Source organism: Sorangium sp. So ce693, from assembly GCF_051521375.1.
Lineage (GTDB): Bacteria > Myxococcota_A > Polyangia > Polyangiales > Polyangiaceae > Sorangium > Sorangium atrum.
This window is the reverse complement of record NZ_CP150347.1, coordinates 9996090-10052526: the sequence shown is the minus strand read 5'-3', so window position 1 is coordinate 10052526 and position 56437 is coordinate 9996090. Positions and strand designations below refer to the sequence as shown.

At 71.2% G+C, this 56437-nt stretch carries 50 protein-coding genes (2 of these 50 only partly in view); 15 read left to right on the top strand and 35 right to left on the bottom strand.

Annotation, left to right across the window (positions count from 1 at the left end):
• Positions 1-427, top strand: the 3' portion of a protein-coding gene (locus WMF14_RS37600) for a hypothetical protein (protein WP_437794218.1). 2228 nt of this gene lie to the left of the window's left edge; 427 of the gene's 2655 nt are visible here — the last part of the coding sequence; the start codon falls outside the window, past its left edge; the stop codon is at positions 425-427.
• Between the two features lie 441 nt (positions 428-868).
• Here the strand turns inward: WMF14_RS37600 and WMF14_RS37595 are convergent, their stop codons facing one another.
• Positions 869-1198 carry a PilZ domain-containing protein gene (locus WMF14_RS37595; RefSeq protein ID WP_437794216.1) on the bottom strand — a complete coding sequence of 110 codons (330 nt, stop codon included), beginning with the start codon at positions 1196-1198 and terminating at the stop codon, positions 869-871.
• 160 nt (positions 1199-1358) lie between these two features.
• On the opposite strand from WMF14_RS37595, the gene WMF14_RS37590 reads away from it, so the two are divergent.
• The 3 genes from WMF14_RS37590 to WMF14_RS37580 all read left to right on the top strand — a co-directional run bounded on the left by WMF14_RS37590 (position 1359) and on the right by WMF14_RS37580 (position 4696).
• On the top strand, positions 1359-1535 hold the full coding sequence (locus WMF14_RS37590; RefSeq protein WP_272104317.1) for a hypothetical protein: 177 nt from the start codon (positions 1359-1361) through the stop codon (positions 1533-1535).
• 816 nt (positions 1536-2351) lie between these two features.
• On the top strand, positions 2352-4262 hold the full coding sequence (locus WMF14_RS37585) for a hypothetical protein (RefSeq protein WP_437794213.1): 1911 nt from the start codon (positions 2352-2354) through the stop codon (positions 4260-4262).
• 284 nt (positions 4263-4546) lie between these two features.
• Complete coding sequence (locus WMF14_RS37580; RefSeq protein ID WP_437794211.1) at positions 4547-4696, top strand: hypothetical protein; 150 nt, start codon at positions 4547-4549, stop codon at positions 4694-4696.
• A 199-nt stretch (positions 4697-4895) separates the two neighbouring features.
• Here WMF14_RS37580 and WMF14_RS37575 read toward each other — a convergent pair whose 3' ends face one another.
• From WMF14_RS37575 to WMF14_RS37565, 3 genes are all read right to left on the bottom strand, one after another.
• A complete protein-coding gene (locus WMF14_RS37575; RefSeq protein ID WP_437794208.1) occupies positions 4896-6950 on the bottom strand; it encodes a M3 family metallopeptidase in 2055 nt (684 codons plus the stop codon).
• 226 nt (positions 6951-7176) lie between these two features.
• Entirely contained in the window at positions 7177-8316 is a 1140-nt protein-coding gene (locus WMF14_RS37570) for an acyl-CoA dehydrogenase family protein (protein ID WP_437794205.1), read from the bottom strand.
• 59 nt (positions 8317-8375) lie between these two features.
• Positions 8376-8936: a CAP domain-containing protein gene (locus tag WMF14_RS37565; RefSeq protein ID WP_272104323.1), complete on the bottom strand. Its 561-nt coding sequence runs from the start codon at positions 8934-8936 to the stop codon at positions 8376-8378.
• 401 nt (positions 8937-9337) lie between these two features.
• On the opposite strand from WMF14_RS37565, the gene WMF14_RS37560 reads away from it, so the two are divergent.
• Positions 9338-10528, top strand: a complete 1191-nt coding sequence (locus WMF14_RS37560) for a hypothetical protein (RefSeq protein WP_437794202.1) — start codon at positions 9338-9340, stop codon at positions 10526-10528.
• Between the two features lie 94 nt (positions 10529-10622).
• On the opposite strand, the gene WMF14_RS37555 is transcribed toward WMF14_RS37560, so the two are convergent.
• From WMF14_RS37555 to WMF14_RS37525, 7 genes are all read right to left on the bottom strand, one after another.
• Positions 10623-10829 carry a hypothetical protein gene (locus WMF14_RS37555; RefSeq protein WP_437794199.1) on the bottom strand — a complete coding sequence of 69 codons (207 nt, stop codon included), beginning with the start codon at positions 10827-10829 and terminating at the stop codon, positions 10623-10625.
• A 262-nt stretch (positions 10830-11091) separates the two neighbouring features.
• Complete coding sequence (locus WMF14_RS37550) at positions 11092-11562, bottom strand: response regulator (RefSeq protein ID WP_437794196.1); 471 nt, start codon at positions 11560-11562, stop codon at positions 11092-11094.
• Positions 11563-11886: 324 nt separating this feature from the next.
• The gene (locus tag WMF14_RS37545) at positions 11887-13269 is read right to left on the bottom strand and encodes a sigma-54-dependent transcriptional regulator (protein WP_272104329.1); all 1383 of its coding nucleotides are present in this window, start codon (positions 13267-13269) and stop codon (positions 11887-11889) included.
• 2 nt (positions 13270-13271) lie between these two features.
• Positions 13272-13409, bottom strand: coding sequence for a hypothetical protein (locus WMF14_RS37540; protein ID WP_437794193.1), 138 nt, complete (start codon positions 13407-13409; stop codon positions 13272-13274).
• Positions 13406-14890 carry a sensor histidine kinase gene (locus WMF14_RS37535; protein WP_437794190.1) on the bottom strand — a complete coding sequence of 495 codons (1485 nt, stop codon included), beginning with the start codon at positions 14888-14890 and terminating at the stop codon, positions 13406-13408. The genes WMF14_RS37540 and WMF14_RS37535 overlap by 4 nt, the downstream gene beginning before the upstream one ends.
• A gap of 133 nt (positions 14891-15023) precedes the next feature.
• Positions 15024-16025, bottom strand: coding sequence for a flavin-nucleotide-binding protein (locus WMF14_RS37530; protein ID WP_437794188.1), 1002 nt, complete (start codon positions 16023-16025; stop codon positions 15024-15026).
• Positions 16022-16645, bottom strand: a complete 624-nt coding sequence (locus WMF14_RS37525; protein WP_437794186.1) for a glutathione S-transferase family protein — start codon at positions 16643-16645, stop codon at positions 16022-16024. The genes WMF14_RS37530 and WMF14_RS37525 overlap by 4 nt, the downstream gene beginning before the upstream one ends.
• A gap of 148 nt (positions 16646-16793) precedes the next feature.
• On the opposite strand from WMF14_RS37525, the gene WMF14_RS37520 reads away from it, so the two are divergent.
• Positions 16794-17696 carry a LysR family transcriptional regulator gene (locus WMF14_RS37520; RefSeq protein WP_437324800.1) on the top strand — a complete coding sequence of 301 codons (903 nt, stop codon included), beginning with the start codon at positions 16794-16796 and terminating at the stop codon, positions 17694-17696.
• 43 nt (positions 17697-17739) lie between these two features.
• Here WMF14_RS37520 and ahpF read toward each other — a convergent pair whose 3' ends face one another.
• Positions 17740-19302 (bottom strand): alkyl hydroperoxide reductase subunit F, encoded by a 1563-nt coding sequence (gene ahpF, locus WMF14_RS37515; protein ID WP_437794182.1) that lies wholly within the window; start codon positions 19300-19302, stop codon positions 17740-17742.
• 83 nt (positions 19303-19385) lie between these two features.
• Positions 19386-19949 carry an alkyl hydroperoxide reductase subunit C gene (gene ahpC, locus WMF14_RS37510; RefSeq protein ID WP_272104338.1) on the bottom strand — a complete coding sequence of 188 codons (564 nt, stop codon included), beginning with the start codon at positions 19947-19949 and terminating at the stop codon, positions 19386-19388.
• 135 nt (positions 19950-20084) lie between these two features.
• Between ahpC and WMF14_RS37505 the strand changes: the two genes are divergently transcribed.
• Both WMF14_RS37505 and WMF14_RS37500 read left to right on the top strand, forming a co-directional pair.
• Positions 20085-21050, top strand: coding sequence for a hydrogen peroxide-inducible genes activator (locus WMF14_RS37505; RefSeq protein ID WP_437794179.1), 966 nt, complete (start codon positions 20085-20087; stop codon positions 21048-21050).
• A 140-nt stretch (positions 21051-21190) separates the two neighbouring features.
• Positions 21191-22009, top strand: a complete 819-nt coding sequence (locus tag WMF14_RS37500; protein WP_437794176.1) for an EI24 domain-containing protein — start codon at positions 21191-21193, stop codon at positions 22007-22009.
• 78 nt (positions 22010-22087) lie between these two features.
• On the opposite strand, the gene WMF14_RS37495 is transcribed toward WMF14_RS37500, so the two are convergent.
• The 6 genes from WMF14_RS37495 to WMF14_RS37470 all read right to left on the bottom strand — a co-directional run bounded on the left by WMF14_RS37495 (position 22088) and on the right by WMF14_RS37470 (position 29794).
• Positions 22088-23743 carry a delta-60 repeat domain-containing protein gene (locus tag WMF14_RS37495; RefSeq protein WP_437794174.1) on the bottom strand — a complete coding sequence of 552 codons (1656 nt, stop codon included), beginning with the start codon at positions 23741-23743 and terminating at the stop codon, positions 22088-22090.
• 154 nt (positions 23744-23897) lie between these two features.
• Positions 23898-25046, bottom strand: a complete 1149-nt coding sequence (locus WMF14_RS37490) for a prohibitin family protein (protein ID WP_437794171.1) — start codon at positions 25044-25046, stop codon at positions 23898-23900.
• Between the two features lie 67 nt (positions 25047-25113).
• Positions 25114-27021, bottom strand: a complete 1908-nt coding sequence (locus tag WMF14_RS37485) for a PAS domain-containing protein (RefSeq protein ID WP_437794169.1) — start codon at positions 27019-27021, stop codon at positions 25114-25116.
• Between the two features lie 123 nt (positions 27022-27144).
• Positions 27145-27930, bottom strand: coding sequence for an ABC transporter permease (locus tag WMF14_RS37480; protein WP_437804379.1), 786 nt, complete (start codon positions 27928-27930; stop codon positions 27145-27147).
• A 5-nt stretch (positions 27931-27935) separates the two neighbouring features.
• On the bottom strand, positions 27936-28742 hold the full coding sequence (locus WMF14_RS37475; RefSeq protein WP_437794166.1) for an ABC transporter permease: 807 nt from the start codon (positions 28740-28742) through the stop codon (positions 27936-27938).
• Positions 28739-29794: an ABC transporter ATP-binding protein gene (locus WMF14_RS37470; protein ID WP_437794164.1), complete on the bottom strand. Its 1056-nt coding sequence runs from the start codon at positions 29792-29794 to the stop codon at positions 28739-28741. The genes WMF14_RS37475 and WMF14_RS37470 overlap by 4 nt, the downstream gene beginning before the upstream one ends.
• A 115-nt stretch (positions 29795-29909) precedes the next feature.
• Here WMF14_RS37470 and WMF14_RS37465 point away from each other — a divergent pair, with 115 nt between their 5' ends.
• The gene (locus WMF14_RS37465; RefSeq protein ID WP_272104354.1) at positions 29910-32309 is read left to right on the top strand and encodes a serine/threonine-protein kinase; all 2400 of its coding nucleotides are present in this window, start codon (positions 29910-29912) and stop codon (positions 32307-32309) included.
• 103 nt (positions 32310-32412) lie between these two features.
• Here WMF14_RS37465 and WMF14_RS37460 read toward each other — a convergent pair whose 3' ends face one another.
• Positions 32413-33588: an FIST signal transduction protein gene (locus tag WMF14_RS37460; RefSeq protein ID WP_437794162.1), complete on the bottom strand. Its 1176-nt coding sequence runs from the start codon at positions 33586-33588 to the stop codon at positions 32413-32415.
• Positions 33589-33721: 133 nt separating this feature from the next.
• On the opposite strand from WMF14_RS37460, the gene WMF14_RS37455 reads away from it, so the two are divergent.
• Together WMF14_RS37455 and WMF14_RS37450 are read left to right on the top strand one after the other, a co-directional pair.
• Positions 33722-34477 (top strand): PP2C family protein-serine/threonine phosphatase, encoded by a 756-nt coding sequence (locus tag WMF14_RS37455; protein WP_272104357.1) that lies wholly within the window; start codon positions 33722-33724, stop codon positions 34475-34477.
• Positions 34478-34510: 33 nt separating this feature from the next.
• Positions 34511-34774, top strand: coding sequence for a hypothetical protein (locus WMF14_RS37450; RefSeq protein WP_272104359.1), 264 nt, complete (start codon positions 34511-34513; stop codon positions 34772-34774).
• Between the two features lie 244 nt (positions 34775-35018).
• Here the strand turns inward: WMF14_RS37450 and WMF14_RS37445 are convergent, their stop codons facing one another.
• On the bottom strand, positions 35019-37076 hold the full coding sequence (locus tag WMF14_RS37445; RefSeq protein WP_272104360.1) for a PrkA family serine protein kinase: 2058 nt from the start codon (positions 37074-37076) through the stop codon (positions 35019-35021).
• Positions 37077-37335: 259 nt separating this feature from the next.
• Positions 37336-38538 carry a YcbK family protein gene (locus WMF14_RS37440; RefSeq protein WP_437794159.1) on the bottom strand — a complete coding sequence of 401 codons (1203 nt, stop codon included), beginning with the start codon at positions 38536-38538 and terminating at the stop codon, positions 37336-37338.
• 311 nt (positions 38539-38849) lie between these two features.
• Here WMF14_RS37440 and WMF14_RS37435 point away from each other — a divergent pair, with 311 nt between their 5' ends.
• The gene (locus tag WMF14_RS37435; protein ID WP_437792250.1) at positions 38850-40334 is read left to right on the top strand and encodes an IS4 family transposase; all 1485 of its coding nucleotides are present in this window, start codon (positions 38850-38852) and stop codon (positions 40332-40334) included.
• A gap of 123 nt (positions 40335-40457) precedes the next feature.
• On the opposite strand, the gene WMF14_RS37430 is transcribed toward WMF14_RS37435, so the two are convergent.
• The 4 genes from WMF14_RS37430 to WMF14_RS37415 all read right to left on the bottom strand — a co-directional run bounded on the left by WMF14_RS37430 (position 40458) and on the right by WMF14_RS37415 (position 43677).
• Positions 40458-41447, bottom strand: coding sequence for an L-threonylcarbamoyladenylate synthase (locus WMF14_RS37430; protein WP_437794156.1), 990 nt, complete (start codon positions 41445-41447; stop codon positions 40458-40460).
• A gap of 492 nt (positions 41448-41939) precedes the next feature.
• The gene (locus WMF14_RS37425; RefSeq protein ID WP_437794154.1) at positions 41940-42590 is read right to left on the bottom strand and encodes a hypothetical protein; all 651 of its coding nucleotides are present in this window, start codon (positions 42588-42590) and stop codon (positions 41940-41942) included.
• A 9-nt stretch (positions 42591-42599) separates the two neighbouring features.
• A complete protein-coding gene (locus tag WMF14_RS37420; protein WP_437794151.1) occupies positions 42600-43268 on the bottom strand; it encodes a hypothetical protein in 669 nt (222 codons plus the stop codon).
• A gap of 7 nt (positions 43269-43275) precedes the next feature.
• Positions 43276-43677, bottom strand: a complete 402-nt coding sequence (locus WMF14_RS37415) for a hypothetical protein (protein WP_437794149.1) — start codon at positions 43675-43677, stop codon at positions 43276-43278.
• A 646-nt stretch (positions 43678-44323) separates the two neighbouring features.
• Here WMF14_RS37415 and WMF14_RS37410 point away from each other — a divergent pair.
• Positions 44324-44920: a hypothetical protein gene (locus tag WMF14_RS37410; protein ID WP_437794146.1), complete on the top strand. Its 597-nt coding sequence runs from the start codon at positions 44324-44326 to the stop codon at positions 44918-44920.
• A gap of 122 nt (positions 44921-45042) precedes the next feature.
• On the opposite strand, the gene WMF14_RS37405 is transcribed toward WMF14_RS37410, so the two are convergent.
• From WMF14_RS37405 to dnaB, 3 genes are read right to left on the bottom strand one after another with little or no spacing between them, the layout of a single operon-like run.
• The gene (locus WMF14_RS37405; protein WP_437794143.1) at positions 45043-47856 is read right to left on the bottom strand and encodes a CehA/McbA family metallohydrolase; all 2814 of its coding nucleotides are present in this window, start codon (positions 47854-47856) and stop codon (positions 45043-45045) included.
• A gap of 38 nt (positions 47857-47894) precedes the next feature.
• The gene (locus WMF14_RS37400; protein WP_272104365.1) at positions 47895-48323 is read right to left on the bottom strand and encodes a hypothetical protein; all 429 of its coding nucleotides are present in this window, start codon (positions 48321-48323) and stop codon (positions 47895-47897) included.
• 15 nt (positions 48324-48338) lie between these two features.
• Complete coding sequence (gene dnaB / locus WMF14_RS37395; RefSeq protein WP_272104367.1) at positions 48339-49841, bottom strand: replicative DNA helicase; 1503 nt, start codon at positions 49839-49841, stop codon at positions 48339-48341.
• A gap of 496 nt (positions 49842-50337) precedes the next feature.
• Between dnaB and WMF14_RS37390 the strand changes: the two genes are divergently transcribed.
• Positions 50338-51264, top strand: coding sequence for a PfkB family carbohydrate kinase (locus WMF14_RS37390; RefSeq protein WP_437794139.1), 927 nt, complete (start codon positions 50338-50340; stop codon positions 51262-51264).
• Between the two features lie 127 nt (positions 51265-51391).
• On the opposite strand, the gene rplI is transcribed toward WMF14_RS37390, so the two are convergent.
• The 6 genes from rplI to WMF14_RS37360 form a co-directional block, all read right to left on the bottom strand.
• The gene (rplI, locus tag WMF14_RS37385; RefSeq protein WP_437794137.1) at positions 51392-51844 is read right to left on the bottom strand and encodes a 50S ribosomal protein L9; all 453 of its coding nucleotides are present in this window, start codon (positions 51842-51844) and stop codon (positions 51392-51394) included.
• 10 nt (positions 51845-51854) lie between these two features.
• Positions 51855-52175 (bottom strand): 30S ribosomal protein S18, encoded by a 321-nt coding sequence (rpsR, locus tag WMF14_RS37380; protein WP_272104372.1) that lies wholly within the window; start codon positions 52173-52175, stop codon positions 51855-51857.
• Between the two features lie 3 nt (positions 52176-52178).
• Entirely contained in the window at positions 52179-52718 is a 540-nt protein-coding gene (gene rpsF / locus WMF14_RS37375; protein ID WP_437794134.1) for a 30S ribosomal protein S6, read from the bottom strand.
• Between the two features lie 108 nt (positions 52719-52826).
• The gene (gene pth, locus WMF14_RS37370; RefSeq protein ID WP_437794132.1) at positions 52827-53498 is read right to left on the bottom strand and encodes an aminoacyl-tRNA hydrolase; all 672 of its coding nucleotides are present in this window, start codon (positions 53496-53498) and stop codon (positions 52827-52829) included.
• A 125-nt stretch (positions 53499-53623) separates the two neighbouring features.
• Positions 53624-54316 (bottom strand): 50S ribosomal protein L25/general stress protein Ctc, encoded by a 693-nt coding sequence (locus WMF14_RS37365; RefSeq protein ID WP_272104377.1) that lies wholly within the window; start codon positions 54314-54316, stop codon positions 53624-53626.
• Positions 54317-54518: 202 nt separating this feature from the next.
• Positions 54519-55463 (bottom strand): ribose-phosphate pyrophosphokinase, encoded by a 945-nt coding sequence (locus WMF14_RS37360; RefSeq protein WP_272104378.1) that lies wholly within the window; start codon positions 55461-55463, stop codon positions 54519-54521.
• A gap of 173 nt (positions 55464-55636) precedes the next feature.
• Here WMF14_RS37360 and ribF point away from each other — a divergent pair, with 173 nt between their 5' ends.
• Positions 55637-56437, top strand: partial view of a riboflavin biosynthesis protein RibF gene (ribF, locus tag WMF14_RS37355; RefSeq protein ID WP_272104380.1) — the 5' portion only. It continues 201 nt past the right edge of the window; only the first 801 of its 1002 coding nucleotides appear in the window; its start codon is at positions 55637-55639; its stop codon lies beyond the right edge, outside the window.

Sequence of the window (56437 nt, the reverse complement as noted above, 5' to 3'; positions counted from 1 at the left end):
CGCGCCCCCGGTCGAGGCGCCGCTGGCCGAGCGCCTGCTCGTCGAGCGGACGAGCCGCAGCCTGGAGCACGTGTTCCGCGTCCTCTCCCTCTGCCTCGAGCGTGAGCCGCTCGAGATCGCCTACAGGGCGCTCCACGCCGACGACGCCCACCTCCGCGGGACCGCGCTCGAGTACCTGGAGAACGTCCTGCCGGCGCCCATCCGCGAGAGCCTCTGGCCGTACCTGGGCGCCCGCGCGCCCGCCGCCCCTCCCGACCCAGGCGCTGCCCCCCCCGACCCAGGCGCCGCCCCTCCCGACCCAGGCGCCGCCGAGCCGCGCGCCCCGCGCCTGCCCGAGCACGCGCTCGACGAGCTTCGCCGCTCCGCCGCCAGCATTCCGCGGGCGTCGATCTCCGCTGCGCGGCGGCGAAGAGAGCCACGCACGTAGCGCGTGGCCCACCGCTCGTCGCTCCATCGAGCGACAAAAAGAAAAAAGCGTCGCCGGGGCCCGGGGGGGAGAGGCCGCACCAGCAACGCTCGTCCGTGAATTAGCAGCTCACATGCCACTGCGAGAAGATGGAAATAGATTTAAATTTCGCATAGATGTCCCGGGCGCATCCTCCCAGTGTTGCAATCCTGCGATTTCATCCTTGCAGGCGAGCATCGTGTCGGGGACGTGCCCTCCCGATCCAGCTCAAGGCGTTCACGCCCCGGGCGTCTACCCCATCTCCAGCGGTTTCCGCCCCCTCTGCCCCATCCAGAGCAGAGCGGCGGTCTCCCGCACAGGAGACGGGCCCAGATCGGCGTTTTCGGCGCGCAAGCGCACTCCGGTGCGCTGAGCACCGAAAACGTCGAGGTGGGCCCGTATCCGAAGCGGGAGACCGCCGCTCTAATGGAGGGGTTCGCGGCGGTGGACGCGCTGATCGAGGTGCTCGGCGATGGTGAGCCGGTCGGCGTCGCTCATGACGACGAAGCGGACGGCGAGCAGGTTGTCGCGGTCCCAGACCGGGCGGGCGCGCAGCCGGATGGGGCGCCCGACCCCGAGGTCGAGCTCGAACGGGGTCACGGCAGGCAGCGCCCGGCCTGCCAGCGCGGGCGCGCGCTCGACGACCATGCCCGTGGGGGAGAGATCGATCGCGCGGCACCGGTGCCGGTGGCCATCGACGAGCGCCGAGACGGGGAAGTCAACCTGAGCGCGCGCGCCCTGCCTCCGATCCATGGGAGCCTCCTTGGGTGTCCTCGTGACGCGGCGAGCGTAGGTCGCGGGGCTCGTCCGGGCCAAACATCGGGCGGGCGAGCCCCGCGGTCCGCTCGCGGCGCGATCTCGGCGCGCGCGGGATCGGTGCGATATGCTGGCGCGGCGAAAGGAAGGTGTGGCGATGCCCACGTGCCGCGAATGCAATAGCGAGGTCGACGAGCTCAAGACGATCAAGGTCGGAAGCAAGAAGAAGAAGGTCTGTGAGGACTGCGCCGACCGCGCGGCGCAGGAGGGCGCGATCGCCGAGGAGAGCGAGGCGGTGGTGCAGCAGATGATGGGCTTCAAGGGGAGGCGCTGAGCGCTCTCCTGCCCGCCGATTCCCGCCGATACCCACCGATTCTCGCCCATCTCCCGCGCTCGGCGAGCCGCGCGCGCGCCGCGCGGACGCCCCGATCTCCCCGTCGAACGCCGGCCCGTCGTCCCTCTCCACGATCTCCCGCGAGCCCGCGTCGCGCGCATGGACCCCGGCGGCGCGGCTCACGACCGCGCGCACGAAGGGCACGGCGAACGGCGCTCGACCTTCGCAGGCCAGCCGCGACCCGGATAGCTGACCGTCCGCCAAGCAATCGAGCAGGACTGCGAGCTGTTTCTTGCTTGCAGCGCAGCGGTGCGCCGAGGAAGCGCGCGACCTAACTCGGGTCACAGGCGCCGCGGCCGAGATAGCGAATGCGGGGGAAGGTAGGCAAAGGTCGTTGGATGACATGGAGAACCCAGTCGCATTGGAGGTTTACCCACATTTCCCGGGGATTTCGTCTGAATTCAAGCGAGCGGACGACCACTTCTCTATACCTTCCTTACATCAGCGGACGGACTGCGCATTGCAGTTCTGCATCGAAAATTTGCAACCGCGATGTGAAAAGCGGCCGAGGTGTGCGACCTAATTGGGTGTTCGTTTCGTTTTCGAAAGCATTTCGTCTTGACCCGTCGTGTTAATCCGGGAATAAGTTGTTTCACGAGAGCGCCGGTATCCGCCCCTCTGGTGCTGAATGGTCTGCACCGATGGTTCGCGGCGCGAAGGCACGCAGCGGGAGGCTCCTCTTCTGCCCCCTGATGCTTTCGCCCGTTACGGTCCTGTTCACCACAGGGGTTCGACGACGCCGGGGGAGAAAAAGCCATGCATTCGATTTCTCAAGGCTTTGGGTCGCGGTCGTTTGCCGCCGGTAAGTTCATCGCTTCGCTCGTGGCGGTGTCGATCGTCGGTTTCGGCTGCGCGCCGCTCGACGAGGACGTGACCGCAGAGGAGCTGGACGCGGAGGAGCAGGCGGCCGGCACGACGTATCAAGTCGGTCCCACGCGCACCTACAAGACCATCGGTGAGGTAGCCAGCAGACTGCAGGCGGGCGACGTGGTGGAGGTCGACGGCAACGCGACGTACTCGGGTGACATCAGGCTCACGAAATGGGGCACGCCCACCTCGAAGATCACGATCCGCGGCGTGCGGGTCGGTGGGAAGCGCCCCGTCCTGAAGGGCGGGACCAACACGATCGAGCTCAACGCCAACCACATCGTCTTCGAGGGGTTCGATGTGACGGGCGGCACCTCGCGGTGCATCTTCCAGCACGGGCACGATGTCACGATCCGTGACTCCGTGATCCACGATTGCCCATCGCACGGGATCCTGGGCGCCGACAGCGATTCAGGTTCGCTGACGGTGGAATACGTGGAGGTCTATAACTGCGGTAACGGTACGCAGAAGCACCCGATCTACATCGCAACGGACGAGTCCGCCTACCCGGGTTCCGTGTTCCGGCTGCAGCACAGCTATGTCCACGATGCAATCGGTGGCAACGCGGTGAAGACCCGCGCGGAGCGGAACGAGATCTATTACAACTGGATCGAGGGCGGGCTCTACAAGGACCTCGAGCTCATCGGCCCCGACGGGCAGGATCCGGGGCTCGCGCGGGAGGACTCCGATGTGGTCGGCAACGTCTTCCGCAAGACGCACACGCAGTACGTGATCCGCGTCGGCGGCGACGGCACCGGCGACACCAACGGGCGTTATCGGTTCGTGAACAACACGTTCCTGCTGATGGCGGGGTCGAACGCGGCGATCCACCTGTTCGATGGCATCGAGAGCATCGAGCTGCACAACAACATCTTCTATCGCGTCGGGGGCGGGAGCGTTCAGGTCTTCCGTGACGACGCGAGCTGGACGACCGGCAGCCCGCTCATCAAGGGCGTCAACAACGCGGTGCCCACGGGCACGACGGTGCCTTCCGGCTTCACGGGGACGCTGATCGTGAGCGATCCCGGCTTCACGAGCATCGGCAACCGCGACGTGACGCTGCTCTCGACGAGCCCGCTGCGGAACACGGGTGTCAGCTCGACGACGGGGATCTCGGGGCGCACGTTCCCGTCGCCGCTGGCGATGCCGCTCTACCACCCGCCGAGGGCGGCGCTCCAGGCCGTCGGCACCGCGCAGCGGCGGACGGCCGTGGGCGCGGTCGACATCGGCGCGTTCGAGTTCGGGACGACGACCACGACGCCGACGCCCACGACCCCCACGCCGACGCCCACGACGCCGACGCCCACGCCGACCACGCCCACGCCGACGACGCCGGCTCCGGTGTGCTCGGTCGTCAACGCTGGCCAGTGGTTCAATACGTCGCTGCCGTCGACCCAGCGGGGCACCTTCACGGCGACCTGGGACGTGACGCCGAGCGCGTCGAAGATCGACGCCGTGGTCGGCCTCTCGACCAGCTCCGCGAGCCAGTGGACCCAGCTCGCCGCGATCGTCATCTTCGACGAGGATGGCAATGTCCGCGTCCGGAACGGCGCGAGGTACCAGGCGCTCCAGGTGTTCCCGTACACCGGCGGGACGACCTATACTGTCCGGATGGTGGTCGACGTGGCGGCGAAGCGGTACTCGGTGTACATCCGGCCGAAGAACGGCGCCGAGGTGCAGCTCGCGAACAACTACGCGTTCAGGTCCGAGCAGGCCAGCGTCGCTTCGCTCGCGAACTGGGCGATGACGCAGACGATCGGAACGGCCACGCTGTCGGCCTGCAACTTCAAGATACAGTGATCCCGCGGGGGGCCGGCGCGATGAGCGCCGGCGGCTCCTTGGGGCGGTCGTCCTAGGTGGCCCGGCGCGAAGAGACCGTGTTCTTCGCGCGGCGCGGGGGCCCCGCCGGACTCGCCTGAGACAAAGCTCCTCCGGCTTCGCCGGAGGAGCTTTGTCATTTGGGCTCAGACATTGGCCCTCCCCTCGCCGCGCGAAGAACACGGTCTCTTCGCGCCTACGGGGGTCGATGAGGCGTAGGCGTTAACCAAGCTTCGCGCCGCATCCTCCTACATCCGAACGTTTACGTGGACGTTTACGTGGTCGTGGACGTTTACGTGGACGTTTACGTGGACGTGGCCGTGGACGTGGACGTGGACGTGGACGTGGACGTGGACGTGGACGTGGACGTTTACGTGGTCGTGGTCGTGGTCGTGGTCGTCAACGATAGGCCGTGAACGACCACGACCACGTAAACGTCCACGACCACGTAAACTTGCACGTTGGTGCTCGATGGTGGGGTGGAGAGCGGCGCCTTCATGCCCTGAGCGTGACCGAACGAGCTTGGCTAACGCCTCACGAGAGCTCGCTCGGTCACATGGCCAGAGAGGGAGTTTGTCGCCGTGATGGCTGCGGCCCCCCGCCCGCCCCGGAGGCTCAGGCGAGTCCGCTGCGCTGGAGCAGGGCGTCGAGCGTGGGCTCGCGGCCGCGGAAGCTCTTGTAGAGATCCATCGGGTCCTGCGTGTCGCCGAGCGCGAGGATCTGGCCCCGGAACGCGTCGCCCACCTTCCGGCTGAACAGTCCCTCTTCCTGGAAGCGGGAGAAGGCGTCGGCGTCCAGCACCTCGGCCCATTTGTACGAGTAATAGCCCGCGGCGTAGCCCACCGGGCTCGAGAAGAGGTGCGAGAAGCCGGCGATCATGGCGTAGCCCTCGGGCAGCGGGACGGGCGAGTAACGCCCGAGGACCTCGCGCGCGAACTCGACGACATCGCCCTGCTCTCCAGTCCAATCCATGTGGAGCGCGAGGTCGATCTCGGCGAAGCCGAGCTGCCGCATCGTCACGGCGCCCGCGCGGAACGTGCGGGCCGCGCGCATCCGCTGGAGCAGGTCGTCCGGGACCGGCGCGCCCGTCTCGTGGTGGCGCGCGAAGAGGTCGAGCGCCTCCCGCTCCCAGCACCAGTTCTCCATGATCTGCGAGGGGAGCTCGACGAAGTCCCAGGCGACGTTGGTGCCGGCGAGGCTCCGGATCGGCACCCGGCTCGAGGCGTGGTGCATCATGTGGCCGAACTCGTGGAACAGGGTCTCGACCTCGCGGTGGTTGAGCAGCGCGGGGCGGCCGCCGACCGGCGGGGTGAAGCTGCCCGCGAGGACCTCGAGGTGGCGCGCGTCCTCGCCGTTCGCGCGCCCATCCTCGCTCGGCGCGCCCGTGACGAGCCCGTGCATCCAGGCGCCGTCGCGCTTCTGCTCCCGCGGCACGAAGTCCAGATAGAAGGCGGCGCTCTGGGCGCCGTCCGGCTCGACGAGCTGGTAGGCGCGGACGCTCGGGTGCCACGTGGGGGCGGCCTGCCAGGGCGCGATGCGCACGCCGTAAAGGCGGTGGGCGATCTCGAACAGGCCGGAGACGACGCGATCCAGCGGGAAATAGGGGCGGAGCGCCTCGTCGTCGAAATCGTAGCGGGCGCGGCGGAGCTTCTCGGCGTAGTAGGCGACGTCCCACGGCGCGAGCGGCGGCGCGTCCGGGCCCTCGATCTCGCGGCGGAAGGCGGCGAGCTCCTCCTTCTCGCGGGCGAAGACCGGCTCGGTGCGCGCCCGCAGCGTGTCGACGAAGCGGCGCGCCGCGGCGCCCGTCTTCGCCATCCGGTCCTCGAGCACGAGATCGGCGAAGCTCGCGTAGCCGAGCAGCCTCGCCTTCTCCCCGCGGAGCTCGAGGATGCGGCGGATGAGCGGGCGGTTGTCGTGGTCGCCCTCGGTCGCCCGCGTGTTGAAGGCGCGGTAGAAGCGCTCGCGGATCGTGGCGTCGTCGAGGTGCGTGAGCACCGGGATGTAGCTCGGCGCCTGCAGCGTGAAGCGGTAGCCCTCGATGCCCCTGTCCTTGGCGCCCTGGCGGGCCGCCTCGACCGCGCTCGGCGGCAGGCCGACGAGGCGGGCAGCGTCCTCGACCACGAACTCGAAGGCGTTCGTCGCGTCGAGCACGTTCTGCGAGAAGCGCAGGGTGAGCGTGGCGAGCTCGACGTCGATCTCGGAGAGGCGCTTCTTGCCAGCCGGGTCGAGCTCGGCGCCGCTCCTCCGGAAATCGTCGAGGGTCTTCTTCAAGAAGCGGCGCCGCGGGCCGGTCAGCGCCGCGGCCTCGGGCGTGGCCGCGTACGCCTTGAGCGCGCCGTAGACGCCCTCGTTGAGGGCAATGCCGCTCAGGAACTCGCTGACCTCCGGCTGGACGGCGTTGTACGCGGCGCGCAGCGCGGGCGTGGTGGACGTCGATTCGAGGTGCGAGACGACGTTCATGGCGCGGTCGAGCCGGTCGGTGACGGCCTCGAGCGCGGCGAGGGTGTTGTCGTAGGTGCGGGGGCCGGGCGCCGCGACGAGCGCGTCGAGCCGGGCGCGGGCGTCCTGGAGCAGCGCGCGCACGGCGGGCTCGACGTGCTCGCTCCGGATGCGATCGAACGGGATCTCGAAGCCGAGAGTGAGCAGGGGATTGTCGGTCGCTTCGGTCATATCGTTCCTGGTTGGGCTTGAAGGGCCGGCGGACGAGCGCGGGCCGGCGACCCTCGGCCGATCCGCGCAGCCCTACCTTGGTAAAGGCGCCGGCGAGGGTTGGCCAGTAGTTCGTCGTCCAAGTTCTTCCTCATTGCGTGGGAGGGGCGCGGAGCACCCTCCCCGGGGGCCTGACGTCACGACGAGGGAAGAGCTTGGTGAGACGAGGTGAAGCGCGGGCGAGCGGCTAGACGCCCAGCCACCGCGCGACGATCGTGGCGAGCACGTCGGACGTCCCCGAATGGATGCTGCCGCCCAGGGCGTCGTCGATGGCGGAGGGGAGGCCGCTCTCCTCGAGGTAGCCAGCGCCGCCGCGGAGCCGGAGATCGTCGAGCGCGGACGCCACGGCCGAGTCCGCCGTGTGCCACTTCGCGAGCGCGGCCTCGGCCTGACCGCGCTCGCCCTGATCCAGCGCCCACGCGGCGTGGTAGATGAGCAGCCGCGAGGTCTCCAGCCGCAGCTTCATCTGCGCGAGGCGGTGCGCGACGGCCTGGTGGCGCGCGATCGCCTGGCCGCCGATCTCGCGCTCGCGGGCGAAGCGGACGGCCTCGCCGAGGGCGCGCTCCATGGCGCCGAGGCGGAAGGCGAGGATGAGCGCGCGCTCGAAGGTCATCGCGATCTGGAAGACGGCGAGGCCGGCGCCGGCGCGGCCGAGGAGCGCGTCGTGGCCGACCTCGCAGCCGGTGAACGAGACGGGCGCGAGCCGCGCGCCCCGGAGGCCAGCGGTCGCGAGCGGCGCGCCGGGGAGGACGCGCGCGGCGCCCTCGCCCGCGGCGCGGGGGACGAGCAGCGCGGTGAGGCCGCGCGCCGGGGCCCCTCCGTCGCGGCCGCCGCCGTCGCGCGCGATCGCGAGGTACACGTCGGCCCGGTCGGCCCAGGTCACGTACCGCTTGTCGCCGGTGAGCCGGTAGCCGGCGTCCGTGCGGTCGGCCCTGGCCTGCACCGACGCGACGTCCGAGCCGGCGCCGGCCTCGGTCGCGGCGACCGTCGCCATGCACGCGCCGCTCGCCATGCGCGGCAGCCACGCGCGCTGCTGCGCGGGGGTGCCTATCCGCGCGAGCAGGAGCGCCACGCCGAAGAGGTGCGCCCCCGCGGCGAGCAGGACGCCGCCGTCGCGCAGGGTCGCGCCGAGGCCCTCGTAGGCGAGCGCCGTCGTGACGAGGTCGAGGCCCTCGCCCCCGAGATCGCGGGCGATCGGCAGGCCGAGGGCGCCGCCCCAGGCGAGGACGCGCATGCGATCGTCCGGCGCCGCGGCGTCGGCCTCGGCGCCGAGGGCGCGCATGCGGTCGTGGACGGCACGCTGGGAAGGGGTCCACCCGAAGTCCATCGCCGCTTCGATACCAGAGCCGGCGAGGGGCGGGGAGGAGACGAGGACGGCGCGCCGGCTCAGTAGGGGCGCTCTCCGGCGAAATTGCCGGGAGGATCGTAGTTGCACACCCAGATCTGCCAGGTGCCGCTGCCGAACGGCGAGCCGGTCGTGCAATCGGCGACCCCGCAGCCGAGGCGCAGGGAGTCGGCCCATACCACCTGAGTGTAATGGCCGCAGGTGGAGCTGCAGGCGTTGCTCGCAAGATCGTAGTTGGCCGCCTCGTCGACCCACGAGGCGACGACGTCCTCCGGTGTGGGGGACGAGCCGGTCGACGCGAAGATGTTCTCTCCATAGTTGCTCGCGCTATGGCCGAACGTGCACCGGGCGGCATAGGCCTGAGCCACCGCGGCGATCTCGGGCGACCACGAGAGAGGGGGCACCCCCTGTTCGGCGGGCGGGTCGACCGCGGCGCGCGCGGCGTTGTGGGCCGCCGTCATCCCGATCATCCTCGGCGGCTCGCCGGCGGCCTGGCCGCTCGTCGGGCCCGCGTCGTCGTCGGACGAGGCGCCGCAACCGGCCGTCAGGGCGAGCATGAGAGAGAGCTGTACGAACCGGGGGAGCCGTGGGCCGAGCGTCATCACGGGGCCATTGTCCTACGGCTCGGCCGAGCTCTGCAACGGCGATTCGATGAAGGCTGGTTGTACCCACGACGTGCCGTGTCATGGCGCGCCCGCAGCCGTCCCTGGACGGCCGCGTCCGGGCGTTCTTCCCACCTCTGCCGTCGACATGGACATCAACAGATCTCGTCGTCGTTGGCTCCCGTGCTGACGGGCTTCGCCCTAGGGTGACGTCGAGACGAGCAACAATTCCGCAGCATGGGCCTTGTCATGCGGGTCGATCTATGAGCTATTGTCGCCCTGCTTCGGAGGCGGCTGCGGTCCGAGCTCGGCGGCGAGCGTGCTCCCTCACGGGGTATCACCGCTCTCCGTGGCAATTCGGCACCAGCGGCACGCCCGACAAAGAACCAAGGAGTTTCCCGATGAATATCCGTGTGACGTGGCGAATCGCGGCATTCCCGCTGGCGCTGGCGGCGCTCTCCGTCGTCCCGGCGATGGGGTGTGACAAGGTCTCGGAGCTGCAGAATGACGTCTGCTGTCGCGACTTCACGCCGGGCGCCGATCTCGCCACGGTGGAATGGGGTCTCGAGGGCGAGGCAGAGCTCAATTATGGTGCCTTCATGCAGTCCGTGTCGGACTTCACGGGCGCCGCGGGCGCCATCGTGGCGGACGTGACGAGCGCCTGTCAGGCGATCGCGCTGGACCTCGGCGCGGATGTGGCGACGATCACGGCGACGAAGCCGAACGAACGGGCGGTGCAATGGTGTGAGCTCGCCGTCGACGCGCTCGGGGACGCGACGGCCGGCCTGTCGATCACCTTCCAGCCGCCGAGCTGCACGGTCGACGCGAGCGTACAGGCGAACTGCGAGGCGAGGTGCAGCGCCAACGTCGAGTGCCAGCTGACCCCGGCGGAGGTCGTCGCGCGCTGCGATCCTGGCCAGCTCTCGGGGCGGTGCGAGGGGAAGTGCACCGGCTCGTGCGAGGGCTCGGCCAACCTGGCCGTCCACTGCGAGGGCACGTGCCAGGGGACGTGCGAGGGCACGTGCGACGGCGAGTGCTCCGCGACGACCGCCGGCGGCGACTGCCGTGGCGAGTGCCAGGGCAACTGCACGGGCGAGTGCCGTGGCTCGTGCGCGTTCGCGGCCGACGCAGCGGTGCAGTGCAACGCCGATTGCTCGGGCTCGTGCGACGTCCAGTTCAAGGCGCCGAAGTGCAGGGCCGAGCTCAAGCCGCCGAGCGCCGAGTGCCAGGGGTCCGCGGAGTGCAGCGGCTCCTGCGAGGCGAGCGCGAGCGCGAAGGCCAGCTGCAGGGAGCCCGCGGTCAACATCGAGGGTGGGGCCGACGCCGAGGCGGCGATCGCGACGCTCAGGGCGAACCTGCCGCGGCTCCTCGTCGTCGCGCACGCGCGCGGCGAGCTGCTCCTCGCCAGCGCCGAGGCGGTGGTCCAGGCGGGCGGCCACCTCGAGGGCGCGGCCACCGGCAGCGTGAAGGCGGGGGCGTGCCTCATCCCGGCCACCAATGCGATCACGCAGGCGGTCGAGAACATCCAGGCGGGCATCACGGGCAGCGGCAGCGTGATGGCGAAGCTGGAGATCGCCCCCCCGCGCCCCTGAGCGCAGGGCCCGTGAGCGCAGGCCCGGCAGCGGCGCAGGCCGCGGCCGGGCGCGCGTGAAGGAACCCGTCAGGCCAGCCGTCGGCGCAGGCCGCTCACCGCGGCGCTGCGCCCCTGGTCCGCGCGCGGAACGCCTCCGGCCTCACGCCGGTCCAGCGCCGGAACGCCCTCGGCTCGGAATAGCCGAGCAGATACGCCACCTCGCCGATCGCCATGTCCGCGTCGAAGAGCGCCGCAGCGCGGCCGCGCTGCCGCCGGTGCCCTGGTTCGACGGCCTGCCGCCGGACGAGCGGCACGCCCACACGGCGTCCGTGGTGCGCAGGGCGGGGTGCGCGCCGCGCCAGGCGATCGAGCCTATGCACGGGCGGCGAGCCACGATTGCACGGCTCTGCTCTACGACGATGTTGAAAGCCTATCAGCCGGTCGACTGGCGCGCTCCTGAGAAGGGTTGTGTGGAGGCCAGTTGCTCGTCGACATGCTCCCGCCCACGCGCCGTCTTGTGATGGCTGTGGCAGCGAGGATGCTGGCCGCGGCGTGGAGCGGCGCGCATGGCTTCGTGGTGCGTCAGCCGCGCATCGAGACGAGGTTCTGGACCACGTGCCGCAGGTCGTCCACGTCGAGCGGCTTGTCGAGCACCGCGTCGGCGCCCAGGCGGTAGGCTTCCGCGTGCGTCTCCGGGTCGCCGAACGCGGTGATGAGGACCACCGGCGTGGTCCAGTCGTCGCGGCGCAGCCCGGCCAGCAGATCGAGTCCGCTCGCGCCTGGCATCCGGATGTCGCTCACCACGACATCGACCGGGGCGCCGTTCCCGGAGATGAGCGCTTCGCCCATCAGCTCGAGGAGGTGCTTGGCGTCGTGCGCCTCCAGGACCTCGTAGCCGTCGCGGCGGAGGGCGGTGGCGAGGAGCAGCCGCAACTCCCTGTCGTCCTCGGCGAGCAGCACGCGGATGCGGGTCGCGCCGGGGTGGACGCGCGGCACCGGCTCAGGGGGCGTATTCAGGATCGAGGCAAGACCGCGCATCGAGTCGTGGGGCATCGGGCTCTCTCCTTGGTGAGCGGTCTGTATTGCAGGCCGCGTGCCGCCCACCGGCGGCCGTCCGGAACCGACCGAGGTTGGGGTGGCCGGAACCGACCCAGGTTGAGGTGGCCGCCCGGAACCGACCGAGGTTGAGGTGGCCGGAACCGACCCAGGTTGAGGCGGACGGGCGGGTTGCAGGGGTGATCCCCCCGCGTCGGCCATCCGGGGTGGGGCGTCGTTCCCCGCCCGGGGTATTCCTCCGCGCCTCAGCCGCCGGTCTCCTCCACCGCCGACCCGCGCTCGGCGCCTGGCTCCGCGGCCTCTTCCACCCCGCCTACCCTCTCAGCTCCCCTTCGCCCCCCCGGCGCCCGGCTCCCACCGCTCCAGCTTCCGGTGCAGCGTCTTCCGGTCCAGCCCCAGGATCCTCGCCGCCAGCGTCTTGTTCCCGCCCGCCGCCTCGAGCACCCGCAGGATGTAGCGCCGCTCCACCTCCTCGAGCGGCACCAGCTCGGACGGGTCGTCCCCCGCCACGAGCACGTGCGACGGCCGGTGCTCCCGGATCTTCGCCGGCAGGTCCTCCACCGTGATCTCCGGGTACCCCGTGAGCGCCACCGCCCGCTCCATGGCGTTCTGGATCTCCCGCACGTTGCCCGGCCACGTGTAGGCGAGCAGCCGCTCGGCGGCCGCCGGCGACAGGCCGACCACCTCCTTGCCCCAGCGCGTGGCGAAATCCTCGATGAAGCGCTGCGCGAGCAGCAGCACGTCGCTGCCCCGCGCGCGCACGGGAGGCAGCTCCACGTGGAGCACGTTGATCCGGTAGTACAGGTCCTCCCGGAACCGGCGCGCCTCGACGGCCTCGTCCAGGTCGCGGTTCGTCGCGGCAACGATGCGCGCGTCGAACGGCACCTCCGCGTTCCCGCCCACCGGGCGCACCCGGCGCTCCTGGAGCGCGCGGAGCAGCTTCGGCTGCACCGCGAGCGGCAGCTCCCCGATCTCGTCGAGCAGCAGCGTCCCCCCGTTCGCCTCGACGAACAGCCCGGAGCGCGCCGCGCGCGCGTCGGTGAACGCCCCCCGCACGTGCCCGAAGAGCTCGCTCTCGATCAGCGACTCCGGCACCGCCGCGCAGTTGATCGCCACGAACGGCCCCTCCTTGCGGCGGCTCCGCGCGTGCAGCGCCTTCGCGACGACCTCCTTGCCCGTCCCGCTCTCGCCGGTGATGAGCACCGTCGCGTCCGCGTCGGCGATGCGCTCGATCAGGTCCTGCACGCCCCGCATCGCGGCGCTCCGGCCGATGAGGTCCGGGAACCCGCCGGGCCCCGCCACGGCGCGGCGCAGCCGCCGCACCTCGGCCTTGAGCGCGTGATGCGCGATCGCCCGCTCCAGCGCCAGCGCCAGCGCCTCGATGTCGACCGGCTTGGTCACGTAGTCGTACGCGCCCGCGCGGATCGCCTGCACCGCGGTCTCGATGCTGCCGAACGCGGTGATCACGACGACCGGCACGTCCGGCCGGATCTCGGCCGCCCGGCCGCAGACCGCGATCCCGTCCATCCCGCGCATGTTCAGATCGGTCAGGATGACGTCGAAGCCGTCGTCCGCCTCGAGCAGCGCGAGCGCCTCCGCCGGTGAGGTCCGGGTCGTCGCCTCGACGCCGCGCGACCGCAGGTCCGCCGAGAGCCACGCGCACATCGCCTCGTCGTCGTCGATGATCAGCGCTCGCCTGCCCATCCTCACCTCGATGGCTCGCCCGCCACCTCTCCTCGATAGCTCGCGTAATACAGCGCATCGCCCGCGGCCAGCCGCGGCGCGGCGGCCGCCCCGGCGAGCGCGCCCTCGCCCTCGGCCCGCGGCCTCCGGGCGCGCGTCATCCTGCGCCATCCGCGCCATCCTGCCCGCTCGGCGCGAGGTACACAGTGAACGTCGAGCCCTTGCCGAGCTCGCTCTCCACCTCGATCCAGCCGCCGTGCTCGCGCACGATCCCGTAGGACACGCTCAGCCCGAGGCCCGTGCCCTCGCCGACGTCCTTCGTGGTGAAGAACGGCTCGAAGATGCGGGGGATGTTCTCCGGCGCGACCCCCTCGCCGCCGTCGGTCACCCGGACGGCGACGTGCTCACCCGCGGCGCCGCCGTGGTCGGCCGGCGGGCGCGCCTCGGCGCGCTCCACCCGCACGGTGAGCTCGCCGCCCCGCTTCATCGACTGCATGCCGTTCATGATGAGGTTCGTGAGCACCTGCTGCATCTGCCCCGAGTCCACCTCGGCGTGCGCCGCCCCGCCGGCCGCCTCGTCGAGGCGGAGCGTCACGCTCCGCCTCCGGGCGAGGGGCTCCAGGAGCGCCAGCGTCTGCCGCGCGATGTGCGCGAGATCGGCCGGCGCCTTCTGCGCCACCCGGCGGCGCGCGAAGTCCAGCAGCTGCCGGATGATCTTCGTCATCCGGTCCGCCTGCTCGGCGATGATGCGCGCGCTCTCCGCCGCCTCCTCCTGCGGCAGGCCGCGCGCGATCATCTTGGCGCGGCCGCCCACCACGTTGAGCGGCGTGCCGAGCTCGTGCGCGAGCCCCGACGCCAGCTTGCCCACGGTGGTGAGCCGATCCGCGTGCCGGAGCTGCTCCAGCGCGGCGATGCGCGCGGTCGTCTCGCGGGCCGCGCGCTCGCGCGCCTCGGCCAGGTGCTCGCACATCGCGTTGATCTCGTGGGCGATCCGCCCGAGCTCGTCGCGCTGCGGCAGGAGCAGCGGCCCGCCGAGGTCGCCCTCGCCGATCCGCCGCGCCTTGTCCACGAGCCGCCGCGTCGGGCGCCCGACGAGGACCTGCCCGAAGGTCATCGCCAGGAGCCCGCTCAGCGCCGCGAGGGCGACGATGGTGACCACGGTGTTGACCACGCTCGCCTGGACGTACGTCTCTTCTTCCTCGAGCGACTCGGAGATCTCGATGGCGCCGGCGCGCCCGGGCTCCACCGCGACGGGCGCGTACGTGTAGAAGCGCCCGCTCTTGTCGCCCTCGCGCTCGAGCCGGAACACCTCGGTGCCGTGCGAGAGCTCCGCGATCTCGGCGGCGGGCAGCGCGGGCGCGAAGCGATCCCCGGCCGGCGCGTCGAGCCACACCCAGCGGAAGCGCACGCCATCCTCGCGCTCGCTCATCTCGTCGAGCATCTGGAGCGCCTGGCCCATCCCGTCCCGGCGCCACGTCTCGACGACCGCCGCGCGGAGCGCGATGCCGATGAGGTGCTCGTCGCGCCGCATGTCCGCCTCGAAGAGCGCCCGCTCGCGCCGGACGGAGAGGTAACCGTACAGGCCCAGCGCCGCGCACATGACGAGGACGAGGGCCAAGGTGAGCTTGCTGGCGAGCCGCATGGGGTCGCCGGCTAGGATGCAGGACGCGTACGCGTTCTCAAGGTGCGCGTCCGCACGCCGGCCGCCCCGGGCCCGCCCCGGATCGCCCCGATGGGGCAAAACTCCCCTGGACGGGCCCCCGCGGGCCGCGGCGTCACCTGCGCTCCACGTCCTCCCACGAGCCCGTCGCCGCGAGCTGCGGCGCGGGCACCGGCGCCGACCAGCGCAGCGGCAGCGCGCCCTCCCGCCAGACGCCCTCGGCCACGTGGAACCGCAGGAGCCGCTGGGCGCCGGCGAAGGCCGAGAGCTCCGGCCCGTCCCAGAGCACCTCGGCCTCGCCGGTCAGCGACAGCACCCCGCCCGAGGCGAAGTCGACGAAGAGCACCCCGGCGCGCGGGTTCATCGCCAGGTTGCCGAACGTGTTGAACATGGAGTTCCCGGTGAAATCCGGCGAGGTCAGGACGGTGTGGCCGTCCTCCTCGGTCACGCGCACGAAGCCCGGCTTGCCGCCCCGGTGGGACACGTCGGCGCCCTCGATCGCGTCGCCTCCCCGCGCGGCCGGCGCCGCGGTCGCGATGAAGAACGTGTCCGCGCGGCGGATCGGCGCCGCCGCGCCGGCGGACAGCGCCGGCCCTTCCGCCAGCGCCGGGGGCGCGGAAGCCGCCTCCGGCGCCCTCACGAGCTCGGGCTCCCGCGCCTGGATGTACTGCGCGCAGTTGCCGAAGCTCTGCCCGACCTCGACCACGAAGCCTTGCTCGTCGGCCGCGCTGATCGTCCCGTTCATCCGGTTTCGGCGGCGGGTCTCCAGCTGGATGCCGAGGAGGCCGACGGGCGCGCCGGCCACGAGGTGCGGGCCGAGCGGATCGCCGGCTCCCGGGCGAGCCTTCACCGCGAGCGTCCGCGGATCCGGGGACGAGATGAACCCCGGCTGCCCCACGACGATCGAGGCCCACGGCCGGCGCCCTGCGTCGAGGGCCCCGACGAGCAGGAACGGCAGCTGCGCGAACAGCTCGCGGTGCTGGTCGGGCATGAAGTCCCGGATGATCCGGCGCCCGGCCTTCTCGGCGCGCTCGCGCGCCCCGGCCCGCGCCTGCATGGCCATCTCGCCCGGGTGATAGGGCGAGCCCTCCCTTGTCCACCCGGGCAGGGAGGTCACGACAGCGCCTTCTTCATCGGCACGAAGCCGGGCAGCGCCTCCACGCGGGCGAGCCACGCGCGCAGGTTCCCGTACGGATCCAGCGACACGCCGCCCTCCGGCGCGTGCGCCGTGTACGTGTAGATCGCGATGTCCGCGAGGGTCGGCTCGTCGCCGGCCAGGAAGCGCTGGTTCGCGAGGTGCTGGTCGATCACCGCGAAGAGCTGCGCGGCGATCCCCTTGGCCTGCTCGACATCCAGCTTGCGGCCGAACACGCTCGCGGCGCGCGCCGCCGCGGGCCCCACAACGAGCTGCCCGGCGGCCACGGAGAGCCACCGCTGCACGTGCGCCGCCGCCACCGGATCGCGCGGGAGCCAGCGCCCCGACGGGTCGTACCGCGTCGCCAGGTACACGAGGATCGCGTTGCTGTCGGCCAGCGTCACGTCGCCGTCCTCGATCACGGGCACCTGACCGAACGCGTTCTTGCTCAGGAACTCGGGCGACTTGTGCGCGCCGCCCTTCAGATCGACGTCGACCTTCTCGAACGGCAGCCGCAGCAGCGACAGGAACAGCTCCACGCGGTGCGCGTGTCCCGAGAGCGCATAGCGGTAGAGGCGGATGGGGCTGGCAGGGAGGGTCATCGAGGGGTCCTTTCGGCTGTGGATGTCAGCGGAGAGCGGAACAGCCCGCGTGGGCCTCCCGCGCTCGCCGAGCCAGGATGCCCATTCCCGTAGTCATGGGTAATGGTCGTCCTTGACAAGGGACCATTTCAGAAAATGGAATAATCTGATGGATCGCCTCGACTCCATGCGCGTGTTCGTGGCCGTCGCCGAGGAGGAGGGCTTCGCGCCGGCCGCGCGGCGGCTGTCCATGTCGCCGCCGGCGGTGACGCGGGCCATCGCTGCGCTCGAGGAGCGCATCGGCACGCGGCTCCTGCACCGCACGACGCGCGTCGTCCGCCTGACCGAGGCGGGCGCCCGGTACCTCGCGGACTGCAAGCGGATCCTCGGCGAGATCGAGGAGGCCGAGGCGTCCGCGGCCGGGTCCCATACCGCGTTGCGAGGGCAGATCGGCGTCACGGCGCCCGTCCTGTTCGGGCGAATGTTCGTCGCGCCGGCCCTCTTCGACTTCCTCGCTCTCCATCCGCGCGTGTCGGCGCGGACGCTGCTCGTCGACCGCATCGTCGACATGCTCGATGAGGGGCTCGACGTCGCCGTCCGGATAGCCCATCTCCCGGACTCGTCGCTCAGCGCGATCCGCGTCGGCTCGGTGCGGCGCGTGGTCTGCGCGTCGCCGGGGTGCCTGGCCGCGCGGGGCGAGCCCAGGGCGCCGGCCGATCTGGCGCGGCTCGACACGATCGGCTTCTCGCCGACGGGCTCACCCGAGGAGTGGTCGTTCGGGTCGGGCTCACGGGTCGAGAGTGTCTTCCCGACATCGCAGCTCCTCGTCAACACCGCCGACGTCGCCATCGCGGCGGCCGTGGCCGGGCGGGGGTTCGCGCGGGTGCTCTCGTATCAGATCGGCCCGGAGGTGCGCGCCGGGCGCCTCTCGATCGTGCTCGCTGCGCACGAGCCCCCGCCGGTCCCCATCCATGTCGTCCATCTGGAGGGCCGGCGGGCGGCGGCCAGGGTGCGCGCGTTCGTCGATTTCCTTGTCGAGCGGCTCCGGTCCGAGGCGTGGCTGAGCTGCTGAGCTCGTGATCGCAGCCCGTCGAGCGAGCTCACCCGGAGGGTGCTCAGTCGGCCGGCGCGGTGGCGCGGATGAGGTGCTCGAAGGCCCCGAGGGCGGCCTTCGCGCCGTCGCCGAGGGCGACGACGATCTGCTTGAACGGCGTGGTCGTCATGTCGCCGGCGGCGAAGAGGCCGGGCACCGACGTCTGCCCGCGGTCGTTGACGACGACCTCGCCGAGGCCGTTGAGCTCCACCGTGCCCTTGATGAACCGGGTGTTGGGGAGGAGGCCGATCTGCACGAACACGCCCTCGACCTCGATCTGGTTCTGCTCCTTCGTCTCTGTGTGCTCCCAGCGGAGCCCGACGACCTTCTGCCCGTCGCCCACCACCTCGGTCGTGCGCGCGCGGGTGATGATCTCGACGTTGGGCATGCTCTTGAGCTTGCGAACGAGGACCGCGTCGGCGCGGAGGGCGGGGGCGATCTCGAGCAGGGTGACGTGGCCGACCACGCCCGCGAGATCGATCGCCGCCTCGACGCCGGAGTTGCCGCCGCCGATGACGGCGACCCGCTTTCCCTTGAACAGCGGTCCGTCGCAGTGCGGGCAGTACGTCACGCCCTTGGTCCGGTACTCGGCCTCGCCGGGGACGTTCATGTCGTGCCACCGGGCGCCCGTCGCCAGGACGACGCTCTTCGCGCGGAGCGTGGCGCCGCTCGCCAGGCGCAGCTCGAACGGCGAGCCGGGCGTGATCGACTCGACGCGCTCGTGCTTGATGAGCTCGACGGGGTACGCGCGCACGTGCTGCTCGAGCGCCGCCGCGAGCTTGGGCCCGTCGGTCTCCACGACCGAGATGAGGTTCTCGATGGCGAGGGTGTCCATCACCTGCCCGCCGAAGCGCTCGGCGACGATGCCTGTGTCGAGGCCCTTGCGCGCCGCGTAGATGGCCGCCGAAGCGCCGGCGGGCCCGCCGCCGACGATGAGCATGTCGAACGGCTTGCGCTGGTCGAGCGCCTCGACGCGCTTCTTCACGGCGGAGCCGTCGTCGAGCTGGGCGAGGATCTGCGCGAGCTCCATCCGACCCTGGCCGAAGGGCTCGCCGTTCAGGAAGACGGTCGGCACGGCCATGACCTTCCGCTGCTCGACCTCGCCCCGGAAGAGGGCGCCATCGACGGCGACGTGGCGAACCCTCGGGTTCTTGGCCGCCATCAGGTTCAGCGCCTGCACGACGTCGGGGCAGTTCTGGCACGATTGAGAGAAGTAGGTCTCGAACCGGAGCTCGCCGTCGAGCCGCGCGATCTGCTCGAGCGCCTCTGCGCTCACCTTCGGCGGATAGCCGCCGACGTGCAGGAGCGCGAGGATCAGCGAGGTGAGCTCGTGACCGAGCGGGAGCCCCGCGAAGATCACGCGCGGCTCCTCGCCAGGGGAGTGGATGCCGAACGACGGCGTGCGCCCTTCGCCCTCGCGCCGCTCGTGGAGCTCGACGAGGGACGAGGCGCTCGCGACGTCGCGCAGGAGCGCGCGCATCTCCTCCGACCCCTGCGAGTCGTCGACGAAGGCGGTGACCGCGACGGGACGGGTCAGCCGTCCGAGGACGTCGCGGAGCTGGGTCTTGATGGAGTCTTCGAGCATGGCTGCGTTCCTTCCGGCGAATACGAGCGAGTCACGAGAGATGCCGGGCGTCGCCGCGCCACGCGAGGCGACGCCCGGACGCCTCAGATCTTGCCGACGAGATCGAGCGACGGCTTGAGGGTCTTCGCGCCCTCGTCCCACTTCGCCGGGCAGACCTCGCCCGGGTGCGCGGCGACGTACTGGGCCGCCTTGGCCTTGCGGAGCATCTCCGCCGCGCTGCGGCCGATGCCGAGGTCGTGGATCTCGTAGACCTTGATGACGCCGTCGGGGTTCACGAGGAACGAGCCGCGGAGCGCGAGGCCCTCCTCCTCGATGAGCACGCCGAAGTTGCGCGAGAGGGTGGCGGTCGGATCGCCGACGAGCGGGTATTTGACCTTCTTGATCGCCGCGGACGTGTCGTGCCACGCCTTGTGCGCGAAGTGCGTGTCGGTGGAGACGCCGTAGATCTCGACGCCCAGCTTCTGGAACTCGCCGTGGAGGTCCGCGAGGTCCTCGAGCTCGGTCGGGCACACGAAGGTGAAGTCCGCGGGGTAGAACACGAAGAGCGACCACTTGCCGAGGACCGACTCGTGCGAGACGTCCACGAACTTCCCCTGGTGGAACGCGGTGGCCTTGAACGGTTTGATGCGGGTGTTGATGAGCGACATTCTCTTGTTTCCTCGTTTCGGGGCGGGGGCGTCTCGTGCCTCCGCGCCAGCGAGAGGCAACGTGGTCGTTCTGCGCCGGCGGTGCCAATCGAACGATTTTATGAATCGTTCACTTTTTGTGATACTCCGCGGGCCATGGACCTCGAGCAGGTGACGCTCACGCAGTTCCGCTACGCCGTGGCGGTGGAGCAGACCCGCAGCTTCCGCACCGCGGCCGAGCGCTGCCACGTCTCGCAGTCCGGGCTCAGCATGCAGGTCCAGAAGCTCGAGGAGCTCCTCGGAATCGTGCTGTTCGACCGCAGCAAGAAGCCCGTCCTGGTGACCGAGGAGGGGGCGCGCGCCATCGCTCAGATGCGCGAGATCCTCCGGGAGACGGAGCGGCTCGGTCAGATCGTCGCCGGCGACGACGCTCCGGCGGGGCGCTACCGGCTGGGGATCATCCCGACCCTCGCTCCCACCGTGCTGCCCCTGTTCCTCGATCCCTTCGTGAAGGCGCACCCGCGCGTCGAGCTGTTCATCGAGGAGCTGAAGACCGAGGAGATCATCGAGCGGCTCGCCGCCGACACCCTCGACGCGGGGCTCGCTGCGACGCCGCTCCACGCTCCGGGGCTGAGCGAGACGCCCCTCGGACACGAGGCGATGGTCGCCTATCTCCCCGAGGGCGACCCGCTGCTCGACCGCAAGACGGTCACGCAGGCCAACCTCAGCGATCGCGAGCTGTGGGTGCTCCCGGAGGGGCACTGCTTCCGGAGCCAGGTGCTCTCGTATTGCAGGAGCGGCCAGGCGAGGCCCCCGCGCGGTGTTCAGCTCGAGAGCGGGAGCTTCGAGACGTTGATCGGCCTGGTCGACACCGGGCTCGGAGCGACCGTGCTGCCCGCGCTGGTGGCGCAGGGGCTGCCCCCGGACAAGCGCCGCGACCGCGTGCGGCCCCTCGCCCGGCCGATCCCGCTCCGGGAGATCGGGCTCGTCACGTCGCGGACCCAGCTGCGCAAACGTGTCACCGAGGCGCTCGCGGCCGCGATCCGCGAACACCTCCGCCGCGCGCTCGGGCCCTCGCCCCCGGGCGGGAGCGTGCTCGATCCGCTGCTCCCCGAGGGCTGACGAGGCAGGTCCGGAGGTCATCCACGCATCGACGATGAGGCAGCCTTCACTGCACGGCAGGCGGCAGCTCGTCCAGAGGCGGATGCCAGCGCGCGGAAGGTGTTGACCGGATGCACGACCGCTGGGACGTTCGTGGCCGGATGAACACCCCCGACGCTCCCCGCGGCTCTCTCACGGCGCCCGCGCAGCGCCCGCCGGCGGGGCTCGTCCCGCTCGAGCGCCCCGGCTTCGGCGCAGGCCTCAAGGCCATGCTGGGCGGCTACGGTTACCTCCTTCGCACGCCGGACCTCTGGCCGCTCGCGCTCGTCCCCACGGGCATCGCGCTCGTGCTCATGGTCGTGCTCTCCATCGTCGGCGTGAAGCTCGCGCCTTCGCTCGTCGAGCTGATCGTGAGGGAGCCGGGGACGGGGTGGCCCTGGACCGTGCTCATGGTCGTGCTGCGGATCCTCTCGCTCGCGGTGGTGCTCGTGGCCGCCCTCGTGATCTCGTTCGGGCTCGCGAAGCCGCTCTCGGGGACCGCGCTGGAGCGGATGGTGCGCAGGGCCGAGGCCGATCTCGGGGCGCCCCTGTGGCCGGAGGTCGGCTTCTTCGCGGACATGTGGCGCGCTCTGCAGTCGTCGCTCGTGGCGCTCGCCTTCACGCTCCCGATCCTCATCGTCCTCGGCGTCGTGGGTCTGCTCTTCGCGCCGGCGAACGTCGTCGTCGTCCCGCTCCAGCTCGCGGTGACGGCGCTCGCGGGGGCCTGGGACCTCTGCGACTGCCCGCTGTCGATCCGCGGCGTGCCCGTGGCGGCGCGGATCGAGTTCGTGCGCCGGAACCTCGCCGCGGTGATGGGCTTCGGCGCCGGCCTCGCGCTGCTCTCGTTCTTGCCTTGCGCGCTGCTCCTCGTGCTCCCGGCCGGCGTCCTCGGGGCGGCTCGACTCGTCGTCACGCTGGAGCGGTGGGAGGCCACGAAGTGACTGGCCATGAGCCGTGACTGACCACGATCCGGTCCGGCGCGCCCTCGCCCCGGAGCGGGGATGTCCGTCGCGCTGCCGCTACATCCAGAGGCGCGCCACGATCCCGTACGTCCCTGGACCAGGCACACCCCCCTGGTTCTCGCCGCAGATCACGACCTTCTGGCCCGGGTAGACCGCGGCCCGCTGGATGCCGCCCGAGTCGCCGACATACAGGGAGAGCACTCCGCCGACCCCGAAGTTGGGATCGAGCCTGCCGTCGCGCAGATAGCGCGCGAGCACCGGCCCAGGCGTGGCGCCGCCGGTCGCATTGCCCACGACCAGGATCCGGCCGTCGGGGAGCACGATGGCGTCCTGCGCCACGTCGTCGCCGTCGGTGATGGGGAGCGAGACGACGCCCGACGCGCCAAAGCTCGGGTCGGCCGCGCCGTCTTCGAGGAAGCGGCGGACCTCGAAGTCGGCGCCCCCGTCCTTGCCGGCGCTGCCGCCCACGAGGATGCGGCCGTCGTCGAGGACGGCGACCGCCGCCGTGCGCTCGCTGATCGCGGATGCACCGAAGACCTGCTGGCCGCCGGTCCCGAAGGTGGTGTCGGGCTGCCCGCTGGCCAGGAAGCGGGCGAGGATGCCGTCGGACTGGCCCCCCGCGTCCACCTCGCCCACGACCAGGATCCGGCCCTCGCGGTCGACCGCCACCGCCCTCGCGGTGGAGGCGCGGTCGAGCGCCCAGAAGCCGTTCGGCGCGGCGAAGGCGGTGTCGAGCCTCCCATTCGAGGAGATGCGCGCCACCATCATGCGCGCGTCGCGAGCGCCAGCGACGAGGATCTTGTCGTTGGCAAGGACGAGCCCGTCCACGACCGTCTCTTCGCCGCCCGTATCGACCAGCGCCTTGCCGTTGTTGCCGAACTCCGGGTCGGTGGTCGCGCCGTTCGCCCCGACGCGCCAGAGGGCGATGTCACGCGGCTCCGGGGTCTCGTGCCAGCCCATCGCGATGATCTTGCCGTCGACCTGGTGCCCCACCGCGAACGACTGGGCCTCGGCGCCCGAGCTGCTCCCGATCCTCGTCGACACCAAGGCGCCGCCGGCGAAGTCGGGATCCAGCACGCCGGCGCTGGTCAAGCGCGCGATCTTCATCGACGAGCCGCCGAGGCCGCCGATGCCCCAGCCGGTCGCGACGATCCGCTCGCCGACCACCTCGATATCGGTGAAATAGCCGCCGTCGTCGTTCCCGAAGCGCACCGGCGCGATGCCGGTCGCCACGCCGAACGTGGCGTCCAGGGAGCCCGGGCGGCCGGTCACGAGCGCGTTCGTCACGGAGGCGGTGCTGTCCAGGGCGCCGGAGCTCGCCTTCAGGGAGAAGGAGAGCGTGTTGCCCAGGGCGAGCGGCGCCTCGGCGCCTACCACGATCTCGGCCTTCGTCTCCTTGGCGGCGATCGTGACGGGTTTGACGACGAGGCCCGCAGGAGGGCTCACCGCCGCCACGGTTACCTCGCCATCGAAGCCGCCAGTACGGCGTATCTCGATCTCGACAAGGTTCTTCCCCCCGAGAGGCACCGTGACGTTGGGCGTCAGGACGACGAGCGCGAGATCCATGACGTCAGGGCCGTGACCGCCGCCGCCTGCCTCGCCGCCGCCGAGCCCGCCGCTGGCATCGCCGCCGCCGCCAACCCCGGAGGGCGCGCCCCCGCTCCCTTGAGACGTCTGGCCGTCGGGCCTGACGGTGTCGCGATCGTCGCTCACGTCATGAATGCCCAGAATCTGCTGGCAGCCCGCGAGAGCGAGCGGGAGCGAGGGCACGCACAGAAGCGGGAGTAAGGCGGCGAGCCGCCAGCGAGGACGCATTGCCGCCATCGTCGCACCCCCCCTCGCGACGTCAACCCGGACCAGGAGCTGCTCAGGGCGCGCCGGCCGGCGCTTGCCCAGCCGGCTTTTCCGCGGGCTTCGCGCCCTTGTCGGCTTCGTCGCCGCCCGCGCCCGTCGCCGCCCCGCCAGCCGGCGCCGACCCCGGAGCCGCCGCCGCATCACCCCCTGGCGCCGTCTCCTCGAGCAGCTCGGCCAGCTTCTGCTCGGCGTCCTTGTCGAGCGCGCTCTTCATGTCGAACGTCAGCATCGGCAGCGGGCCCTGGTTCATCGCCGGCAGGCGCCCGTTCCATCGCTCGAGCGCGCGGTACTGCAGCACCGCCGGCGTCGTCGACAGCCGGATGATCGTGTTCGCCTTGGCCTCGGAGCGCGCGCGGATGAGCAGCGCGTCCGCCTCGCCGCGGGCCCGCTCCCGCGCCGACTCGGCCGCGCCGCGCGCCGTCGCGATCGCCTGGTCGGCCTCCGCCCTCACCTGACGCACCCGGTTCTCGGCCTGGATCGCCTTCTGCGTCGCCTCCATCGCCTGGTTGATCGCCGCGGCCACGTTCTCGGGCAGCCGCAGCGCGCCGTTGATCGTGAGCTGATCGATCCGGATGCCGTCCTTCTCGAGCACCTGCTCGAGCTCCTTCTGCACGTCGTGGATGAGCCTCGTCTTGCCCGACCCGTAGATCTCCTGGACCGGCATCTTCGACGCGACCGAGTTGAACGCCTCGCGCACCGCGTTGCGCACGTAGCGGTCGGCGAGCCTCATCAGGTCGTTCTCGCGGAAGCGCAGGTACAGGTGGGGCGCCTTGTCCGGCTCGATGTGGAACGACATCCCGATGTCCGCGCCGACGTTGACGCCCTCGGAGGACGAGAACGTGATCGACTCGTCGACCGTTCGGCCCTCGTGCGTCGACGCCGTCCAGACCACGTTCTGCACGCTCGTCGGAAACTGCACGATCTGCTCGGTGAGCGGGTTGTAGAACACCCAGCCGGTCACGACCGGGATGTCGCTCACGCCGCGGTTCGAGCCGGCGAGCTTGACCCGGATGCCCACGTGCGCGGCGTCGATCCGCGTCACCGTGGTGCACGCGACGAACAGCATCGCCACGAGGAGCACGAGGCCGAGCGCGACGCCGCGCAGCGCGCCAGCGACGCCGCCCTGGCCGCCGAGCTTGATGGAGGAGGGGATCTTCGCCATGGCGAGGTTCTACCTCAACCGCCGCTCCTTACGAGGAGGTCGAGCGCGCTCGCGCCGCCTGTGCCGATCAGCCGTCGCGCGGATCGCGCGTCCCCTTCGCGTCGTCCGCGCGCTCGCGCCCCGCCCTCCGCCTGCGCCGCCGCTTGACCGACACCCCGCTCGACTGCATCGCGAAGAGGAGCGCCTCCCGGAGGTTCGAGAGCGTCTTGATGTTCGACAGATCGAGCCCCAGCGACACCACCGTCTGCGCCACCTCGGGCCGGATGCCGACGACGATGCCCTGCGCCCCGAGCAGCGCCACGGCGTCGATGAGCCGCAGCACGTGATCGGCCGTGGCCGCGTCCACGGCGCTCACCCCGGTCAGATCGATGATCGCGTGACGGCAGCGGGTCCGCGCCACGGCCTCGAGCAGCACCTCCATCATCTGCTGCGCGCGCTCCTCGTCGAGGACGCCGAGGACCGGCATCGTCAGCACCCCCCTCCAGACCTCGATGATCGGCGTCGACAGCGCCCGGATCGCCTCCTGCTGCTGCTCGATGATCTCGAGCCGCTCGTTCAGCACCGCCTGCTGGCGCTTCTTCTCGGTGATGTCCGTCGCGCCGCCCGCCATCTGGAACGGCACGCCGTTGTCGTCCCACTCGGCCATGCCGCGGACGAACACGTCGCGGTACTCGCCGTCCTCGCGCCGCAGCCGGTACTCCACCTCGAACGGCCGCCGCTCCTCGAGGTGAGCCCTCAGCGCGGCCTGCACCGGCCCCTGGTCGTCGGGGTGCACGCGCGCGAAGAAGCTCGCGAACGTCCCGCCCCACGCCTCTCGGCGGACGCCGATCATCTGGAGCATGCGATCGCTCCACTCCACGGTGTCCTCGCGGATGTTCCAGAACCAGACGCCCTCGTTCGACGCCTCCGCGAAGAGCCGGTAGCGCGCCTCGCTCCTCCGGAGGGCGGCCTCGGCGCGGCGCAGCTCGGCCACGTCGGTGGTGCCGCCGATCCACCGGAAGATGTTCCCCGCCGCGTCGCGCTGCGGCAGCGCGCTGACCACGTGCTCCCGGTACGTCTGATCGCTCGCCCGCCGCAGGCGGAACTCCGTGTCGTACGGCTCGCCCGTCGTGAGGCTCCGGGTCCACGCCGCCACCGTCTTCGGGACGTCGTCCGGGTGCAGCACCGCGAGCCAGCCCTCGCCGATCATCTGCTCCTCCGTGCGGTCGAAATAGTCGAGGACGGCCCGGTTCACGAAGTTCAGCTGGCCGTCCGGGCGCGCGGTCCACACCTGGAGGGGCATCGCGTTCCCGAAGAACCGCAGCTGCGCGTCCAGGTCGCTGAGCTGCGCGTCCAGCAGCACAGCCCCGCTCGCCGGGCCGCCTGCCCCGCGCACCCGGCTCGGCGGCGGCGCGTCCCGCCCGTCGGGCTCCTCCGCCTCCTCCTGCCCCGCCCAGGAGGCGTCGCCGAGCGCGCGGAGAAGCGGCTCCTCCAGGTCGAGCGTGCGGTCCGCGCGGCTCTCCGCGATCCGCGCGCGCACGAGGCGGAGGAGCTCCCTCCGCACCTCTTCCGCGATCCGGCCGCGCAGGTAGTCCTTCGCGGAGGCCCGCGACTCGGCGAACCTCACCGACTCCGCCGACAGCTCCGCGACGTCCAGGAAGATCCCGAGCGGCGCGCAGGGCCTCGGCGTGATGCGCAGCGTGAGGGTCACGTCGAGCCGGTGCTCCTCCGCCTCTCCCTCCGCGTCGACCCGCACCGTCACGGCGTGCGGGATCGCGACATCGAACGCGCCGCTCATGCTCCGCGTCGCCGCCGGGTCGCCGACCTCGAAGTCCATCGTGAGCCGCGACGGCCTGCCGAGGACCTCGAGCTCTCGCTCCTCGCGGCGCCCGACCGGGAGGAGGGCGATCGCCTGGCGGCGTATCACGTCCTCGGTCATCGCGAGATCGACGATGCTCCGACCCAACTCCTCGAGCGTCAGCCCTCCGTCCTTCACCGCGTCTCCTTCCCGATGTCCCGATCCCGCGCTTCTCCCCGGTGTCCGTAGTCCTCCTCGCACCCGGAGGGCAATCGTGTGACGTTAACGCAGCGCGCCGCTCGCCGGAAGCCCTGGCGACGCTCAGCTCGACGCCGATGTATACCGGCCTATCGCGCGCTTCCACACGCCGCGGGCGACGGCGCCGAAGACGAGCGCGCCGAGCGCCGCGGCGGCGGCCGTGCGCGGGGCGATGGTGCCGAGCATCGCCTCCGCCGGGTACGTGGTCATCAGCGCGAGCGGGACGATCACGGTGAAGACGACGCGCCAGAAGCCGGTGAAGATCGTGACCGGCCAGCGCGCGAAATCGAAGATGGAGTTGAAGAGGTAGGCCAGGTTGTCGAGGCGCACGACCCAGAACGCGGCGGAGATGACCAGGATGCAGATGGAGTAGAGCACCAGCGTCGCCGTCACGAGCAGGCCGAGCGCCAGCGCGACGTGGGCAGGCGCGGGGGCGCGCCCCATCTGGGCGAAGGCGTAGGCGAAGATCGCCACCGCGGCCGCGGCGTCCACGACCTTGCGGATCTCGAACCGGGCCGTGGAGACGAGGAACTGCGCGTCGGCCGGCTTGAGCAGCGTGAAGTCGAGCGTGCCCTTCCGGATCTGGTCGACCACGCTGATGAGCGACGGGTTCACGGCCCCCTCGAGGATGCCCTTGAGCAGCGTGAACCACCCGACGACAACGAGCGCCCGCTCGTACGTCCAGCCCTGCACCGGCGGCCGGGCCACGAGCGCGATGTGGAGCGGCACCAGCCCGACCACCGTCCACACGACGGTCATCACCGCGCCGAGCAGGAAATCCCACCGGTACTGCATCCCGAGCGCGATCGACACGCGCAGCTGCGTCGCGAGCAACCGGAGGTAACGCACGCCGCTCACCCGCCGAACGCCGAGAACCGCCGGACCCCCGCGCGCCACGCGACGAGCGCGGCGGCGGCGGACGCGGCGGCGAAGGCCCACTGCACCGCGAGCTCGGTGAGCGCGCGGCCCGGGTCGAGCAGGCCGGTGATGAGCTCGACAGGGAACGCGAGGCTGTAACGGAACGGCAGGACCCGCGCGAGATCGGCGAGCCACGAGGGGAACAGCTCGATCGGGACGAGGTAGCCGGCGAGCACCATGAAGGCCGCGAGGTAGACCTCGAACACCGCGGTCGAGCTGTCGATGACGAACGCCAGCGAGCCGATCAGCGCCATGGTGAAGAAGTTGATCGCCCAGGCGCCGACGAGGGAGACGACCCAGAGCCCGAGCTCGAGGGCCGTCGGCTGGAACCGCTCGCCCGACGTCGCGACGAGCGCGATGACCGCGATGGGCAAGCAGAGCGCCGCCCGGAGCGGCAGCGCGGCGAGGTTCTCGGCGGCGTACGAGAAGAGCGGGTGGATCGGCCGGAGCAGGCGCTGCGAGAGGGCGCCGCTCTTGATGTCCATGTTCATCTCCCAGACGAGCCACGAGCCGGTCAGCTGCCGGACGATGAGGATGGCCAGGAAGTACGCGGAGAAGTCGCGCGGCCCGAAGCGGCCGACCGGCGCGCTCGCGGCCACCGCCGACCAGAGCGCGAGGCTCACGAGCGGCATCGTCGTCGTGAGCATCCAGATCAGCATCTCGGCCCGGTACGCGAGCGCGGCCGCGATCCCGACGCGGAGCAGCGTCGGGAACGCCCGGGCGGCCCGAGAGAACCCGCTCATGACGCCGCCCCGCCCGTCGAGCCGGCCGCCTCGCCTTCCGGCATGCCCTCCGGTCCCACCGAGGGCTCCACGCCCGAAAAGAGCTCGCGCATCACCTCCTCCAGGGGAGGATCCTCGACCGTGAGATCCGCGATGTCGGTGCGGCCGAGCAGCCAGGACATCGCCTCGCGCAGCTCCGCCTGCGGGACCTGCAGCACCGCGTGGCCAGGATCGAGCGAGAGGACGGCGCCCACCCGCTCGAGGAGCGCCCGGTCGACAGGGTTCTTGAAGTGCAGCGCGATCCGCTTGTGAGGCCGCATGCTGCGGACGAGCGCCGCGAGGTCGCCGTCGTAGCGCAGCCTGCCCTTGTCGATGACGATGACCCGCGGACAGAGCGCCGCCACGTCGTCCATGTAATGGGACGTGAGCACGATCGTCGCCCGCCGCCGCTCGTTGTAGCGGCGGATGAACTCGCGGACGCCGAGCTGCATGGCCACGTCGAGCCCGATCGTCGGCTCGTCGAGGAACAGGATCTCCGGCCGGTGCAGCAGGGCCGCCGCCAGCTCGCACTTCATGCGCTCGCCGAGCGAGAGCTGCCGCGTCGGCTTCGTCGCGATCTCGGCGATGCCGAGGAGGTCTTCCAGCTCACCGAGGGTCTCCTTGAAATCCGCGTCGCCGATCCCATAGATCGCTCGGTTCACCGCGAAGGTCTCGGCGGGCGGGAGGTCCCAGAGCAGCTGCTGCTTTTGCCCCATCACGAGGGTGATCCGCTTGAGGAAATCGGGCTCACGGTGCCGCGGGACGAAGCCAGCGACCTCGACCTTGCCGCCCGACGGGTGGAGGAGCCCGGAGAGCACCTTCAGCGTCGTCGTCTTCCCGGCGCCGTTCGGGCCGAGGAAGCCGACGCGCTCGCCGGGGGCGATCGAGAACGAGAGGTCCTCGACGGCGTGGACGGCCTTGGTGCGGCGCCGGAAGAGCGAGCGCACGGTGGCCGAGAAGCCGGCTGCGCGCTCGTGGACCTGGTACGTCTTGGAGAGCGACTCCACCACGATGGAGCTCGACGCCTCTGCCATGGGCGGCGGAGACTAGCACCTCCGTGCTGGAGCTCCCGCGACGGTCGGCGCTCGACCGGCCGATCCCGTGGGCTAACCTCGTGACGCGGGGGGCAACGGCCGCCGGAATTCCCCTATGCCGCAGAGCTTCAAGGACGACACGATCCACGACCTTCCGCTCGCGGCGAGCGGCGCGCGGCAAGCGGCCGACCCCGCGGACGCCGTGGCGACCGGCCCGCGGCAGGTCCTCGCAGGCCGGTACGAGCTCCTCGGGCTGGTCGGCATCGGCGGGATGGGCAGCGTGTACCGCGCCCGCGACCTGGAGCTCGAGGAGCTCGTCGCGGTCAAGGTGCTGCGCCGCGAGCTCAGCGTCGCGCCGGAGGTGACCGATCGGTTCCGGCGCGAGGTGCGGCTCTCGCGCAAGGTGACGCACCCGAACGTGGCGCGGGTCTTCGACATCGGCGAGCACGAGGGCGACCGGTTCCTGACGATGGAGTTCGTCGACGGCGAGCCGCTCGCCGCGCTGCTCGCGCGCGAGCGGCGGCTCGGCGTGAGCCGCGCGCTGGACGTCGTGGAGGGCGTCTGCGCGGGCCTCCACGCCGCGCACCGGGCCGGCGTCATCCACCGTGACCTCAAGCCGGACAACGTGCTGCTCGGGCGCGACGGGCGCATTGTCCTGACCGACTTCGGGATCGCGCGCGCGGTCGCGAGCGGCGAGGCGGGCCAGACGCTGGGCGCGGTCATGGGGACGCCGGCGTACATGGCGCCCGAGCAGGTGCAGGGTGCCGACGACGTCGACGCGCGCGCCGACATCTACGCCCTCGGGGCGATGCTCTACGAGATGCTCACGGGTGAGCGCGCGTGGCAGGGCGACGCGCCGCTCGCCGTCGCCGCGGCGCGGCTCTTCGCCGACCCGCCGGATCCGCGGCTCCGGCGCGCCGACCTGCCCGACGCGCTCGCGCGCGTGGTGCTCCGCTGCATGGCGCGCGAGCGCGACGACCGGTATGCGTCCGTCGAGAGCGTCGTGCACGACCTCGCCTCGCTCACCCGCCCGGCCACGGCGACGCCGCCGGCGTTCACGCCGCCGCAGGGGCGGACGGCGGTCTCCGGGGTGACCCCGGGGGCGAGCTCCGGGGTGGCCGAGCACGGCGGCAAGAGCGTCGTGGTCCTGCCGTTCGCGAACCAGGGACCTGCGTCGGACGCGTACCTGGCCGAGGAGCTGACGGACGATCTCGTCGACACGCTCTCGATGACGCCGGGCCTCCGGGTGAGGCCGCGCGGGGCGCTCGGGCGGCGATCGTCCTCCGAGCTCGATCCGCGCGAGATCGGGCGCGAGCTCGGGGTGCAGGTGGTCGTCGGGGGCTCGGTGCGGCGGCGCGACGGGACGGTGCGGATCAACGCGCGGCTCATCAGCGTCGCCGACGGGTTCCAGCTGTGGGCGAAGCGCTTCGATCGCCCCGAGGCGGAGGTGCTGCGGATCAACGACGAGGTGGCCGAGGCGGTCGCGGAGGCGTTGACGCTCGACGGGGCCGCGCCGAACCGCACGGCGCCGAGCGATCCCGTGGCGCTCGACCTGTTCCTGCGCGGGCGCCACGAGTACCGCAGGTTCTGGCCGGAGCACCAGGAGCGGGCGATCGCGCTGTTCGAGCAGGCGCTCTCGCGCGCGCCCGAGGATCCGATGATCCTGTCGGCCTACGCGCTCGCGCGCTGCCGCTTCTGGTTCTTCACGGACCGCGGCGGGGAGCTGGCCACGGAGGCGGCGTCGCGCGCCGTCGCCGCGGCGCCCGGGCTGCCGGACGCGCGGCTCGCGATGGCGTCGGTGCGGTTCCAGCGCCTCGACGTGGTCGGCGCGATGCGGGAGCTCAAGGCGGCGCTCGCGAGCCGCTCGGGGAACGCCGAGGCGGAGGGCCTCATCGGCCACATCCTGCTCGAGTGCGGCGCCTTCGAGGAGGGCGCGCGGCGCGCGCGGTCGGCGCTGGCGCGCGATCCCGAGGTGGTGCTGGCGGCGCAGGCGCTGGCGCGCGCGTACACGCTGCTGGGCAGGTGGTCGGACGCCGACGACGTGATCCGGGCGCATCCGACGGTGGGGAGCGGATCGGGCTACACCGTCCTGCGGATGCGCCGCGTGCTCTGGCAGCGCGACCCGGAGGTGGTCGAGAAGCTCTCCCAGAAGCGCGTGAGCGAGGCCTTCCCGGACCTCCCCACGCCGTTCGCGCAGGTGATCGACGACCTCATCGAGGGGCGGCTCTTGGACGTCCGGCCCGTGCAGGTCGAGGGGGAGCGCCCGCCCGTCACGGCGCTGCGGCGCACGTCGTTCATCCGGCAGCTCCAGGCGGAGTTCGCGGCCTTCCTCGGCCAGCGAGAGCTCGCGCTGACCGCGCTCGAGCTCTCGCTGGCCGACGGCCTGTTCGATCTGATCTGGCTCGAGCGCTGTCCGGTCCTCGCGTCCCTGCGCGACGAGCCGCGGTATGCGGCCGTCCACGCGGCGGTGCAGCGGCGGGCCTCCGCGGTGGTCGCGGTCTACCGCGAGCGCTGAGGCGCGGCGCGCTGCGAGCGCCGAGGCGCGCCGCGGCGCGCAGCTCGGCGCGCGCTCAGCTCGGCGCGCGGAAGAGCGCGAGCACGCCGGTGTAGAAAAGCGCTCAGCTCGGCGCGCGGAAGAGCGCGAGCACGCCGGTGTAGAGGGCGAGCCTCGCCTGGCCCCGGGCCCAGGGGGCGATCTCGAAGCTCGAGTGCATGCCGGCGATCGGGAGGTCGGCGAAGCGCTGGCGCAGGATGCGCGCCTCGACGTCGGGCGTCCCGTACAGGCCCTGGCCGCGCCCGGCGCAGGTCAGGTAGAGCGCGAAGCGGGGGGCCGACCCGAGCGCGCTCCGGGACACCTGCCGGGCGATCCCCTCGAGCCCGGCGCGGCCGACGGCGGCGTCGCGGACCGCGAACGCGAGGCGCGTGCCGGGCCTCGCCTCGTCGCCCAGCAGGAGCCCCCGCCGCGAGGGATCGATGCCGCGGACCGGCCGCAGCACGTAACGTGGCGCTGCCGCCTCGGCGGCGTCGCCGCGGTCGGCGCCCGGCGCGCCCGGCGGATCGAGCGGCGGGTCGGCCAGCGCGGCGAGGATGAGCTGCTGCGCGCTTGGCGGCTCGCCGAGCGTGGCGGTCGCGGCGGAGAGCAGGTCGAGCGCCGGCCGCCCGCCGGCGCGCAGCACGACGCCGCCGCTCGCGTCGTCGATGCGGTGGAAGCCGGAGAGCAGCCTGGCGGCGGTCGAGGCGTCGACGAGCGGCGGCGCGAACCCGGTGATGGCGAGGCCCGTCGCCGGGCCCTCGATGAGCTCGCCCTGCGCCGTCACGCCGATGGCGGAGCCGGAGGCCGTCCCGGCGCCGAACAGGCAAGCGCTCGGCGCGGACAGGGCGAGCGCCTCGAGCCGCTCGGGCGCGAACGCCCCGGGCCGGGCGAAGACGATGGCCGTCGCGGAGCGCTGGCCGACGGCGCGGGCGAGCGCCTCCCCCAGGAGGCGGCTCGGCTCCTCGGCCCGCTCGGGCAGCGCGAAGGGCGTGACCCGCCCGCCGGACCACAGCACGCCGCTTGCGCCGGTGTCCCCCTCGATCTCGCCGCGCTCGCTGAGCACGCCCGCGGCCGGCACGACGCAGGCCGGGACGCCGCGCCAGGCGCTACGGACGAGCTCGGCGACGCCCGAGGCGCGCTGGGCGAGCTGTCCGGAGACGAAGACGACGCCGCCCGACGGCGACGGGACTGCGCTGCGCAGGTCGGCCAGGTGCTGGAGAAGGCCATCCGGCCCACAGGTCGCGGAGAAGCTTCGTGCCATGGCTGGCTCGCCCATCCTAACCGAGCCTCCGACCACTCGACAGGCCACGCTGAAGAAGTTTATCGTGCGACAGTCGCGCCGGCGCCTCGGGGATTTCCTCACGGGACGGCGAGCGAAGGACCGGGCAAGCTCGATGAGGATCCAATCATTTGGCCGCACCGATGTCGGGCGCCACCGGCGCGCCAATGAGGATGCGTTCTTCCGGGACGATGAGCTCCGTCTCTACATCGTCGCGGACGGCATGGGCGGGCACGCGGCCGGCGAGGTCGCGAGCGCCGAGGCGGTCGAGACGATCTACGGCATGGTGAAGCGGGGCCTTCCTGCCATCGGCGATCCGAACGAGCCGCTGACGCAGCCCAAGGCGCGCGCCGTGCTGCGCATCCTCGAGGGCGCGATCCAGGCGGCGACGTACATGGTCTTCGCGATCGCCGAGCTCGATCGCGACAAGAGCGGCATGGGCACGACGATCAGCGCGGCGCTCATCGTCGGCGGCGCGCTCGTGACCGGCCAGGTGGGCGACAGCCGCATCTACCAGGTCCGCAACGGGACCGCGGTGCAGATGACCGAGGATCACACGCTGATCGCGTGGCAGATCAAGAACGGCCTCATCTCCGTCGACGAGGCCAAGAGCTCGCCTCACCGCAACGTGATCACGCGCGCGGTCGGCAACCGGGACTACGTCGAGGTCGACACCTCGATCGTCGCCGTGGAGGAGGGCGATCGATACCTGCTCTGCTCCGACGGGCTGCACGGGTATCTCCACGCCGAGGAGGAGGTCGCGAGCATCGCCTCGAAGGGCGGCGACGTGGCGGTCGACCTCTTCATCGACCTCGCGAATCGGCGCGGGGGGCGGGACAACATCACGGCGGTGCTGGTCGAGGTGGGCTGACGCGCCCGCGCGAAAGTCGGCTACGCTGCCCGGATGGCGTTGAAGGACAGACTGGTCACCGAGGGCATGAAGCTCGCCGCGAACCCGAACGTGGCGAAGCTGATGCAGGACGAGCGGTTCATGCGGCTGTTCATGACGGCGATGAGCGTGCCCGGCCGGGTCTCCTCGTTCACCGCGGAGCAGAAGGAGACGTTCGCCAAGGCGATGGGCCTCGCGACCGTCGAGGAGGTCCGCGACCTCAAGCGGACGGTGGCCTCTCTGGAGCGCGAGCTCGCGAGGCTCAGGCGCGAAGGCTGAGCCTCGCGCGCGGTTCGTAGGCGCTAGCCAAGCCCTCCCGCCGCGTTCTCCTACATCCGAACGTTTACGCAGTCGTGGTCGTGGTCGTTTACGTTGTCGTGGCCGTGGTCGTGGTCGTTCACGGCCAACCGTTGACGACCACGACCACGACCACGACCACGACCACGTAAACGTTCACGTTCACGTTGGTGACTGATGGGGGGCAGGCGGCGCGGCGCCTCGCGCGCCGCGCCCCCGCGAAGGGTCACTTCGTGTCGCCGCGCGCGTAGATGCTGGCCACGTAGTCGAGCACGTCGCGCGCCGAGACCTCGTTGTACCCGAAGTACTTGATCATCCGGGTCTTGATGATGTCGATCTTCTCCTGCGTCTCCTTGTCGATGACGCTCGACACGAGGGTCTGGAGCTTGATCGCGTCCTTCTGATCCTCGAACAGCTTGAGCTCGAGGGCGCGGCGCAGCCGGTCGTTCGTGTGCCACTCGAACTTCTTGCCGTCGACCGCGAGCGCGCCGATGTAGTTCATGATCTCGCGGCGGAAGTCGTCCTTGCGGTTCTCGGGGATGTCGATCTTCTCCTCGATCGAGCGCATCAGCCGCTCGTCGGGCTCGACGTCCTCGCGGGTGAAGCGGTCCTTCACCTTCTCCTTCAGGGTGTAGGCCTTGATCGAGTCGATGTAGTTCGCGGCGAGCTTCTGGATCGCGTCCTCGTCGGCGCTGATCGCCCGCTGCACCTCGTTCTTGACGATCTCCTCGTACTCACGCTTCACCATGCCGATGCACTCGGTGAAGCGCTTGCGCTGCTCGTCGTTCGTGATGAGCGAGTGGTGCCGGAGGCCCTTCTCGAGCTCGCTCATGACCATGAAGGGGTTGATCGTCCCCTCGCCGAGGTCGTTGACGAGCGCGTTCGAGATCTTGTCCTGCACGTAGCGGGGGCTGATGCCCTCCATGCCCTCGCGCGACGCCTCCTTGCGGAGCTCCTTCACGGTGTCCTGCGTGTAGCCGGGCAGGACCTTGCCGTCGTAGAGCTTCATCTTCTGGACGAGCGACAGGTTGTGCTTCTTCGGGTCCTCGAGCCGGGTGAGCGCGGCCCACATCGCGGCGACCTCGAGCGTGTGAGGGGCGATGTGCTTGCCGCGGATCTTCTCCTTGTTGAAGTCCTTCTCGTAGATCCGGATCTCCTCGGACACCTTCGTGATGTACGGGATATCGATCTTGATCGTGCGGTCGCGGAGGGCCTCCATGAACTCGTTGTTCAGGAGCTTCTTGTACTCGGCCTCGTTGGTGTGGCCGATGATGACCTCGTCGACGTCCGTCTGGGCGAACTTCTTCGGCTTGATCTTGTGCTCCTGCGACGCGCCGAGCAGGTCGTAGAGGAACGCGACGTCGAGCTTCAGCACCTCGATGAACTCGACGATGCCGCGGTTCGCGATGTTGAACTCGCCGTCGAAGTTGAAGGCGCGCGGGTCCGAGTCCGAGCCGTACTCCGCGATCTTGCGGTAGTTGATGTCGCCCGTGAGCTCGGTCGAGTCCTGGTTCTTCTCGTCCTTCGGCTGGAACGTGCCGATGCCGACGCGGTCCTTCTCGCTGAGCACGAGGCGGCGCACGCGCACGTGCTGCATCACCTTCGACCAGTCGCCGCCGTACTTGTCCATCAGGCGGTTGAAGATGAAGCGGCACGCGGGGTCGAGGTCGCCCTCGGTGCGGACGTGGTGCTGCGCGCTCGAGAGGCCGAGCTCGCGGAACGCGCGGTCGCGCCACGCCGGCGGGACGAGGCGCAGCGGCTCCTCGTGCATCGGGCACTTGAAGCGGGCGCTCTCCGTCCCGGCCATGCCGACGTCGTCGAGGTTCACCCAGTCGAACGTGTAGAGCGCGCCGTCGGGGGTCGTCGAGTAGTGCTCGATGCCCTTCTTGAGGAGCCGGGCGATCGTCGACTTCGACGAGCCGACCGGGCCGTGCAGCAGGATGACGCGCTTCTCCGGGCCGTACCCCTCCGAGGCCGCCCGGAGCACGTGGACGAGCCGCATCAGCGGGATGTCGAGCCCGTACACGGCGTCGGCGCCGCCGTGCATCTCGTCCTTGAAGAAGTTGTACCGGATGAGCTTCTTCTTGTTGTCCGTGTACTCCTCGATGCCGTAGCGGATGATCATGTCGTACGCCCGCTGGAACGCGTTGCGCGTCACCTGCGGGTTCTGGCGCACGATCTGGAGGTACTCTTCGAACGTGCCCTCCCACGCGAGATCGCGGTAGAGCGCGAAGTCCTGCATCGCCGCGATCTTCTCAACCATCCCTGTCCGCAACTCGCCCATTTCGCACCCTTTTTCTCCAGGGCGACCGCGGGGCGGCCTTTGCCGCCGGAGGTGCAGGGACAGATCTCGGCTCGCCGAGCTCCGCCCCCGTCTCGCGTCGCGCGCCCAGGGGGAAGAAGCCAAGCTTAACACCGATCGCGGGGAGGCAAGTCACCGCGCCCCGAGGCGCGCTCCATCATCCGGAACGGGAGCGCGCAGCGGAGCGGCCGGTCGCGCGGGTCGAGGTGTGAGGTGCGAGGGCGACCGCGGGGAGGCGACGTCAGCGAGGCACGGCCCCGCCGGAGCGCGTTCCCTGCGCGCCTCCCCAGGAGAGCCCGCCGCTCTCGACGACGCCGGGCCAGGAGTCGACGTATTCCGACGGCTCGCCGGGGGCGGAGATGTCGATCCAGAAGACGCGCCCGGCGCCGGGGCGGCGCACGTCGACATGGACGAACTTGCTGTTCGGGTAGAAGCCGCAGCCCACGTCGTCGAGCGTGCGACAGAACTGAAAGAGCGCGGTGTTCGGGACGCCCATCACGTGGATGTCCATGGCGCGCCCCTCGGCGTGCTGGCTGTGGTGCGTGCCGGACGCCGGCCTGCGCGCGGCCGGCGCGTCGCGCGTCGTCGGCGCGCGCGGCCTGTACCCGCTGAAGATGTGGATCCCGCGGCGCGGGAAGGCGTCGGCGATCTGCTGGAGCAGCCAGAGCAGGCGCGGGTGGACGAGGCGGACCTGGGGCACCCACTCGAGCGCCCGCTGCCAGGTGTCGGCGTCGGGCTCATCGGGGAGCTCTGCGCCCGGGTCCGGCGCGTCGGGCGGACGGGCCATGATCGACAGGCGATCCAGCGCGCCGGGCGCGACGGATCCGTCGCAGCGCACCAGCTCGAAGGCGTCGTGCTGGCCGCCGTACCGGGCGAACTGGACCGGACCCCTGCGGCAGCGCCAGTCGAGCGGCTGCTTCTTCGGCAGATCCCAGAGCAGATCGAAGCCGTTCGAGGAGAGGCTCGGCCCCGTGGTCGCGAGCACCGGCGGGCCGAGGATCGGATCGAGCGGGCGGAACCACGCCGGCGCGGCCGGATCGATGCGGAGGGTGCCGGGCGGATCGAAGGGGATGAAGGGAGAGCCGGCGCTCGCGAACGCCGTGGAGCCGAGGCCAGGGGAGGCGAGCGCGTGCTCGCCGAGCGCGTCCGCGGCTTCCGGCCGCGCGCCGCCCCAGGCGAGCTGCCACCACGGCTGCTCCCGCCATTTCCCGTAGGCGCTGCTCAGGTAGAGCCGGAACGGTCCAGGCCGCTCGACGGCGGCGTTGTGGAAGGCGCGGAGGAGCGGCAGCTCCGGCGCGACCGTCTCGTTCAGGTTGAAGCTCGCGCGCTTCGGCGGCTCGTCGAGCAGGCTGGCGCTGGCGCGCTGGGGGGCGGCAACGAGCAGCGCAGCGAGGCCGAGGGCTGTCGCGAGGCTGTGGACGGCGGCGCGGGACGTTGCCGGCATGGGATCGACGAGGGGCGTGAGTCGGGCGAGGAAGGTAGCTCACCCAGCGGGCGGGCGACCCTGATTTGCCACAAACCGCCAGCTCGGGGGATGAAAACACACCCTCGGGGGGTGGATCCCTGGGCGTTACCAAGCTTCGCGCCGCGTTCTCCTACATCCGAGCGTTTACGTTTACGTTTACGTTTACGTTTACGTTTACGTTTACGTTTACGTTTACGTTTACGTTTACGTTTACGTTTACGTTTACGTGGTCGTCTGAGGATCCCGCACATTTTTGATCCGTTTCGGACGCGCCAAGCGTCTGAAATATCATGGGAAATCCCGATGTACCGGAAGCGATGCCGTCGATCGTGCGCGAGTTCGAGACGGTGCAGCTGGGCGACGCGCGCCTGCATCAGCGGGTCCGGGCTGTGGTGGCGCGGCTGAGCGTGGCGCCGGGCGAGAGTTTCCCGGACTCGCTGAAGACAGAAGCCGAGCTGGAGGGCTTCTACCGGCTCCTTGGCAACAAGCGCGTGTCGTATGGTGCGCTGGTGCAAGCCCACAGCGAGCAGACCCTCGGGCGGATGGCCGGTCACGACACGGTTCGTGCGGTGCATGACACCACCGCGGTCGCCTTCGACGGCGACGGAGCACGCAAAGGGCTCGGTCCGCTCAACGGCAAGGACACCCAGGGCTTTTTGGCGCACGCGACGCTCGCCGTGGCCACCGACGCGATCAACCAGCCGCTTGGACTGCTGGGCCTTGCCTGCTGGGCCCGCAAAGCCTCCGCCCTCTCCAAGAGCCCACGCAAGAAAAACAGGACGGGCAGCGACTATGCGCGCGTGGCCGACAAGGAGTCGACGCGCTGGCTGCGGCAGGTGGAGGCGGCCGAGCAGGCCGTGGGCGACCGCACGTCGCTGCTGCACATCATGGACCGCGAGGCCGACGCCTACCCGCTTCTGTGCGCCATGGTCGAGCAGGGCCACCGCTTCGTCGTGCGCATGGCGCGGGATCGAAACGTGTCGGAACTGGCCGAGGACGAGGAAGAATCGCTCGACGACAGCGCACGGCTGCGGCTGAGCGAGGCGCTGGTCGAGCTGCCGATCCGGCTCAGTCGCGAGGTCGTGCTCACCCAACGCCGCGCCGGCCCTGTACCGGCGAGCAAACGCGCGCACCCCGAGCGCTCGGAGCGGATGGCCACGCTGGGCGTCGGCGCGCGGCGCGTGGCGCTGCGCCGTCCCTACTACCTGCCCGAGCTGGCCGAAGAGCTCGCGGTCAACGTCGTGGTTGTGCAGGAGATCGACCCGCCAGCGGGCGAAGAGCCGGTGGCGTGGGTGCTGGCCACCAACGAGCCCGTCGACACGCCCGACCAGATCGGAGCGATCGTCGACCATTATCGGGCACGGTGGCTCATCGAGGAGTTCTTCAAGGCGCTCAAGACCGGCTGCGCCCTCGAGACGCGCCAGCTCGAGAGCTTCCAGAGCCTGACGAACGCGCTGGCGCTGTTCGCCCCGATCGCGTGGCAGATGCTGCTGCTGCGCTCGCTGTCACGCCTTGAGCCCAACGCGCCTGCGGAACGAGCCCTGAACCCCACGCAGCTGAAGCTGCTGCACCAGCACCAGCCCAAGAAGTTGCCGGCTCAGGGGGCGACGGTAGTCGATGCGCTCTACGCCGTTGCCGGTCTTGGTGGACATCTGAAGCGCAACGGTCCCCCCGGCTGGCTGACGCTCGCGCGCGGAATGCAGACCTTGCTCATGCTGGAGACGGGCTGGAACGCCGCCCTTGCCAACGCAGCGAAAACTAAGGGGGAAATGTGATCAATCCTCAGACGTGGTCGTGGTCGTGGTCGTGGTCGTTCACGGCCTATCGTTGACGACCACGACCACGACCACGACCACGACCACGACCACGTTGGTGACCGATGGGCGCGTGGCGCGCGCTCAGGGGGTCGCGGAGGCGCGCGTCAGCCTGTCCCGCACGGCGTCCCACGCGGGATCCTCGGGGACGGTGGCGATGACGATCACGTCGCAGCCGGCGTCCTCGAGCCGGTGCAGCGCGGCGTAGAGCGCCGCGGCGTAGCCGGCGGGATCGCCGGGGAGGAGCTCGGCGTGCGGCCCGGTCGCGGTGCGGCTGCCGTGCTCGACGGCGCCGGCGCGCGACCCGGCCCGCGCGGCGCGATCGAGCTCGCCGCGGACGGCCTGCGGGGGGACCAGCGCCACCTGCGCACGGGGGGCGTAGTGGCGCGCGTGGGTCCCCGGGGACGGGGCGCGCTCGGCCGGGGCGGTGATCAGCCCGGCGGCCGCCTGGAGCGGCACGAGCGCGGCGATCGCCTCGGCCGTGACGTGCCCCGGGCGGAGCACCCGCGCCGGCGAGCGCGTGACGTCGACGATGGTGGACTCGATGCCGACGGCGGTCGGCCCGCCGTCGAGGATCGCGTCGATGCGTCCGCCGAGGCTCTTCTCGACGTGCTCGGCGGTGGTCGGCGAGATCTCGGTGGAGCGGTTGGCGCTCGGCGCGGCGATCGGCAGCCCGACCGCGTCGAGCAGGGCGCGCGCGACCGGGTGGACGGGGATGCGGATCGCGACCGTCGGCCCGCCGGCGGCGACCACGTCGGCGACGCGGTCGGCTCGGCGCGCGACGATCAGGGTGAGGGGCCCCGGCCACATGGCCTGCGCGAGCCGCTCCGCGTCCGGCGGCCAGCCGTCCGCGAGGGCGCGGGCGGACGCGACATCGGGGACGTGGACGATCAGCGGGTTGCCGGGCGGCCTCCCCTTCGCCTCGAAGATGCCGCGCGCCGCGCGCGCGTCGTCGGCGCGCGCGCCGAGGCCGTACACGGTCTCCGTGGGGAAGGCGACGAGCCCTCCGCGGCGGAGGATCTCGGCGGCCCGTGCGATGGATGCCGCGTCAGCGGCGAGCCGCTCGGTTCGCATGCGCCGCGGTCCATGTTGCCCGGGCGCGCGGGAGGCAAACGAAAAGCGATGGGGCGGTCACGGGGCGCTGGGCGCGCTGTGCGGGCGCCGTCGCGCTCACGGCTCGGCGGTGCGGCCGGAGGGAGCGGCTGTCGCCGCTGTCGTCGAGCCAGAGCAGCGCCGCGCGAGGTAGCCGGAGCGGCGCGATGGGAGGCGGCCAGAGCGGCGCCATCGAGCAGGGCGGGTGACGAGGAGCATGGGCGCGAGCTCGGCGCAGCCCCTTCCGCCGTTGCGGCCGCCGAGATCGAGGAGCGCGTTCGCGCAGCTGGTTCCTCCGCAGTGGTCAAGCAGAATCGTCGCGGCGCCGCGGGGTTCTGCGTGGTGGTTGCTCGCCAACCACTTGGTTGGTGAGCTCACCAACGGAGGGGTATTCCGCTCCCTGCGGACGCGCCGACACAGGAATTCGCGTCGCTGCCGGCAGCACCTCTCGGCTTGTGTGGCGAGTTCAATGGGCTACGGCTTCGCCGGTTCATCAATCTTCTCGTCGAACATGCGCTTCACTGCAGGCGGGGCATCCCGACGTACTCTGATCGACCCGTCCGACTCACGCACGAAGTTGGGCGCCAGGATGATCGTGGACTCGGGACGCCTGAATGCAGCAGGGTCCGACCGCGGTCCGGCATCTGGCCCGGCATACCATCCGATTTGTCCGTTGGGTAGCTTGCGACCGATGATGAGCCCATCACCATCGATAGGCCATTCGTCGGGCTTATAATATCCAATGGTCCCATCCGCGTGTTGGACGATCACAGCCTCAGGTAAGCTGTCCAATCGCTCGCGAACGCGCCTGAGCTCTGCGGCGATGGGCGACTCGATGTCCGACGATGGATCGGGATCAGATTGCTCAGGAGATTCGGGCGTCGGCGCCTCGTGATTCCGGGCGCCAAAGCCCATGCAGAAAGCCAATTGCGCCTTGGTCGAAGCGAGCTCGGTGCGTTCAGCGTCGCAGGCCTTGCCAGCGAGCCCGATGGCCGCAGGTGAGGATGACGCGCTCCGAGCCGCTTGGACGCTTGGTGCATCGCTTGGCACGAAGCGTCCGATAAAGGCGCCGGCGACGCCGATGGCGGCAATGAGCGCGACTGCGATGGATCGATGAATTATCATGGATGCATCTCACTGCTGCCGCTTCGCCGGCTCGTCAACCTTTCCACCGAACATCCGCTGCACCTGGGTTGGAGCACGCGCTCCGTTGATTGTAATCGTTCCATCTGCTTCACGCCCCCAGGTGATCGGCGGGATCTCCGGAGGATCGGATGGTCGAAATGCAGCAGGATCCGAACGCGGTCCGGCACTTGGTCCGGCATACCACCCGATTTCTCCGCTTTGTAACTTTCGCGCGATGACTTCTCCGTCGCCGTCGATCGGCCACTCGTCGGGTCTATAGATGCCCGTGCTTCCGTCGTTGTGCCGCACGATCACCGCCTCGGGATAGCTGTCCAAGAGCTTGCGATTCCGCCGGATCTCTGCGGTGCTTGGCATGCTTTGCGGGTCAATGGGCTCTCCCGGGTGAACTGGCTCGGCCGCCTCGGAGGTGCCGGACGGTTCGGTCTCGCGATCTCGCGTGTTGAAGATCATGCAGATGGCCAGTTGCGCCTTGATCGATTTGAGCTCGGTGCGGTCTGCATCGCAGCCATTGCCGGCGGGTACCGCGGCTGAAGGCGCGGACGATGCGCTCCGGCCCGGTGGCGCGCTCAGTGCGTCGCGCGGTACGGCGCGTCCTATGAAGGCGCCAGCTACACCGGCAATGAGCGCGACTGCGAGAAAGTTGCGAAATGTCATCATTGTCTCGCTAAAACATCGGACAGCCTGGAGGTACAGGCTGGCAAGATCCATGGTCTTGATTCGGCCATTCCTGGGGAATGATGTCGACGGAGCACGGCGTTACAAATAAACTCGGATCGGCCACAGGGCATACCTGCGTGCCCTCGGCCTCCAATTCTCTCACCCCAGCCATCACTTTAAGCTCGAATAGGATCTCTTGCTTGTCAGCGCCGACACCGCTGCACGCAGGCGTGAACGTTACCTGATTGACGCCCGAACAATATGCGGCGCAGAAGATCGGCGGATCGGTATAACAGAAAGGCAGGCCCGAATTTGGAACGGACTGCCCGCTGCTAGGAGTGCATTTCTTCGCTCCGATGGAGCAAAGGGCAAACGCAAGCACCACGATGCGCGGAACGGCTCGTTTCATGCGGTTCTCCTTTGGGACCAGGTACTCCTTCGGGGATCAAGACCTTGTCCGGTGCGCTGGCACCCAGGGGATGCGGTGTTGCGTCCGAACCTGACCCGCATGCTCTCCTGGCGAGCACCGCCATGCCGCAGAGTAGGAACTGGGTAACATAAACCACAAAGCAGAGATGAGCTGGCCCCGCGTATTCCGAGTACGCCGACGATCTTCTCACTGAAGCACGGCGTCAACGGTGATCAAGGGTACAATTTATGTCCATACGCGACCATCGATGGATCTCGGTGCAGACTCGGCGCTGGAAGAGAGCTCATGAGCGCACGCGAGACAGCGTCTGACGTCGGTCAGCACCTTGAGGGCCGTCGGCCCGAGCTCGTCCTTGCCTAGTTTCCGCGGGGGCCGCGCTGCCGTGCCGGGCGCGCCACGGAGCTCGCCGCACTCGTGACTCGGCAGCGCGGCCGAGGGAGCGCCCGTCGCCGTCGGCGTCGATGCAGAGCGGCGCCGTGGTGAGGTGGACGCGCTACTCGCTGGATCGACCGGTGCGCTACCGAGCGTCTCGACCTTTCCAGCCGCTCGGAGGCCCTCCGCGTGGTCTCGACCCATCGCCAGGCTCCTCTCGAGCCGATGGCTTGATCGGGGCCACGCCGTTTGTATGTGCTGGGGCATCGACGCGCACCGCGAGCACTGCCTCGGAGAGGACCATCCGGACAGGGAGCGCGCCGCGACCTGCGACCAGGTGCAGCCGAAGTTGTTTCCGAACGGGCTCACCATCATCAAGGCCTCGCCGACCGCGGAGGCGGGCAACACCGCGCGTGTCGCCCGGCTCCTCGACGAGGAGCCGTCGATCGGCGAGTTCCTGAAAGGGATCCCGGCGCCCGGGAAGATGACGCTGCTCCACACGACGCAGCGGTGGGTCAAGACGGGCAAGGAGCTCGAGGCGATCGAGCACCGGCGGGACGAGCTCGCCGCGAAGGAGAAGACGGCGCCGGTGACCAAGGCGACGATCGCGGCGGCGCGCAGCCAGTGGTTCCGGGTCGTGTCCGCGGTGCTCTCCAACCTGGAGCTCTCCGATGCGCCGAACGAGGCGATGGAGACGATCCGCGGGCCCGTCGTGAAGGCCTCGGAGCGGGCTGGAAAGCGGTATGGCGGGGCGCCCGCGGGCCAGGGGTCGAGCGGGCAGGAGCCGCGGGAGCCGGCGGTGGGTGAAGAAGGGGAACAGGAGGCGGCGCGAGGGACGGCGAGCTCGTGAGCTGAGCCGACCACCGCGAGCGCCGCGCGAGGTCAGCCGCCGGCTGGCTCGCGGCAGCGCGTGCTGCCCTCCTTCCGCGGGGTTGCGCTGCTGTGCCTGGCGCGTCGCCGTGCTCGCCGCGCTCAAGGGCCTTTCGCGCGGCCGAGGGAGCGGCCGTCGCCGTCGGCGTCGATCCAGAGCGGCGCCGTCATCGCGAACGGCGCGATCTCGCCCGGGTCCCCCGCGAGCACCGGCTCGAGCGGCCGCCGCCCCCGGACGATCGCGACGACGAAGGTGTCCTCGGCGACGGAGATCGCGCCGTGCGCGCTCTGCCCGGGCCCGCGGTCGCCGCGCGCCGCGCCGGCGCGGGCGTCCGGCCGCGGCGCTCGTCGCCCGCCGCCGGCTCCGAGGACGACGGGGATCGCGATCTCGTCGAGGAGCGCGCCCGTGGTAGTGGTGCGCGCGCCTTCCAGCGGGATCGGCGCGCCGATCGCGACGCCGCCGACGAGCACGTGGAGCTCGCGCGCGTCGACCCACGGGGCGCGCTCGACGCGGATCGAGAGCGAGAGCGGCCCGCCGCGGGACCCGCGCCGCAGCGAGGCGACGCCGCCCTGGCGGGTGTCGCCGAGGCGCATCGTCACGAACGGCCCGTTCGTGATCACCACGTCGCGCCGGCGCCGCAGGCCCGCGACGAGATCGGCCACGTCGAGCCGGCCCGGATCATCGTCGGCCACGGCGACGTACGTGCGCGGGGTACCCGCCTCCGCGCCGTGCAGCCCGTGGCTGTCGCTGGTCGCCGTCGGCGTGACCGGGTGGGACGCGCGGAGCAACGCCCAGAGCTCCTCGAGCGCGCGGTCCCGCGCGGCCGCGTCGCGCCCGGTCCAGACCTCGACGGCATCGGCGCCGGCGCCGTCTCCGACGATCTGCGCGAGCTGGCTCGGGCCCTGACCCGGCGCGACCTGCGGCGCTCCGGATCCATGCAGCGGTGAGCCGCCGCCGTGCTGCCGGCTCACCTGGACGACGCGCTCGCCGGGCAGCGCGCGCACCTCGCGCAGGATCGCGCCCGCGGTCTCGTCGACCCACCGCAGCGCGCCCTCGCGGGGCGCGGCCGCCTCGCTGCCGAGCGGGAACACGCCGAGGCTCCCGAGCCCGGCGCCGCTCCGGCCGCTCGTGAGCTCCACGCCCGGGAGCATGCGCAGCCTCGTCTCGAGCCGCAGGGCGGCGACGTCCGGCTGGAGATCCGAGGCGAGGTTGTGCTCGCTCGCCACCGCGCACTCCACGCCCTCCGCCGCGCTCCAGAGGAGCCGCAGGGCCGAGGAGACGCCCGCGTCGGCGCTCCGCGCCGTGTGCTGCCGGAGGTCGCAGGCGATGTAGCCCGACGTGTCGACCACCCGCTCCAGCGTGAGATCGAGCCGCGACGTACCGCCGTCCGCGACGTCGACCGTCGCCTCGGCGAGCGCGTACTCGGGCCCGCGCGACGCGACGACCCGGACTCGCCCGGGAGGCAGGGAGACATCGAGCTCGCCCATGGGCGCGAGCCGGGGCGGCGAGAGGGCCTTGCCGGTCGCCGCGTCGAAGAGGCTGATCTTCGCCGGCGCGAGCGGACCGAGGGGATCGGGGGCGGCGGCGGGCGCCGAGGCGCCGCCCTCGTGCACCCCGAGGTAGAGCCGGCCGGCGCCGGAGAGCGTGAGCCGCGCGGGGGCCATCTCGCCTGCGCGGATCCGGGTCCGCGCGCTCCCCAGCGCGCGGCGGCCGCTCCCTTCGAAGCCGACGAGGTAGAGGCCGGGCGGCGCCTCGGCGGCGAGCGGCGCGCCATCGCCGGTTCGCAACCACAGATCGAGCGCGGCGGCGGGCGGCGCGGCGCCGTCCTCGGCGATCGGCGTCAGCGTCGCCTTGCCGGCGAGGGGCGGGAGCGGCGCGCCGCGCCCGTCCACGAGCTCGAGCGCGACGCCGCCGGGCGCGCCGCCGCCCAGAAAGAAGAGCTCCGTCTCGACGGCGAGCGAGTCGCCGCGCGGCGCGACCGCGAGGATCCGCTGGTACGCGGCGCGCCCGCCGGGCGGCAGCGCGGCCTGCCGGGCGAACGTCACGTCGCTGAAGCCTTCGCCGCTCCGCGCGCGGACAGTCGCGCCGTCCACCGGGGCGAGCGCGTACGCGACGCCGGTCCCGACGCCGGCCAGGTACGGCGCCTCGAGCTCGCCGCGGAGCCCCGGCGCCATCCCGGGCGCGACGTGCTCCGCCGCGCCCCAGTGGACGACGTCGCCGAGGTCGAGCGCCTCGACCGGGCGGTCACCGTCGTTCTGGAGCGACGTCGTGATCATCACCGCCCGGTCGCCCGGCCGGAGCGTGTAGCGGGTGGTGACGGAGAGCGCGCCGCTGGCGAGATCGCGCCCGCGCACCTCGCCGCGCGCCTCGATCCAGGCGGCGCCGTCCTCGCCGCCGCCCGTGGTGATGTCGCGGTAGATCACCTGCCGCGGCGGCGCGCCGAGCCGCGTGACGATCTGCCCGAGCTCGTCGCGGCGCGCCCGCGCGTCCGCGGCGTCGATGAGGTTGCCGCCGCTCTCGGCGAGGCCGGTCCCGGGGCCGAGCTGATCGACGACCACGGCGATCTCGTCGTTCTCGAGCACGTAGTCGCCGGGCCGCCCCGCCGCGAGCGGACCGGAGAGCGCGTCCGCGGGCCCCGTGATCCGCCGGACGCGCGCCGGCTGCGCGACGCCGCCGTCCCTCGGGCAGAGATCGCCCTGCTCCGCGCCGCCGCGGCCCCACCGGCAGAGCATCCCGAGGCGCTCGACGGCGCCGGAGGACACGACGACGCTGCCGCCCTGCACGGGCGGCGCGCAGGTCGCGGAGGCGAACGCGAGCGCAACGAGGCGCGCCGAGCGGAGGGCGTGGCGCGCGGCGCGCCCCCCGCGCGCGGGGCTTCTGGCGGGGGTGCGGGGGCTCTCGGGCGAGCGGGTCATCGGTCCTCTTCCGATGCGCGGCCGCGGCGCGGCTTGGGTCAGGAACGCTCGGTGGCGAGGACGAAGAGGGCGGCGAGCCCCAGGCCGACGCCGAGCGCGCGGCGAGCGGTGAACACCTCGCCGAAGAGCAGCGGCGCGAAGAGCGCGGCGATCGCGATGCCGCCGGCGAACACGATCGGCCCCGTCGCGGTCACCGGACCGCCGATGCGGAGGGCCATGAAGGTGAGCGTCGCGACGCCGCTGATGCACAGGCCGGCGGCGCAGGCCCAGAGCACCCCCTGAGCCGACGGAGGCGTCTCCGTGCCAGGGCGGAGGAGGAGGAAGACGAGGATCCCGACGGCCGCGGTGCCCTCGAGGCACAGCGCGCCAAGGGCGTCTCCGACCCGGCCTGCCGCCGCGCGCAGCATCAGGTAGTGACCGGCCATGCAGAGCGCGGCGAGGAGGGCAGGGACGTACCAGGCGGACATGTCGTGCCTCGCAGCCTACTCGTCGTCCACCATCTCCGGGTAGTCGCCGGGCGCGAGGTTGTCGAACCGGGTGCACGACGAGGTGAACCGCGTGAGCACCTTGCCCGTCGGCCCGTTGCGCTGCTTGGCGACGATGAGCTCGGCGATGCCTTTGTGGTTGGTCGTCTCCGGGTTGTAGTACTCGTCGCGGTAAATGAAGATGATGTTGTCGGCGTCCTGCTCGATCGCGCCCGACTCGCGGAGATCCGACAGCTGAGGGCGCTTGTCCTTGGTGGTCCGCGTCTCGACGGCGCGGTTCAGCTGGGAGAGCGCGATGACCGCCACCTTGAGCTCCTTCGCGAGCTGCTTGAGCCCGCGGGAGATCTCGCTGATCTCCTGCTCGCGGCTGCTCACGCCGTCCCGCCCCTTCATGAGCTGCAGGTAGTCGATGACGATGAGCCCGATGCGCCGTCCCGAGCTGCCGTCGCTGGGCGGCCGGTCGTACTCGGCCTGGATGCGCCGCACCTTGGCGCGCAGCTCGAGGAGGGAGATGGCCGGCGTGTCGTCGATCCAGATGGGCAGGGTGGACAGGAACGAGGCGGCCTCCGTCAGGCGGCGCCAGTCGTCGGGCTGCAGGAAGCCCTGGCGGAGCTTGCCGACATCGACGCGGCCCTCGCTGCAGACCATACGTGTCGCGAGCTGCTCGCGGGGCATCTCGAGCGAGAAGACGGCGGCGCCGAAGCCGGGATCGTGCCGCTCGACGCCGTGCCCCGACTGGTCGGGCCCCGGGGAGCTCACGGTGCGCGGCGACGCCACGTTCACGGCGAGGTTCAGGACGAACGACGTCTTGCCCATGCCGGGGCGGGCGGCGATGATCGAGAGGTCGCCGTCGTGCAGGCCTGCCGTCTTGGCGTCGAGCTTCTCGTACCCTGTCGAGATGCCGGTGATCCGGTCGCCGCGCTCGGCGGCGGCGGTGATCTGCTCGAACGCGGCCTTGAGCACCTGGGCGATGGGCTGGGTCGCCGTCCCCTGGGGCGTGCGCGCGAGCTGGTAGACCGCCTGCTCCGCGCCGTCGATGTACTCCTGCACCACCCCGACGTCGCCGTACCCCTCGGCCGCGACGCGCTGGCACGTGGCGATGAGCTGCCGCACGCGCCATTTCTCGTAGACGACCCGCGCGTGCGCCGCGACGTGCGCGACCGCGGGCGTCGCGTCCGCGAGCTGGGCGAGGTACGCCGCGCCGCCCACCTGGGCGAGGCGCTCCCGGTCGCGCAGCCACGACGCGACCGAGACGATGTCGATGGGCGTGCCGGCGGCCGCGAGCTCCTGGGCGGCCTCGTAGACGCGGCTGTTCGCCTCGCTGTAGAAGTGGTCCGCTTTCAGGATCTCGAGCACCCGATCGAGCGCGTCGCGGTGCAGCAGGATGGCGGAGAGCACCGCTGCTTCGGCGTCGAGGTCGTGCGGCGGCACGCGTCCGGCGACGATGGGAGGCTCGATCCTCTGAGGCCGCTGGCCTCGGCGCTCCATCATTCTCATCATCCGTGCTTCTCCTCCCCACCGATTCCCCCCATCCCGCCCCGAGCTTTTCCACAGGTGCCGAAATGGGCGACGCCCCGGAGAGGAAACGTTCCTCCGGGGCGTCGGGTGCAGGGTTGATTTCCGTCTACCAGAACATGGGCAGCCCTGAGAAGGGTTTCTGTTTGCATTGCAGTGAGCGTTCGTGCGGTGGGCATCCCAATGCTGGTTTCACGTCGAGGGGGCGCTCTTCCATCGTCGGAGGCATGGTCCGAGGCATGGTCGAAGCCTTGCTCGGACGCTTTCGCGGAGGCCTCGTCGGCGGCCGCTGCCGAGGGGCCTCGCGGCGAGGCGCCGACGCCGGCGGCGAGGTATGGAAATTGAGCAACCCCGGTCTCATCGCCATTTCTTTTCGCGCTTGACTCAGCTGCGATGACGCTTCGCGCCTCGGCGTGAGCCATCGCGGGGAGCCGCCATTGTGGATCACAAAACACGCCATACAAGGATTGAGCCCGCCGAGGTGGTCTGCGTCGGTGAAGCGCTGTGGGATCTCTATGCGCCCGAAGGCATTCCGCTCGAGCAAGCGAAATTGCTGCGCCGCGTGCCGGGGGGCGGGGCGGTGAACACCGCGACGGCGCTCGTCCGGCTCGGCATACGGTCGGGGCTGTGCGCCGCGCTGGGCGATGACGCGATGGGGCGCGGGCTCAAGGACGAGGTCGCTGCGGCCGGCATCGACGTGGGACGGCTCGCGCTGAGCGCGGCGCGCACAGGCCTCATGCTCGTGGCGATCGAGCGCGGCGAGGCGCGCTTCGCGGGGTACAGGCAGGGCGACAGCGAGGCGCAGGCGCTCGCTGCAGCGATGCCCGAACGATGGCAGACCCGGGTCGTACACTTCACCGGGATCGCGCCGGTGCGCGGGGCGAGCGGCGCGCTCGCGCGGGCGGCCGCGAGCGCTCGCCGCGAAGGGTGCGCCGTCTCGGTCGACGTCAACGCGCGCCCGCGGATGTGGCCGCGCGCCGAGCGCGCCGCGTCCGTCCCCGGCGCGGGGGCCGGTACCGCGTCGGCTTCCGACGCCGGCGCAGGCGTGCGCGGCTGCTTCCGGCTGTTCGGGCAGGCGGACCTCGTGAAGTGCAGCGCCGGCGACCTCGACGTGCTGGGGACGACGGCGCGCGGGCTCCGCGAGCGCCTCCGCCCCGACGCGACGCTGGTCGTCACCGATGGCGCGCGGGAGACGCTCCTGCTCGGCCCCGGGGGCGAGCGCGCCGTGGCGCCGCGCCCGGTGCGCCCGCACGATCCGACGGGCGCGGGCGACGCCTTCTGCGCCGGGATGCTGGCGAGCCTCGTCTGGGAGGGGCGAGCGCGGTGGGGGGACGCGGCGCTCATGTTGCGCGCGGTGGCGCGGGGGCACGACGTCGCGCGGGCGTGGGTCAGGCGGAAGCGCGGCTGAAGAGGGCGCGCCGGCGCAGCGGGAGAGGGAACTCGGCTGAAGGGGGCGCGCCGGCGCAGCGGGAGAGGGAGCGCGGCTGGAGGGGAAGCGCGGGAGCGCGGGCTGAGCCGCGCTCCCAGGCGCTGCGCTACTTGGCGGAGACCGTGACCTCGACCGACGCCGTGATGGACGGGGCGAGGCGGATCACGACGGGGTGGGCGCCGAGCGACTTGATCGCGTCGGTCTCGATGCGGCGGCGGTCGACGCTGAAGCCCTGCGCGGCGAGCGCCTCTTCGATGTCGCGCGCCGTGACCGACCCGTACAGCTTGTCGCCCTCGCCGACCGGGCGGCTGATCGTGAGCTTGACCTGGTTGAGCTTGGCCGCGAGCTGCTCCGCCTCGGAGCGCGTCTTGGCGGCGCGCGCCTCGGCGACCCGCTTCTCGTGCTCGATGCGGGACACGTTCTCGGCGGTGGCGCCCACCGCGAGGCCGCGCGGGATGAGGTAGTTGCGCGCGAAGCCGGGGCGAACCTTCACGAGCTCGCCGCTCTTGCCGACGTTGTGGAGGTCCTCCGTGAGGACCACATGGATGTGGGTTGCCATGATCGACCTCCTACGCCGTGACGGTGAACGGCAAGAGCGCGATGTTGCGCGCGCGCTTGATCGAGAGGGTCACCTTGCGCTGGTGGCGCGCGCAGTTGCCGCTGATGCGGCGCGGGACGACCTTGCCACGCTCCGAGATGAAGTACTTGAGCGCCTGCGGGTCCTTGTAATCGATGACCAGCGCCTTGTCCGCGCAGTAGCGGCAGACGCGCTTCCGGCCCGTGCGGCGGCGCCCAGGGGCGTCGGCGTTCAGGTCGGGCGTGCGCCCGAAGTCGCGATCGTCGTAGTCAGCGCCGCCGTTGCGGCCCATGTCACTGTTGCGGCCGTTCATAGCTCAGCTCTCCTCCTCGTCGGCGGCGCCTTCCGCCTCAGCCTCTTCGGCATCGTCGAGTTCGCCCGCCGGGGCCTGCTCGGAGCTCCGGTCGATGCGGCGCTCCGGCTCGATCAGGCCGAGCTGGCGCTCGCGCGAATCGTCGCGGTCGTCCTCCAGCGGCGTGAGCTCGAGGCGCTCGAACTTCACGTCCTCGTCGGCGATCGTGACGCCATCGACCTCGACGTCGTTGCGCACGAGCACCGTCTGGTACTTCAGCACGCCGTCGGAGAGGCGCAGGTTGCGCTCGACCTCGGAGACGACCTTCCCGCCCCCGAGGTACTTCAGGTACACGTAAACGCCGCGGCGGTGCTTGGCGATGTCGTACGCGAGGCGGCGGCGCCCCCACGTCTCGACCTTGGTCAGCCGGCCCGACTCGCGTCCGACGACCTCGGCGAGGCGCGACCCGATCCGCTCGGCGCCGTCGGCGTCGATGTCGGGTCGCAGGATGTAGATCGTTTCGTACTCTCTGGCGCGCCCGGGCGCCGTTACCTGTCGGCTCATTCAGTCTTCCCTCTCGGCCAATGGCCCCGGGGCGGTGCCCCGGAGCGAGGAAAGGAACAGCCTGTCGAGCGACGCACCGGCGAGCTCGGCAGGCTGTTCCGTAGAGGATCAGGGCTTCTGCGTCGGGGGGAGGAGACCCTTCCCTTCCTTCGCGGCGGGGGCTGGATCCGTCGACCCATCCCCCTCGCCCTTCTGCCTCTTGCCCGGCTTGGGCCGGGTGTTTCGGACGTTCATCGCGGCGTCGAAGCCGCGGGCGGCGACTTCTAGCACACTTTGGACAGCTTGCTTCAAGCAGTCGGGCAGGCTCGCGCGCTCGACGGCGTCGAACCCCGACAGGACGTAATCCGCGACCTCGCCCCGGAAACCCGGCGGCGGCCGTCCTACCCCGAGGCGGACGCGCCCGAAGTCGCCCGTCCCGCCGTGGGAGATGATCGAGCGCAGCCCGTTGTGCCCCGCGTGCCCGCCGCCGACCTTGAGGCGAACCGTGCCGAACGGCAGGTCGAGCTCGTCGTGGAGCACGATCAGCTCGGAGGGCGCGACCTTGAAGAAGGCCATCGCCGGCTGCACGCTGCGCCCCGACTCGTTCATGTAGGTCATCGGCTTGAGCAGGATCGCCTGCTGTCCGGCGATCTCTGCTCGCGCGTGGACGCCCGAGAACTTCTCGCGGAACGGATCCGCCCGGACCTCGTCGGCCAGCGCGTCGATGGCCATGAAGCCGACGTTGTGCCGGTGAGCAGCGTATTCCTTGCCGGGGTTCCCCAGGCCGACCACGAGCAGCATGACGAGCTGGTTCTGCTGAGTCCCTGGAATTGGGCAGGCGATGCAGGTGAGGCAGGCGAGGCGCGGGCAGGGCGGGCCGCGCGCGCCCCGCGGTGCGGAGGCGCGCGAGGCGGCCCGCTCCCGGATTACTTCTTGTCCTTCTTGTCGCCGCCCGCGGGGGCCGCGCCCTTCGCGGGGGCAGCCGCGCCGGCGGCGGGCGCAGCGGCCGCACCAGCGGCCGGCGCGCCGGCGGCGGGCTTCGCCTCTTCCTCGGGGCCAGCCTTCTCGGGCGCGTTGACGACGGCGATCGTCTGGTCGTCCGCGAGGAGCGTCTTCACGCCCTCCGGCAGCTTCAGCCCGCTGGCCTTGTACGAGTCGCCCAGGTCGAGCTCGGTCACGTCGATCTCGATGAACGACGGGATCTTCTCCGGCAGGCAGCGCACGGGGATCGTGCGGAAGATCTGCTGGAGCACGCCGCCGGTGACCACGCCCTTCGGCTTGCCAACGCAGCGGAAGGGGATCTGCACGTCGACGGGCTGGTCGAGCTTCACCTGGATGAAGTCGGCGTGGACGAGCTCCCGCGAGATGGGGTGGTAGTCGTAGTCGCGCACCATGACGGTGAGCGTCTGGCCGTTCTCGATGGCCAGCTCGACGACGGAGTTCTTGCCGTGGTCGGAGCCGAGCACCTGAAGGAGCGCCTTCGGCGAGATGGCGACCGACTGCGGCGCGAGCTCGCGCCCGTAGGCGATGGCGGGAATCTGTCCGGCGCGGCGCAGGCGGCTCGACGCGCTCTTGCCGCTATCCTCGCGCCTCGTGGCGTTGAGCTTGATGATGTCCATGACGACGGCTCCAGAAGTGATCCGGGTGTCCGCGGTGCGCGGTCCACCCCGGCGTAGGGTGCGGCGCTATAGCAGAACGGAGAAGAGAAAGTCGAGCCTTCGTCCGCCGGAGGGCGCGTTTTGTGTCTTTTGAGTGTTCTGGCAAGGGGGCGCGGGCGACCTGCGTCGCCGGTGCGTCCCGCCGCCGAACGCGCGCGGCCGGTCAGACGAAGAGCGAGCTCACCGAGTCCGAGTGATGGATGCGGCGGATCGCCTCGGCGAGCAGCCGCGCCACCGAGACGACCTTGAATTTACCGGAGGCCCTCGCCTCGTCCGAGAGCGGGATCGAGTTCGTCACCACGACCTCGGTGAGGGGCGAGTCCTTGATGCGCTCGACCGCCGGGCCGGACAGGACCGGGTGCGTGGCGCAGGCGGCGACGCTCCTGGCGCCCTGCTTCATCAGGGCGTTGGCGGCGTTCACCAGGGTGCCGGCGGTGTCGATGAGGTCGTCGAGGATGAGGCAGTGCTTGCCGGCCACCTCGCCGATGATGTTCATGACCTCGCTCTCGTTCGCCCGCTCGCGGCGCTTGTCGATGATCGCGAGCGTGCCCTGGAGGCGCTTCGAGTAAGCGCGGGCCCGCTCCACGCCGCCCGCGTCCGGGGAGACGATGACCACGTCCTTGCCGTAGTGCTCGCGGAGGTGGTGCTCCAGCAGCGCCGGCATCGCGAACAGGTGGTCGAACGGGATGTTGAAGAACCCCTGGATCTGCCCGGCGTGCAGGTCGAGCGCGACGATCCGGTTCACCCCGGCGGCGACGATGAGGTCGGCGACGAGCTTCGAGGTGATCGGCGTCCGCGGCGCGACCTTCCGGTCCTGCCTGGCATAGCCGTAGTAGGGGATGACCGCCGTGATGGAGCCGGCCGAGGCGCGGCGGAGCGCGTCGACCATGATCAGGAGCTCCATCACGCTGTCGTTGACCGGCGAGCAGGTGGGCTGAACGACGTAGGTGTCGACGCCTCGGACGTTCTCCTGGATGACGCAGAACGTCTCGCCGTCCGAGAAGCGCGACACGCGCGACTTCCCCATCGGTTGCTCCAGGACCTGACAGATTTCCTGGGTAAGCGGGAAATTGGCGTTGCCGGAGAAGATACTGACTCTCTTGAACACGGCGCGCCTCCAGCCCGTTTCGGGGAGCGCGGCTCTATCAGTCGGCCATGGGCACGTCAAGCGACTCTGTACAGCGATCGCTTGGCTGTACGTGCGTATCGTGACGGGCGGCGCTGTTCTCGCCTGTGTCCACCCGCATTTCGTTCGGCGCTGCTTCGGGTTAGGTAGCGGCTGTGGAGTATTTTGCTGCCGCCGCTTCCGGGCAGGGCGGGCGCGCCGCGGCCGGGCCGCGGGGCAGCCTGGTGATCATCGGCAATTTCGACGGCGTTCATCTGGGGCACCAGGCGCTGCTCGCCGACGCGGCGCTGGACGCGGAGCGGCGGGGGCTCGAGCCGGTGGCGCTCACGTTCGCCCCGCACCCCGCGAGCGTCCTCGGCCGGACCCCGCCGGCGACGCTGACGGCGCTGCCGCGCAAGATCGAGCTCATCCAGCGCGTGCAGCCGACGATCCGGGTCGACGCGGTGACGTTCGACCGCGCATTTGCGGCCCAGACGCCGGAGGAGTTCGTGCGGCGCGTGCTGCTCGATCGGCTCGCGGCGCGCGTCGTCCTGGTCGGCGCGAACTTCCGGTTCGGCCGCGGGCGCGCCGGCGACTTCACGACGCTCGGGCGCCTCGGCGAGGATCTCGGCTTCGAGACGCGATCGCACCCGCTCGTCGGCGACGCCGAGGGGGCCTGGTCGAGCACCCGCGTCCGAGCGGCCCTCGCGCGCGGGGATCTCGAGTCGGCCGAGCGGATGCTGTCGCGCCCGCACATGCTGTCGGGCGTCGTCGCGCAGGGGGCGAGGCGGGGCCGGACGATCGGCTTCCCCACCTGCAACATCGACGAGATCGACGAGGCGCTCCCGCCGTTCGGCGTGTACGCGACGCTCGTCGATCGGGTGACCTCGTCGGGCCGCGCGATCGCGCTCGCGCGCGGCGTGGCCAACCTCGGCGTCCGGCCGACGGTCGAGGCGTCGGGGCAGGCGCGGCCGAAC

Coding starts and splice junctions, on each gene's coding strand:
- WMF14_RS37545 (WP_272104329.1), bottom strand. CDS start 13,269: ATGGGCAGGCGAGCGCTGATCATCGACGACGACGAGGCGATGTGCGCG.
- rplI (WP_437794137.1), bottom strand. CDS start 51,844: ATGGCAACCCACATCCATGTGGTCCTCACGGAGGACCTCCACAACGTC.
- WMF14_RS37570 (WP_437794205.1), bottom strand. CDS start 8,316: ATGGACTTCGGGTGGACCCCTTCCCAGCGTGCCGTCCACGACCGCATG.
- WMF14_RS37505 (WP_437794179.1), top strand. CDS start 20,085: ATGGACCTCGAGCAGGTGACGCTCACGCAGTTCCGCTACGCCGTGGCG.
- WMF14_RS37465 (WP_272104354.1), top strand. CDS start 29,910: ATGCCGCAGAGCTTCAAGGACGACACGATCCACGACCTTCCGCTCGCG.
- WMF14_RS37560 (WP_437794202.1), top strand. CDS start 9,338: ATGAATATCCGTGTGACGTGGCGAATCGCGGCATTCCCGCTGGCGCTG.
- WMF14_RS37525 (WP_437794186.1), bottom strand. CDS start 16,645: ATGACCCTCCCTGCCAGCCCCATCCGCCTCTACCGCTATGCGCTCTCG.
- WMF14_RS37475 (WP_437794166.1), bottom strand. CDS start 28,742: ATGAGCGGGTTCTCTCGGGCCGCCCGGGCGTTCCCGACGCTGCTCCGC.
- WMF14_RS37540 (WP_437794193.1), bottom strand. CDS start 13,409: ATGACGCGCGCCCGGAGGCCGCGGGCCGAGGGCGAGGGCGCGCTCGCC.
- WMF14_RS37490 (WP_437794171.1), bottom strand. CDS start 25,046: ATGGCGAAGATCCCCTCCTCCATCAAGCTCGGCGGCCAGGGCGGCGTC.
- WMF14_RS37575 (WP_437794208.1), bottom strand. CDS start 6,950: ATGACCGAAGCGACCGACAATCCCCTGCTCACTCTCGGCTTCGAGATC.
- WMF14_RS37410 (WP_437794146.1), top strand. CDS start 44,324: ATGTGCTGGGGCATCGACGCGCACCGCGAGCACTGCCTCGGAGAGGAC.
- dnaB (WP_272104367.1), bottom strand. CDS start 49,841: ATGATGAGAATGATGGAGCGCCGAGGCCAGCGGCCTCAGAGGATCGAG.
- WMF14_RS37595 (WP_437794216.1), bottom strand. CDS start 1,198: ATGGATCGGAGGCAGGGCGCGCGCGCTCAGGTTGACTTCCCCGTCTCG.
- WMF14_RS37425 (WP_437794154.1), bottom strand. CDS start 42,590: ATGATAATTCATCGATCCATCGCAGTCGCGCTCATTGCCGCCATCGGC.
- WMF14_RS37460 (WP_437794162.1), bottom strand. CDS start 33,588: ATGGCACGAAGCTTCTCCGCGACCTGTGGGCCGGATGGCCTTCTCCAG.
- rpsF (WP_437794134.1), bottom strand. CDS start 52,718: ATGAGCCGACAGGTAACGGCGCCCGGGCGCGCCAGAGAGTACGAAACG.
- WMF14_RS37405 (WP_437794143.1), bottom strand. CDS start 47,856: ATGACCCGCTCGCCCGAGAGCCCCCGCACCCCCGCCAGAAGCCCCGCG.
- ahpC (WP_272104338.1), bottom strand. CDS start 19,949: ATGTCGCTCATCAACACCCGCATCAAACCGTTCAAGGCCACCGCGTTC.
- pth (WP_437794132.1), bottom strand. CDS start 53,498: ATGCTGCTCGTGGTCGGCCTGGGGAACCCCGGCAAGGAATACGCTGCT.
- WMF14_RS37550 (WP_437794196.1), bottom strand. CDS start 11,562: ATGCCCCACGACTCGATGCGCGGTCTTGCCTCGATCCTGAATACGCCC.
- WMF14_RS37470 (WP_437794164.1), bottom strand. CDS start 29,794: ATGGCAGAGGCGTCGAGCTCCATCGTGGTGGAGTCGCTCTCCAAGACG.
- WMF14_RS37585 (WP_437794213.1), top strand. CDS start 2,352: ATGCATTCGATTTCTCAAGGCTTTGGGTCGCGGTCGTTTGCCGCCGGT.
- WMF14_RS37445 (WP_272104360.1), bottom strand. CDS start 37,076: ATGGGCGAGTTGCGGACAGGGATGGTTGAGAAGATCGCGGCGATGCAG.
- WMF14_RS37415 (WP_437794149.1), bottom strand. CDS start 43,677: ATGAAACGAGCCGTTCCGCGCATCGTGGTGCTTGCGTTTGCCCTTTGC.
- WMF14_RS37500 (WP_437794176.1), top strand. CDS start 21,191: ATGAACACCCCCGACGCTCCCCGCGGCTCTCTCACGGCGCCCGCGCAG.
- rpsR (WP_272104372.1), bottom strand. CDS start 52,175: ATGAACGGCCGCAACAGTGACATGGGCCGCAACGGCGGCGCTGACTAC.
- WMF14_RS37365 (WP_272104377.1), bottom strand. CDS start 54,316: ATGGACATCATCAAGCTCAACGCCACGAGGCGCGAGGATAGCGGCAAG.
- WMF14_RS37590 (WP_272104317.1), top strand. CDS start 1,359: ATGCCCACGTGCCGCGAATGCAATAGCGAGGTCGACGAGCTCAAGACG.
- WMF14_RS37520 (WP_437324800.1), top strand. CDS start 16,794: ATGGATCGCCTCGACTCCATGCGCGTGTTCGTGGCCGTCGCCGAGGAG.
- WMF14_RS37430 (WP_437794156.1), bottom strand. CDS start 41,447: ATGCGAACCGAGCGGCTCGCCGCTGACGCGGCATCCATCGCACGGGCC.
- WMF14_RS37440 (WP_437794159.1), bottom strand. CDS start 38,538: ATGCCGGCAACGTCCCGCGCCGCCGTCCACAGCCTCGCGACAGCCCTC.
- WMF14_RS37450 (WP_272104359.1), top strand. CDS start 34,511: ATGGCGTTGAAGGACAGACTGGTCACCGAGGGCATGAAGCTCGCCGCG.
- ahpF (WP_437794182.1), bottom strand. CDS start 19,302: ATGCTCGAAGACTCCATCAAGACCCAGCTCCGCGACGTCCTCGGACGG.
- WMF14_RS37420 (WP_437794151.1), bottom strand. CDS start 43,268: ATGATGACATTTCGCAACTTTCTCGCAGTCGCGCTCATTGCCGGTGTA.
- WMF14_RS37455 (WP_272104357.1), top strand. CDS start 33,722: ATGAGGATCCAATCATTTGGCCGCACCGATGTCGGGCGCCACCGGCGC.
- WMF14_RS37565 (WP_272104323.1), bottom strand. CDS start 8,936: ATGACGCTCGGCCCACGGCTCCCCCGGTTCGTACAGCTCTCTCTCATG.
- WMF14_RS37400 (WP_272104365.1), bottom strand. CDS start 48,323: ATGTCCGCCTGGTACGTCCCTGCCCTCCTCGCCGCGCTCTGCATGGCC.
- WMF14_RS37535 (WP_437794190.1), bottom strand. CDS start 14,890: ATGCGGCTCGCCAGCAAGCTCACCTTGGCCCTCGTCCTCGTCATGTGC.
- WMF14_RS37435 (WP_437792250.1), top strand. CDS start 38,850: ATGGGAAATCCCGATGTACCGGAAGCGATGCCGTCGATCGTGCGCGAG.